Source organism: Ruegeria sp. CDSB086 (assembly GCF_059611065.1).
The window spans coordinates 221327-276743 of record NZ_JBXWOV010000007.1; the positions used below are offsets into that span (position 1 = coordinate 221327).

The following is a 55417-nucleotide window of genomic DNA, read 5'->3' on the forward strand; positions in this document are numbered from 1 at the left end:
CAGGATCTGTTGCTGGGTTCTACGACCAACCACGTCGTGCGCCATGCGGCCTGCGCCGTTCATGTGGTGCGCTGATCGGGCCAAATGTCGGTTGGGGCAAGGCGCCATGCCTTGCCAAAGCCGCCGTTCAAAACTGCATCGGAAATGGTGAACGTGACGAACCCGAAATCGGTGAAGTCCGCATAGAGCTTGGCCTTGGGGCGAAGGCTCAGATAACGCGCGCGCAGCGCGGTGTGTTTCTCTGTCTCTCTGACGACGAACTGCGCGTTGGCATGCAGCGTCAACCTTGGGTGTGTCAACGGATCGCCTTTATCACCGGGTTCACCAATCAACAGGGCGCAGGCCGGATTGGTGGTCAGTGCCCGGGTGTGGTCGGCCAGGGTTGAGATCAACGTGACCGGATGCCCCTGACCATCCGTTGCTAGTGCCACGCGCGACACAGAAGGAAACGCACTATCTGGGCGCAGCACGGCCAGCGCGCCGAACGGCGCGTTTTCGATCAGGTTGCGGGCCATTTGGCAGGCTGTGTCATCAACCGGGCGGTACGGATCGGTGTTGGTCATTGGTGTCTCAGCCTTGGGCGTTCATTCGGGTGCAACATTATCCGTATTGCGACCTGTGCGCGAGGGGTCGTACAGGTCTCGATTTTGCCGCAAAGCCGGTTTAAGTCTCCGATATGGTTCTCAATGATTCCGAGCAGGGCTCGAATAAGAAAAACCAAAGAGCCGCAGCGCGGCATCGGCGCGCGGATGCGCTGCGCAGACGAGCGTTGTCGCCTGTACGCATCATTTTCATGATCCTCATGTTGCCCGCCACCACCGCGGCGATCGCGGTGGGTGTCTTTTTGCGAACATCCGAATTCGAAAGTCCCGATGCCCTTTTGCATTTGGTAGCGTTGGCTGGTTGTCAGGCCGCCGAAGCGCTTGTACCCGGGCCGTACTGGGACGGTGAGCCGGGATATCACGCGCGCAACGATACGGATGGAGATGGTGTTGCCTGCGGGGCGACGGCTCCTCAGTTCGCAACTCCCCAACCGGCTGCGGACCCTCAACCAGCTGCGGCGGCGCCTCAGCGGCAGGTGGGTACGGCCAAGTTCGTCCGGCCCTGATCACCTCGACCTGAAACATTCAAATCTATGCTATAGTACACGTGACGCGCCAATTCGGCCGTCAGTGGGGGATTTCGCCCTGAAAGGGAGAAAAGTCATGTTTGCACGTATTACGCAGTTCAAAATGAAGCCTGGCATGCGGGATGCTGCCGAGGCCAAAATGAATGAACTGAAAGACCAGATTATGGGCATGGAAGGTATGCACAGCTTTACCAATGTCATGAACGAGGACGGCACCGGATTTGTCGTCGCAGTTGTCCAAAGCGAGGAAACATCAAACGCAAACGCATCCAAAGTGGCCAAGCTGTGGGGCCATTTCGCCGAATTTCTGGAAGGCCCACCATCCCCTGCGGGGTTTGATGTGGTGGTTCACTGGGACAAGGGATAAAACCTCGCCCAGCGCTTGCCAAACCACACCCAATCGCCAAAATTGGGCTGATGACCCGCGATGAATTCAACAGCTTTTGTGCCAACCTCAAAGCCACCAGCCATGTGGTGCAATGGGGCAATGCGGATGTATGGAAAGTAGGCGGCAAGGTTTTTGCGCTCTGTGGCTGGAACGACGGCAAGGATGCTTTCACTTTCAAAGCGACCGATCTGGCTTTTGAGGTGCTGGGCAGCGAACCCGGCATCCGCCCAGCGCCTTATCTGGCGTCGCGGGGCATGAAATGGCTACAGGTCTATGACGAACGCGGGATGAGCGATGCGTCGCTGCGCGAGCATATCGTGACGTCCTACGAGTTGGTCGTGGCCAAGCTGACCAAGAAATTACGGGCGGAATTGGGTGTTTAGCCCTTCATCGCCTGCAGCAATTCCAGCAGTTGTTTTCGGTCGCCGTCATCCGTGTAGTCACCGGTGGCCAGACGCTCGGCAATGCGCAGGCGCAGGCGTTCCTGCTGGGTGCGCACCTCTTCGCCTGCGGTCTCAGCCAGAGTTTTCATGATCATCGCCACCGCCTGTTGCCGCTTGGTGGTGGGGTTGGCGATATAGTCGACGAGGCTCTGTTGCCCGGAATCGAGGATGTTTTCGGCCAGATCACGCAGTTGATCGCCATTGGGCAGCAGCGGGGCAGGGGCGTCCTCGGGCGGCAAGATTTCCGGTACGCTGCGCGGGGTCTCGGCCAGCGCATTTGCGCCGTCGACAAAGGCCTCGGTGATCATCCTTGTGATCTTGATGGCGCGCGGGTCCTTGAACAGAGCCGAGGCGATGGCCACGCCGTAATCCGTATAGACCCACGGGTTGACCCGCCGCCCACCGCGGCCTTTGGGTTTTGAGATCACATTCTGTGATTGCAGATCGGCGACCTCGGCGTTGGTCAGCTGAAAGCGGTAGCCCTCGAACAGGTCAGTGTTGCGCGAGACGGCCTGATTGAAGGCGCTGACGGATTTTCCGTAGAACTGCGCCAGATCCTCGGCCAGCACCACGCGGGTGCCGCGCACCCGGTGAATGGCGCTTTGGACCTCATGGGTGCTGGGCAGGGTGTTTGGGTTCGTCATGGCAGCAGTTTGGAATCACAATTTGTGATTTCAAACGTGGAGGAGTGCGCGCTGGGCTGCAAGGGTGGAGTGTGAGGTAAGAGTGGCGCAACTAAGGCTGTGAATTTAACCAATTATCATGTCCCGACCTTCAAACTCGACAGTGTAGGCATGAGGCGGTTTATTCTCCGGCGCTGAATTCGGGTCTCTCGCGGCTATGGAGACGTTCTTTCCAAAAACCGTCCGTAGGTTGCTACAGAATAACCAGAGAATTATCAATTCAGTGCTGAGCATCGTGGCCGATCGAAGTTGTCGAAGCAAAGACGCCACGTCCATTTCAACTGGAACGTTATCACCTTTTTCAATTACGACTGTGGGTGTGGCAACGGACCCGTTCGGCAGTAATCGATAGTTCTGTAGTGTGAGTTTTTGACCGGGTTTAGGATGTTCTTTTGCGTTCCTAAACCATCTGACGAAGCCTAAGTCATGCTCGATGACGGAAACAACGTCGCTTTGATCAGCGGACAAGAACGCGGAAAAATCTAGCTGTCCTGCTAGATCGCGTAACCAATCCTCCTTCTTGCTGATGTCTGGAAAGAAATGAAAACTCAATTCGCGAAGAAGAGACCTAATATCTGAAAGCGCGTCATGGGCGTTAGACCATTCTCGCTCTAAGTCTGCATTTGCAGGCACGACCAGTGACTTCATTGAGGGAGGTTCAAGGGCGCCTTCAGTTTCTTCAGCATGTTTCTCGAGTCGGAAAATGGTTTCATCAAGTTTTGCAAAAGCAACGGAAAGCGCCAAGGCATTAGATAGGCAATAGTCCTTATCGATTTCTTTTTCAGAAAGGTTTGCTTCAAGAAAGTAATGTGCCTGAAGAAGGGTCTTTTTCACAATTTCAGAATGCGCCCCAATTGATAGAATTTGTTGTTGTGCATTTGGCAAGCTGACGTTGGATCGGCTTGGGTCGATAGCATCGGCGAGTTGGATTTTCCAAATGGATTGCTCTTTGACGACGTACATTGCGTCAGAAATTCCAATCATCATCAGACAGCGTGTTTCGTCACTACCGACCCTTATGTTAACAGCGCCGTCTCTAACTTTGTCGATTTCTTTTTGAGTCATCATTCACCGCTTCCGCCTCTTCACATTCCCACCCCGCTGCCCCGGCCGCCCAGCCGTTGAACGTCCACGCGATTTCACCGCATCTTCCGAGGCTTTCTCGACCGCCCATTGGCGCGCCATGGGGTCGTCGGCGATGGCCAGATCGACCGCTTCCAGACGTTTGATCTCATCCCGGATGTTGGCGGCCTCTTCGAATTCCAGATTTTCGGCGGCTTTGCGCATCTTGTCGCGCAGCCCGTCCAGATGGGCCTCGAGGTTCGCTCCGTGCATCGGTTTGTCGATGGTGGCGGTGACGCGGTTCATGTCGACGTCGCCCTGATAGAGCCCGGCCAGAACGTCCTCGACATTCTTCTTCACCGTCGCGGGGGTGATGCCGTGTTCGTCGTTGTAGGCGATCTGTTTGGCGCGGCGGCGGTTGGTTTCATCCAGCGCGCGTTCCATGCTGCCGGTGATCTTGTCGGCATACATGATCACCCGCCCGTCGGCGTTCCGTGCGGCGCGGCCGATGGTCTGAACCAGTGAGGTCTCGGATCGCAGGAAGCCTTCCTTATCGGCGTCCAGAATGGCGACCAGCCCGCATTCGGGGATGTCGAGCCCTTCGCGCAGCAAGTTAATGCCGATCAGCACGTCAAACGCCCCCAGACGCAGGTCGCGCAGAATCTCGATGCGTTCCAGCGTGTCGATATCCGAGTGCATGTAGCGGACCCTGATGCCCTGTTCGTGCATGTATTCGGTCAGGTCCTCGGCCATGCGTTTGGTCAACGTGGTGACCAGCGTGCGATAGCCATCGGCGGCGACCTTGCGCACTTCGTCCAGCAAATCGTCGACCTGCATGCCGACAGGGCGGATTTCGACTTCGGGATCCAACAGGCCTGTGGGGCGGATCACCTGTTCGGTGAAGACACCGCCGGTCTGTTCGATCTCCCACTTGGCGGGGGTGGCCGAGACGAAGACGGATTGCGGGCGCATGGCGTCCCATTCCTCGAACTTGAGGGGGCGGTTGTCCATGCAGGACGGCAGGCGGAACCCGTGTTCGGCCAGCGTGAATTTGCGTCGATAGTCGCCCCGGTACATGCCGCCGATCTGCGGCACGCTGACATGGGATTCATCGGCGAAGACGATGGCGTTGTCGGGGATGAATTCGAACAGGGTCGGGGGTGGTTCCCCCGGTGCGCGGCCGGTCAGATAGCGGGAATAGTTTTCGATCCCGTTGCACACGCCCGTCGCCTCAAGCATTTCCAGATCGAAATTGGTACGCTGTTCCAAGCGCTGCGCTTCCAGCAATTTGCCCTCGCCGACCAGTTGATCCAGCCGGATGCGCAGTTCCTTTTTGATGCCGATGATCGCCTGCTGCATCGTTGGTTTAGGTGTTACGTAGTGTGAATTCGAATAGACCCGCACCTGATCCATCGACGCGGCGCGTTCGCCGGTCAGCGGGTCGAATTCGGTAATAGTTTCCAACTCCTCACCAAAGAACGAAAACTTCCACGCCCGGTCCTCAAGGTGAGCAGGCCAGATTTCCAGTGAATCGCCCCGAACCCGGAACGAACCGCGCTGAAACGCCTGATCATTGCGGCGGTATTGCTGGGCGACCAGATCGGCCATGATCTGACGCTGGTCGTATTCGTTGCCGACCTTCAGATCCTGCGTCATCGCTCCGTAAGTTTCGACCGAGCCGATACCGTAGATGCACGAGACCGAGGCCACGATGATCACGTCATCGCGTTCCAGCAGCGCGCGGGTGGCCGAGTGGCGCATCCGGTCGATCTGTTCGTTGATCTGGGATTCTTTCTCGATATAGGTATCCGACCGCGCGACATAGGCCTCGGGCTGGTAATAGTCGTAGTAGGAGACGAAGTATTCGACCGAGTTTTCCGGGAAGAAGCCTTTGAATTCGCCATAAAGCTGGGCCGCCAGCGTCTTGTTGGGCGCAAGGATGATCGCAGGGCGTTGGGTTTCTTCGATCACTTTGGCCATAGTGAACGTCTTACCGGTCCCCGTCGCGCCCAGCAGAACCTGTTCTCTTTCGCCGTCAAAGATACCGCTGGTCAGTTCCTTGATCGCAGTTGGCTGATCACCAGCAGGCGCAAACTCGGTATGCATGACGAACTGCTTGCCGCCTTCGAGTTTCAGGCGCGCGCGAACGTCATCAGCGGTCAGCTGTGTCTTGTCGGAATGGGCATAGGGCATAGGCAGGCTCCGGGTCAGGCCCTTACATTTGTTCTTATTTTGTCCAACTGCAAGGCCTGATCCGGTTCAGAAACTCAGTTTCAGTAATAGGCATACTGTGCGTCGGGGATTTGAACCGATTGCACCTTGTCGGCCAGCGCTTTCAGATTGCTCTCCAGAACCCGGCCCATCATCGCCTTCATCAGCGTTTGACCCATCAGCCAGCCCAGCGGGCCATATTTCATCTGGTAATCCATGCTCCAGACGACTCGCGAATGGCCATTCGCGAGGGGTTCGATGGTGATGGCCGCATGTGCTTGGGTCAAAGGCATCGCCGGCATCTCTGACAAGCGTACGCGATAGCCTTTGTTGACTTGCCAATCGGTCACTTCCTCGACCAGCGAGGTGCCGTTTTCAAAGTGGCAACGCCGTTTCGACCCGACGCCGTCTTGCCCAGTCGTCAGCGCATCCACCGAGGCGACTTGTGGCGCGAATTCGTCGATATGCATGAAACGGCTTAGAATGGCCCAAAGGGATTCGGGCCGGGCGTCGATTTCCAGGCTTTTTCTGTGGTGGATCATGTCGGTGTCCTCTTGATGGCCTTGCACGATTTATAAAAGGCCCTGATGACAGTTTCTGACATCAGGGCGTGACCAGCCGCGACAATTCCCATCTTGTCCCAGCCTGTACTCTGACGCATAAACAATCTCAGCCAAGTGAGGACGGAGGGGCGACATGCGCGCACGGATTTACAAGCCTGCCAGGAACGCAATGACTTCGGGGATGGCCAAGACCCGCAAGTGGGTTCTGGAATACGCGCCCGCGTCGTCGCGTGAGGTTGATCCGCTGATGGGCTGGACATCTTCCGACGATACGCAAACTCAAGTGCGCCTGAAGTTTGACACCAAAGAAGAGGCCCTGGATTATGCCAAAGACAATGGCATCGAAGTCCAGGTTAGCGAACCGCACAAACGCAAACCCAACCTGCGTTCGCGCGGCTATGGTGAGAATTTCGCCACCGATCGGCGCACGCCCTGGACCCACTAAATGATCGAAATCCATGAGGCAGATCCGACCTCGGACGCGTTGCGTCCATTAATCGAGGCGCATTTCGCCCATGGCGAAGCTGCAGGACCTGCGGAAAGCAACCATACAATGGATGCCCAGGCTTTGGCTGCCGAGGGCATCAGGTTCTGGGCCATGTTTGAGGACGGACAACCCGTCGGCTGCGGAGCGTTAAAGGCGTTGCCGGACGGAACGGCCGAGGTGAAGTCAGTTCACATCATCTCGAAGGTGCGTGGACGCGGTCTGGCGCGTCAGATGATGAACCACCTGTCAGATGAGGCTGGCATCCAAGGGGTGGCGGCTTTGGTTCTGGAAACAGGTGCGGAACATCTGCCGGAATATGCGGCCGCCCGTAAGCTATATGAACGGCTTGGGTATTCCTATTGCGGTCCGATTTTTGGATATGAAGACGACCCGAACAGCGCCTTTATGCGCTTGGCTCTTGAACCCCGGAAGTAAAAACAGCAAGAAGGGCCCAGCGGTCCCGTAGCTCAACTGGATAGAGCAGCTGACTTCTAATCAGCAGGTTGAGGGTTCGAGTCCTTCCGGGATCGCCAACTACTCCAAACCACAATGCGTAGATTACCTATTTTAGCCGCCTATGGTGGGCCGCGGTTTATGCAAATTTGGGTAGATGTTGCTTCTAGGGATGAGTCGTACGCAAAATATTGCCGCCCCTACTACTTTGTCGAGCGAATCTCTGCCGTTTAAAGCCTTCACGCGATTTTGGACTGCAGTTTGCACTGATCTGAACAAGTTTGACTGCAACACATGCGAACAATCGGAGGATGGACGATGTCGCAGGCCAGCACGCTTGAGCGTGAAATGCTTAATTTGATCAATGCAGAACGTACGTCGCGTGGCCTTGATCCTGTTCAACTTGAACTCCGCCTGAACGCTTCGGCTGAAGAGCATAGCCAGTGGATGCTGGGATCCGGTAATTTCTCTCATACTGGTGAGGGTGGAAGCTCGGCTACCCAGCGCATGCGCGACGCGGGTTTTGTATTGTCCGGATCATGGGCGACGGCCGAGAACATAGCCTGGCAAAGCCAGGGCGGTGAGCCGGGATATTCGGACGATGTCGTCGATTTGCACAATGCACTTATGAACAGCCCTGACCACCGCGCCAACATTCTAAATCCAAACTTGGCTTACATCGGTATCGGAATTGAGATTGGTACATTTGGTGGCATTCCTGCCGTCATTGTGACCCAGAATTTTGCCCGCACCACGGCGAGTGTACAGTTGGACACTGGCGCCGGTTCGGATGCCGGTGGTTCTGATACGCCAGCCGATCCGGTACCGGTCGTTCCCGATCCGGGCGAACCGGCAGATCCGGTTTCGACATCCTCGCAAGAGAATCTGTCTTTTGGCGACGCGGACACCCTCAGAGTGACGCCGGAAGAATTGGATCAAAGTGTTATCAGCGGGTTTGGAGTGGGCAAGTCCCTCGTCATCGAAGGTGTCGAGCTTAGTCGGTCCAACATTCGCTTGACTGAAAATTCGAACGTTGAATTCGATGTTGATGGTGACGGTAGGACGGATCTGACGATTTCGCTGGACGGCGGGCAGTCGGGCGGCGACTTTTTTGCCGTCACCAAGGATGGAAATACCATGGTCAGCTATGCTAAATTTCTGCCTGACCTTGCGCCTGGGGTCCGCGTTGATAGCAGCGTGATCAACGGCATTGTGAACAAATCCTTTCTCGAAGGCGATGGCACGACCGATTTTCGGATACAGATGGTCAACCTCGGAACCGCTGACTTTAACAATGTCCTTGGCGTTTATGATATTCTAAGTAACGGCGAAATTGCGAATGTGCGCCTGCTGTTTGAAAACACCAATGAAGCGAATGGCGCGGTAGAGCTAAGTAATTTGGCGGACGGAAACCGTCTTGGGTTCTTTATTGTTCAGGATAGTGCGGATTGGGCCCAGACCCTTTCAGACAGCGACAATCTAGGTTTTGTTGCCAGCAATGGTGGCATGGCAGACGTGGACGACGAATTTGATTTCGTTTTAACGGTGAATGGGAACTCTGCTGGCGTCACCACGTTTCACGCTGAAAAGGCGGCCTTGAACAGTGACAATCAGCAACACGCGCTGTCCGGTATCGTGTCGGGCGGCCAGGCAATGACCATCGGTTTCGAGGATTTGACGGGTGGGGGCGATTCCGACTTTGAGGATGTCGTATTCAACGTAACCAGGCTTGAGGACGACGCGTTCTTGATGGTCTGAGTCTGTTTGCCGTGTGCTGCTGACAAACGTATTGAAAGTCTGCGCGCCCTACTTTCGATAACAAAGGTAAGTGTCAGACGTCGATGATATTGCCCTTTCTGCGTTCTCCTTGAATGCGCCGTAGGATTGATGCCTGCGCGCTACGGGCGCAACAACTGCCGTTGGACATTTCACGGTTTGATGCCACTCCTTTGGTAGCGTTCATTGCAGCAAGGCGCACGCACTTGGGAATTGAAACGGGCGGAGGCTTTCCGAGCAGATGCTGTGCGGATTGCCCTGACTAAAGCGGTGGGTCTGGTGAACCGATGCTGCGATAGTGGCGAGTGCCTATTGGGCCTTGAAAGCAGTGTTCAAAACTAGGGTTTGCAAGCAAGAGCTTTCCATGATCCGCGGTAAAGAATGACCGGTAACCTTAGTTAACGTTCTGCTTGGCATCATGGCCACGGAAAACGACTGTATATAGGTCAGTCTACTACCTTCACTGCGGTGTAGAGTCGGCGAAACAGCCTCAGTCTGTCGTGCAGCGCACCGGGACTAGCGGGTTCAAACCTGTCTTTTGTCTGGGGCTGAACTGCCAGATCGGCAATACTAATGGTACCAACTCCACAGGCGGCCAAAAGGGCTGCGCCATAGGCGGGGCCAGAATCCGATCCTTCTGAGCGTACCACCGGCTTTCCTGTCACCGATGCAATCAGGCCCAACAAGAGGTCCGATTGACTGCCGCCGCCGATGGCCGCTAATTCCGGTAGATTTTCTACAGTGTCTCCGAAGCTCTGCGCGGCATCGGCAAAACAAAAAGCAATTGCCTCGACCACGGAACGGCAGAGATCCGCGCGCGTTGTCGAATCCTCAAGACCAAAGAAACAGGCACGAATATGCGGATCCCCGAGGGGGCTGCGTTCACCCGTCAAATACGGCAGGAAAATCGGCCCGCGATCACCGCTGACCGTTTCGGCAAGCGCAACAACTTCGGCAGCGGACAGCTCCAATTGACCACCAATCCACGAAATCGGCCTTGCGCCGTTCAGCATAGCGGCCATTTGATACCAACGGTCGGGCAATGTGTGCGCAAAAGCATGCACATAGCGTTCAGGATTGGGCTTGAACCGACGGTCCGCCACGAACAACTGGCCGGACGTCCCCAGTGAAATGAACCCACGTCCCGGTTCGGTGGCGCCCAAAGATACCGCCCCGGTTGCCGCGTCTCCGCCTCCGGCAACGACGGGCACGCCGGGTTTCAGCCCGGTTTCAGCTGCGGCTTGCGCCGTCACGGTTCCGACGACGACGTGACCGTCGAAAACCTGCGGCAGCCAATCGGGCGCGACATCTGTGGCTTCGGCAACTCCGACATGCCATTTTCGCGATGCCTGATCGAGCCACATTGTACCGGCTGCATCGGACGTGTCGGTTGCCAACTCTCCATGCAGGCATAACCCGATGTAATCTTTGGACAGCAGGATATGAGCAAGTCGGGCATAGTGTGCCGGCTCATGTTGTTTCAACCAGGCGATTTTGGGTGCCGTGAAACCCGGCAAAGGGAGGACGCCAGCGATATGACCAATCTGCGGCTGGGCTTCGCGCAGTTCATCGCATTCACGTACCGCTCTGCTGTCATTCCACAGGATCGCCGGACGGATCGGGCGCAGATCGCGATCCAGCAAAACTGCCCCATGCATCTGACCGGACAACCCGATGGCCTGCACCTCAGACAGCGTGACTTGTTTTGCAAGTTGGCTCAATGCATCGCGCGTCGCCTGCCACCAAATATCCGGGTGCTGCTCTGACCAACCAGGCTGCGGCGAGGAAGTCTTTATGTCTATTGAAGACGTTGCAAGAATTCGATCGGTATCCGCACAGACAAGTTTGACCGCTGACGTTCCGATATCAATCCCGAGAAACATTCAATCCCCTTGCCCGCAGAAACGCCCGGACCTTGCATGGCTATTGATTTTTTAGCGCGCGCAAAGAATATGTAAAAATATGATAAGATCAAGGCGGCTCAGATCCGCAGGCAGACTGACATGACCAAAATAAAGAATATGGAAGAGTTCGCAGCCCTCAGTGGCATCTCGCGGCCTACGGTATCCAAGTACTTTCACGATCCCGACAGCGTTCGCCCGACAACACGGGCCCGTATCGAAGAGGCGCTGGAGCGGTTCGACTATCGCCCCAATATTTATGCGGTGAACCAGAACCGGAAACTGACCAAGAATATCGGCATCGTCGTGCCCTATCTGGCTGATCCGTTCTTTGCCGAAATCGCGCGCTATTTGGAACAAAGCTGTATCGCGGCGGGGTATCGTCCATCCCTCTTTAGCTCTCATGGTGAACAAAAACTGGAAAACGACATTCTGGACGGGCTGCAATCCATGAAGCCTGCCGGGGTTTTGTTGGCGCCATTGGGACGGACCTCAGACCAATCAGTGATCGAGAGGTTCTGCGCGAATGTGCCGACTGTTTTGTTCGACAGTAACCTAGAGGGTCTGGGTGCCGCGTTTATCGGGTCGGACAATTTCAGCTTTGTGTCGCAAACCGTGGAATACATGATCCGGACGGGCGAGCCCCCGTCATTCTTCGAAATGCGAACGCCTGCAAACCCGAACGCCAATAAACGCCGAAAAGCCTATGTTGAAGTCATGGAGCGTCTCGGGTTCGAGCCGCATATCATCAGAGTCGACGGTAAGGGCTGGGCGTTTGAAGAAATCGGTCACAAGGGTGCGCTGAAAGTTCTGGCGGAAAATGAGCTGCGAACAAACTCGGTCCTGTGCAGCAATGACCGGCTGGCAATCGGTTTTCTGGCGGCTTGCTACGAACAAGGGATTCGGGTCGGAAGACGGGACGATTGCGCGCTGCGTCTGGCTTCAAATGACGATCATCCCTTCGCAAAATTTACGTGCCCCTCTCTGACCACGGCTGCGCATGACTATGACAATGTGGCCGGGCGCAGCGTCGAAACTCTGTTCGAACTCATTGAAAGTGGAGGGAAATTTGAAACACGGTCGGAAACGTTGTTCCCTGCAAGGCTGGTTTTGAGGGATTCCGCGTAATCCTAAAATTTAACGCGCGTAAAGTTTTCATTGACGCCGCGACAATTTTTACATTACGTTCTCTGTACGACATCCAAGCTCAGGGAGGACAGGGATGTATTTGAGAAACGCACTTCGTGCGGCGACTGCAATGACACTCGTCGCGACGGCAGCAGCTCATGCGGATACCTTAACAATAGCGACCGTGAACAACGGCGATATGATCCGGATGCAAGGCTATACTGATAAATTCACCGAGGCGACCGGCATTGACGTCGAATGGGTGACGTTGGAAGAAAACGTGCTGCGTCAGCGCGTAACTACCGACATCACGACCAAGGGCGGTACGTTCGACATCATGACAATCGGCATGTATGAAACGCCGATCTGGGGCGCAAATGGCTGGCTGGTGCCGCTGGATGGCCTGTCCGAAGAATACGACGTTGGTGACATTCTGCCCGCGATGGCAGGTGGGTTGAGCCATGACGGAACGCTTTTCGCGGCGCCGTTTTATGGTGAAAGCTCGATGATCATGTACCGCACTGACCTTATGGAAAAGGCGGGCATGGAAATGCCTGATGCGCCGACCTGGCAGTTCATCAAAGAGGCCGCCGCCGCGATGACCGACCGCGACGCCGAGATCAACGGCATCTGCCTTCGCGGCAAGGCTGGTTGGGGTGAAGGCGGAGCCTTTATCACTGCGATGTCCAATTCATTCGGTGCCCGCTGGTTCGACGAAGAATGGAAGCCTCAGTTCGATCAGCCCGAGTGGGCAGATACACTGAATTTCTACGTTGAAATGATGAACGAATCCGGTCCTGCCGGCTATGCCACCAATGGGTTTAACGAAAACCTGTCGCTGTTCCAGCAGGGCAAATGCGGCATGTGGATCGACGCGACAGTTGCGGCGTCTTTCGTGACCAACCCTGACGACTCTACGGTCGCGGATCACGTAGGATTTGCGCTGGCACCTGACACAGGATTGGGCAAGCGGTCCAACTGGCTTTGGGCGTGGGCACTGGCTATTCCTGCTGGCACACAGCAAGAAGATGCTGCCAAGCAATTCATCGAATGGGCGACCTCAAAGGACTACATTGAGCTAGTGGCCGAAAGCGAAGGATGGGCAAACGTTCCCCCGGGTGCGCGTACGTCTCTGTACGAGAATCCGGAATACCAAAAGGTTCCGTTCGCCAAGATGACACTGGACTCAATCCTGTCAGCTGATCCGAACAGCCCGACGGTGAAACCCGTCCCGTACGTTGGCATCCAGTTCGCCGCAATCCCGGAATTCGCAGGCATCGCCACACAGGTGAGCCAGGAGTTCTCGGCGGTATATGCCGGACAGCAAACGGTTGAGGAGGCACTTGCCAAAGCGCAGGCTTTCACAGCCGAAGAAATGGAAGCCGCCGGTTACTGAGGCATCCTCCCAACGGGTGGGCAGAGGTCTGCCCCCCGTTTCAACCCTTCCACAATTCGCGTTTTTCTCGCAGGCTGAGTTATGCCTGAACAGAGAGGGTTTGCCTAATGGCTACTCAACATTCCCGATCAGTTGCCCGCCTGATGATGGCACCAGCAGTGGTCCTGCTGCTTGGCTGGATGCTCGTGCCTCTGACGATGACGCTGTATTTTTCTTTCAAAAAATATCTGCCGCTGCGTGGAGGTGATCTAGGTTGGGTCGGGTTCGACAATTACGTTCGTTTCGTATCCTCCAGTTCCTTCTGGCCCGCGGTCCAAGCAACATTGGTAATCGTTGGCGGCGTGCTGGTGATTACGGTCATTCTGGGCATTCTGCTGGCCATGCTGCTGGATCAACCCATGTGGGGGCAGGGCGTTGTCCGCATCCTTGTGATCGCGCCATTCTTTGTCATGCCGACCGTATCAGCGCTGGTTTGGAAGAACATGTTCATGGACCCGGTGAACGGTTTGCTGGCCCATCTGTGGCGCTTTTTCGGGGCCGAGCCGATTTCGTGGCTGTCCGAGGCTTCGATGACCTCGATCGTTATGATCGTTTCCTGGCAGTGGCTGCCCTTTGCGACGCTGATCCTGCTGACCGCTATCCAGTCTCTGGACAGTGAACAGCTGGAAGCAGCCGAGATGGACGGTGCGCCGGTGCTTAAACGCTTTTATCACATCATCCTGCCGCATCTTGGTCGCGCCATTACGATTGTGATCCTGATTCAGACGATCTTTCTACTGTCGATCTTCGCCGAGATTTTCGTGACCACCGGCGGCGCCTTCGGCACCCGTACACTTACCTACTTGATCTTCCAGCGCGTGTTGGAAAGCCAGAACGTTGGCCTCGGATCAGCCGGTGGTGTCTATGCAATCATCCTGGCCAATATCGTTGCCATCTTCCTGATGCGCATCGTTGGCAAAAACCTGGACGCGTGAGGAGACAAAACCATGGCCCGCACCGTCACGACACAACGCAAAACACTAAACACCGCCCTTGCCTGGGCCGTAGGTCTGCTGATCTTTTTCCCGATCCTTTGGACGATCCTGACCAGCTTCAAGACCGAGGCACAGGCGATTGCAAGCCCACCGATCTTCCTCAACTTCGACTGGACGCTCGAAAACTACGCCATCGTGCAGGAACGCTCTGACTATATGCGGTTCCTGTGGAATTCAGTCATCATCGCAGGCGGATCAACACTTTTGGGTGTAATCGTCGCGATACCCGCAGCCTGGGCGATGGCGTTTGTTCCGTCCAGACGCACCAAGGACATTCTGTTGTGGATGCTGTCCACAAAGATGTTGCCCGCAGTTGGTGTTCTGTACCCGATTTACCTGCTGTTCATTCAGCTGGGATTGCTGGACAGTCGCGGCGGGCTGGTCGTGGTGCTGATGCTGATCAATCTGCCGATCATCGTCTGGATGCTCTACACCTATTTCCGCGAAATTCCGGGGGAAATCCTCGAAGCGGCACGAATGGACGGTGCGACGCTGAAAGAGGAAATCCTTTATATCCTAACGCCCATGGCCATCCCCGGCATCGCATCGACCGTTCTACTGAACTTCATCCTGGCCTGGAACGAGGCGTTCTGGACCCTAAACCTGACGGCCGTCGATGCGGCCCCGCTCACCGCATTTATCGCCAGCTATTCCAGCCCCGAAGGCTTGTTCTTTGCCAAGCTCAGCGCGGCCTCGACCATGGCGATTGCACCCATCCTGATCCTTGGCTGGTTCAGCCAGAAACAACTTGTCCGCGGCCTGACTTTCGGCGCTGTGAAATAAGGAAGACTTCGTATGGGACGTATACAACTCAAGTCCGTGACCAAAAGCTTCGGCGACGTAGAGGTCATTCCCCCGCTGGATCTGACCATCGAAGATGGCGAGTTCACCGTATTTGTCGGCCCCTCGGGTTGCGGCAAGTCCACTTTGCTGCGCCTGATTGCGGGACTGGAAGACATGACCTCTGGCTCCATCGACATTGACGGCGCCGACGCAACAGACGTGCCGCCGGCCAAACGCGGGCTGGCGATGGTGTTCCAATCCTACGCCTTGTATCCGCACATGACCGTTCGCAAGAACATCGCATTTCCGCTGCGCATGGCGAAACTGGATCAGGCTGAGATCGACAAGCGAGTTGAAGGTGCGGCGAGCGTTCTGAACCTGACCGACTACCTGGACCGTCGTCCCGGCCAACTGTCTGGCGGGCAACGTCAAAGGGTGGCCATCGGTCGGGCCATTGTACGCGAACCTGCTGCGTTCCTGTTTGATGAGCCGCTGTCGAACCTGGACGCCGCCTTGCGCGTTGGCATGCGGCTGGAAATCAGTGAACTGCACGAACGTCTGGCGACTACGATGATCTACGTCACCCACGATCAGGTCGAAGCCATGACTATGGCCGACAAGATCGTTGTGCTTCAGGCAGGTGTGATCGAACAGGTAGGCAGCCCGTTGGAGCTGTACCGTACGCCGCGCAACCTGTTTGTTGCAGGCTTCATCGGTTCGCCCAAGATGAACTTCATCGAAGGCCCCGAAGCAGAAAAGCTCGGTGCCCAGACCATCGGAATTCGCCCTGAACACATTGCGGTGTCTGAATCTGAGGGAGACTGGTCCGGCGTCGTAAGTGTCTCTGAGCATCTTGGCTCGGACACTTTCTTCCACGTCCACGAAACAGGGTTGGCCGAGACCATCACCGTCCGAGCAGATGGCGAGGTCAGCTTTCGCCACGGCGACCGTATCCACCTGACACCACGCTCGGATGCCATCCACCGGTTTGACGCGAAAGGTCTGCGGTTCGAATGACGCGTCTGACCGGAAAAACTGCCCTGATCACCGGGGCCGGGCGGGGCATCGGACTGGCGTTTGCCAAGGCTTATGTGGCTGAGGGCGCGCGCGTCGCCATCGCGGACATAGACGGGCAGCGCGCGCAGGACGCAGCAACTGAGATCGGCGCAGCCGCGTTGGCCGTCGAGATGGATGTGACCAGCCAACAAAGCATAGAAGCCGCCGTTGCACGAACGGCTGAACATTTTGGCCCAATCGACATTCTGATCAACAACGCGGCCATCTTCTCCGCCGCTCCAATCGTTGAAATTGAGCGTGCTGACTACAATCGCGTTTTTGATATCAACGTTTCTGGCGCGCTGTTTTCGATGCAGGCCGTTGCGCGCCACATGATTGATCAAGGGACCAAAGGTCGGATCATCAACATGGCATCGCAGGCAGGGCGTAGGGGCGAGCCGTTGGTCGCCGTGTACTGTGCCAGCAAAGCCGCGATCATATCCTTGACCCAATCGGCCGGGCTGAACTTGATCTCTCATGGGATCAACGTAAACGCCATTGCACCTGGTGTCGTCGATGGCGAGCACTGGGATGGTGTTGATGCGTTTTTTGCAAAGCACGAAGGCAAACCACTGGGCCAGAAGAAACGCGAAGTGGCTGCAGCCGTTCCTTATGGCCGAATGGGTCGGGCCGAAGATCTGACCGGGATGGCAGTATTTCTGGCTTCTGAAGACGCAAAGTACATCGTCGGACAAACCTACAATGTCGATGGCGGAAATTGGATGAGCTGATGGACCCTGTGGCGAATGCAAAACCTTCGGTACGGCTACGGCGTGAAAGTCTTTCAGACCTGCCAGAGATTGTCAGGACTCCGACCTATGCCCGCTCTGACCTGACACCGGGCATTGTCCATATCGGACTTGGCAACTTTCATCGCGCGCATCAGGCCTGGTATATTCACCAGTTAATGCAGCTGGGCCAGGCCCATGACTGGGCAATCATCGGGGCAGGTGTCCGAAGCTATGACGCAAACATGCGAGAGCGACTGTTGGCGCAGGACTGCCTGACAACGCTGATCGAACTGGACCCAAAAGGAATATCCGCCGAAGTGATTGGTCCGATGATCGATTACCTGCCGATCGAAGACAACAATGCCGTGCTTGTCCGGACGATGGCGGACCCTGCCATACGAATTGTTTCGCTGACTGTAACTGAAGGTGGGTATTTCCCGGACGCCAACACTGATGCGTTCGATACGGATCACGCAGACATTCGGCACGATGCCGAGAACCCGGACCAGCCGCGTACGGCTTTCGGCGCTATTGTCGCGGCGCTCAGACAACGGCGTGCAAATGGCTTGAAACCCTTTACTGCGCTCAGCTGCGATAATCTTCAGGGCAACGGTGGAATTCTGCGAACCTGCGTTGTTGGTTTGGCGCGTCTTTCCGACCCGGATCTGGCCGATTGGATCGATCAGAATGGAGCGTTTCCGAACTCGATGGTGGACTGCATTGTTCCCGCAACGACCGAGGAGGTCGTAGCGCAATGCCGGGCACTGGGCGTCGACGACCGCGCACCGGTCACGCATGAGAACTTTCGCCAATGGGTGATTGAGGACAATTTCTGCGCTGAACGACCGCCCCTTGAGCAAGTTGGAGTAACACTGACGCAGGACGTCCACAGCTATGAAGCGATGAAACTGCGCATATTGAACGGCGGCCACCAACTGCTCGCAAATGTCGGGGAGATTCTGAATGTGCCCACGATTTCAGACTGCATGCAGGACCCGGACATCGTGGCGTTTTTCAGGAAAGTTCAGACGGAAGAAATTCTGCCTCAGGTCGAAGCCGTTCCCGGAACCACTGCCGCCGAATATCTTGGGTTGGTTGAGAGGCGATTTTCCAACACCACCATCCACGACACAACACGACGCGTGGCGTTCGATGGATCTTCACGACACCCGGGTTTCTTACTGCCGTCGCTGCGCGATGCACTTGCGTCCGGGTCGTCCGTAAATGGGCTTGCGCTGGCCGAAGCATTCTGGTGCCGGATGTGTGCAGGCATTCGCGAAGATGGTTCAGAAATTTCCCCAAACGATCCCCATTGGGAGCATTTGCAAAAAACCGCACTGGCTTCCAAGGTCAATCCGATTTTGTGGATCGAACAAAGCCAGTATTTTGGTGACTTAGGCCGCGACGCGCAGTTCACAGACGCTTTTTCCACCTGGCTGGCTGCGATTTGGCAACGTGGTTGCCGCGAGGCGATAGCTGACTTTACCGCTCTTGAGCCAAAGTCCCACTGATTCTGCGGTAGGCATGCTTCAAGCCAATCTCTGTGGTAGAGGCCAGTTTGCGCGAGGTTTAATGATGGCTGAAAAATAGGCACTCTTTGAGCGTTCTATTCTGGCTGTCCAAAGTGCGTAAGCGCCGTAGGCTATTGCCTTCGACATGCCCGTGAAACTTATGGAATCTGACCATCTTGTACAGGTCAGATCCAGGCACGGGTAAGGAAGGTCACAAAAAGTCCAAAATCACTTGTTTGCGCATAGCAACTCACTGGCTTTTTCACCGATCATGATTGCTGGAGCATTAGTGTTGCCGCTGACGATTTCCGGCATGATTGAACAGTCGGCAACGCGCAGATTTTCGATTCCTTTGACCTTCAGGTTTGGATCCACAACAGAGCTTTCCGAGGTACCCATCGCGCAGGTTCCTGTCGGGTGATAGATCGAGACGGAATTCGAGCGCGCCCAATCCAAAGTGCCTTCGTAGTCATCGCGGGACAGATCAGAGGTTGGTCGGAACTCTTCTGAAATCTTAGAAGCCAGTGGATTATGCCGGGCGATGTCCCGCGCGATGTTCACGCCGTCGACGATCGTTCTGCAATCAGTTTCCGTCGACAAATAGTTTGGAATGATCTTGACGTAACTGGCCGGATCGGGGCCATCCAGACGCAGTTCTCCGCGGCTTTCCGGCCTCAGCTGACAGACGGACATTGTGAAGGCAGAAAACGGGTGCACGCCCTCTCCGGGGCTGTCGGCAGACCAGGGTTGAACGTGGAATTGAATGTCAGGAGTCTGAACTTCGGGGCGGGTTTTCAGAAATCCGGTGGCCAGGCTGGCCGCCATTGTCATAGGTCCGGCCCGGAATAGCGCGTATTTCAGCGCGATCCGTGCCTGATTGAACAGGCTGCGCACTTCATCATTCAGCGTTGGCTCGTTGCATTTGAAGACCAGGCGTGCCTGCAAGTGATCCTGCAGCCCTTTGCCGACGCCGGGCAGCGAATGAACGGGTTCAATGCCGTTAGCCTTCAAGTGATCCGAGTCTCCGATGCCTGACAACATCAAAATCTGAGGTGAGTTGATGGCACCACCGGACAAGATGATTTCGCGGCGCACTTTGATCGACTTCACTTCACCCGATCGGTCGCGATAAAGAAGCCCGGTTGCTTTTTTGCCGTCCAGTTTGACCTTGGTTACCAATGCACGGGTGATGATGTTCAGGTTCGGCCTGTTCCTGATCGGTTTGAGGTATGCAACGGCCGCACTGCAACGACGACCATTCCGAGTGGTCAGCTGAAAGTAGCCAACGCCTTCCTGATCGGCCCCGTTGTAGTCAGGATTAAACGGGTAACCCGCCTCTTGGGCGGCGGCTACCCAGGCGTCACAGATCGGTCGCTGAATGCGCATGTTGGACACCGACAGCGGGCCGCCTGTACCATGAAATGCGTCTTCGCCGCGCTCTTGATCCTCGCTGCGTTTGAACAGAGGCAAGACGTCATCCCAACCCCAGCCGACGTTACCCATCTGACGCCAGCGGTCGTAGTCCTCTTTCTGACCACGAACATACAAAAGCCCGTTCAACGAGGAAGATCCGCCAAGGACCTTTCCGCGCGGCCAATCAATCGAACGTCCATTCAAACCTGGATCTGGTTCAGTGCGGTAACACCAATCCAATGAGGGGTTATGCATGGTTTTGAAGTATCCAACCGGTATGTGAATCCACGGGTTGGTGTCAGGTCCGCCAGCTTCCAACAATGCCACTGTTGTGCTGGGGTCAGCGCTTAGCCGATTGGCAATGACGCAGCCCGAAGAGCCTGCTCCGACGACTACATAATCCACCTCCATGACGGTCTCCTCCCAAGGTAACTGAAAAAAACACTATGCAAATTGCCGGAACTATACTAGCATTTTTTGATACAAAACGTCTCAATAATTGCGATCAGGGAGGTAAGCAATGGAGATCGGTAAGAAACTAAGCGGTGTCTCACGGCGGGATTTTTTTCGTGTGGCCGGGCGTTATGGCATGAGCTCAACGCTGCTGGCAGCGGGTGGCTTTGGCGGCGCGATGAGTTTGGCCAATTTGGCGCAAGCCGCAGAATCAACTTATGAAAAACGGTTTTCGAAAGAACCTAAACACACGCTGAAATTCGGTGCATCAGGTTTCAATACGCGCAACCTGCTGATCGAACGGGCAGGGGCCATCGAATTCGCCCGAGATCTGGAAGAACGCACTGACGGTGAGATTCGGATCGAGTTCATTGGCGACAACCAGATCTGCGGACAACTGAGCTGTGTTGAGAAGACTCAGCAGGGAATCGTCGACATCTATGCGGCGTCGACCCAGAACTCTGCGGGCGGTGCGCCATATCTGAACGTGCTGGACTATGCCTATATGTTCCCCAGCAGGGCGGCGCAGTATCATTTCTTCTACAGCCCCGACAGCCAGCGTATTCTGCGAGACCCCCTCGAAAAGCGCCACGGGCTGAAATTCCTGTTCACCCACTGTGAACTGCGCGGCCTGCAAATGGGCTCGACCTTCTCTGACAAGCCAACTGTCACCAAACTGGAAGAACTGTTCGGGACAAAGAACCGTGTGACAGGGACACAGCTTGGCCGGATCGCCATGCAGCTACTGAACCTGAACCCGGTGCCGGTGGCATGGGAAGAAACCCTGGACGCGCTCAAGACGGGCCTGATTGATGGGGCGGAAACTTGGGCATCAGCCGTTGCCTACGCAAACATGGCTCCGGTCGTCTCGCAATCCGTCAATCTCAAATTCTTCTGCGGTACTGAACATACGTCAATGTCGGCCAAAGTGTTTGACGGTCTTGGCGGTGAACTTCAGGACGCAGTAATGGAATCGTCCTATTTCACGCAGGCCCTTATTCAGGGTGCAAACGAAGCTGCACTGCTGAACACGGTTGGTTTCTCGGAACCACAGCTGCCCAACACCATCTTTGCGGAAAACGGTGTACGTGCAGCATTCCTGCCGGACGATCAGATCAAACTGGCCGAGGAAATGTGTGCGCCGAACTTTAATCCTGAACCCTGGGCGCAGTGGCGCGAGCGGCTGAACAAATGGGCCGGTGGTATCGACACCTATCAGGAAATCTACGACATCGCGCGGCAGATCCCAGCAGACACACTGCCCGAAAACGTTGAGCCCCGCCGTTGGTGGAAAGGCGCGGCCTGATCTAACATTTCGAACCGGCCCCTCGGGGCCGGTTTCTCTAAACACCGACTGGGAGGACGGGGTTCATGTCACTATGGGCAGATATCGGGGCAATTTTCAGCGCCTTGCTCACTCGCGATTCATTCGAAATCCAATCCGCATTGGAATCTGACGCCGCCTGGGTTGTCGGTACTGTTGCCGCCGCGCTCGGCGGTTTTCTTGTAATGCTGATCTATCGCAAAGTGCCCTTTGTTGAACGCCACTTCGAACGGTCGATCATGGTTTATTCCTACCTTGCCATTGCGCTGATCATCTTCTGGGGTGTTATTGACCGCTTTGTTTTTAACGACCAGGAACCTTGGTCCACCACCATTCCTCCGCTTCTGTTCATGATAATGGCCTGGTTTGGTGCGTCCTATAATGTCCGCCTGCGCACGCATCTTAGCTTCAGCGAGTTTCGCACCGCGATGCCGCGCGGCGGTCAACTGGCCTGTCTGTTTCTGGATGCCATTTTGTGGTTCATCTTTGCGGTCATCGTGATCGTGACCACAACACGCCTCGTTGCGCTGTCAGCCTCGAACTTTCAGATCGTGCTTGGGACAGACAACATCATGCAGTGGTGGTTTCTGTTGGCCGCGCCTGTGTCCTTCTTTTTGATGGTCGGTCGCGTGTTTCAAAACCTTGCTGACGATCTGCACAATTGGAAAACCGGAGAGCCGCTGATCAAGCAGGCCGTGATAGGGGCAGATTGATGACAGACGGAACTTTAGTTACACTTATTTCGCTGGGCGTGACGTTTCTGTTCATGTTGGGCGTGCCGGTGCTGCTGGTCATCGGATACTGGGTGATCGGATGCTCATTCGTTCTGGGGCTGACACTCGACAATATGGGTGCAGAGCTACTGAACGTGTTCAACAAAGGCTTCGCCTTGTTGGCGATGCCGCTGTTCATCCTGACCGGCGACCTGATCAACAAATCGGGGATCGCGCGGCGGTTGAGTGATTTTGCCTATTCCTGTTTAGGCTGGATACGCGGCGGGCTGGCTATGGCATCGCTTGGGGCGTGTGGATTGTTTGCCGCGATTTCCGGGTCGAACTCTGCAACGACCGCAACCATCGGTTCAATGCTGCACCCTGAGATGGTCAAAGGCGGCTATGACGAACGCTTTAGCGCGGCCACGGCCGCGGCGGGCGGTACGGTTGGGATCATCATTCCTCCATCCATCATCTTCATCGTCTACGGGTTCTTGATGAACCTGCCCATTTCCGAGCTGTTCGTCGCCGGTATCATACCTGGTGCGCTTATGGTTTTTGGTATGCAATTCGCATGCTGGATCATCTGTCGGATTAATGGGTGGGGGCACCTGATTCCGCTGCAACTGAACCGGATTCTCAAAACGGCATTTGGTGCGTGGCTCGGCTTTTTCGCCATCGGCCTCGTGCTATGGGGCATCTATACCGGCAAGTTCTCACCGACCGAGGCGGCGGGTGTAACCGTTGGTTTCTGTGTCATCGCGGGCTTGGTCAGCTATCCGATCAACCGGATCATGGGCGCGCGGGATAATATTTCGCCCACAGACAAAAGCTTTGCCGAAATGCTGGTTGTCGAAGGCTTCACAATCCCTGAGATCCCCTCGATCGTGATCCGCTCGGCTCAGATCACGGGTATCCTTGCGCCGCTGATTGCGATCTCGGTGGTCATGCAGCAAATTCTGTCGCTGCTTGGAGCACAACAAACGATCGGAGATTTCGTGACCTCAATGGGTGGGTATTACGCGGTTCTGTTCACATCGATGGTCATCGTCTTTTTCTCAGGCATGGTTCTGGAAAGCTTGCCGGTGACGATTATCCTAGCACCGATCCTAGCACCGATTGCTGCGTCCGTAGGGGTCGACCCGATCCATTTTTCGGTGATTTTCCTTGTAGGTGCCTCGATTGGGTTCATCACGCCACCATATGGTCTGAACCTCTATGTTGCGTCAGGTGTGACAGGTGTGCCGTACTTCCGGCTGCTGCGCTATACGGTGCCTTACCTTGTGGCGTTGCTGTCTGTGTGGATTTTGGTCTCTCTGGTGCCTGATCTGGCCTTGATCTTGTTGCCAAACAACTAGAGTTTAGCGGGATGGCAAACGCAGACACGCGAGAGAAAGAATCCCAAATCCCGACGAACCTGCGTTTGCTGTTGATCCTTGAAGAGGTTGCAAAGCGTGGGGTCGCAGTCAAACCGTCAGACCTGATTGAATCATTGGGTTTGGCGAAACCGACAGTACATCGTCTGCTTCTAACGGCTGAGGCCGAAGGGTTCCTACAACGTGATCTGGATGGACGATCCTATGGTCCCGGGCCACGATTGCGGCAGCTTTCGGTTAACACGGTCTCGTCGGAGCACCTTCGGACAGCCCGCCTTGCGATCCTGCGGGGCATCGCTGATGAAATTGGCGAGACCTGCAACCTCGCCATCCCGGATCGGGAGGGAATGATATATCTGGACCGGGTGGAAACGGAATGGCCCCTGAGGATTCAATTGCCGATTGGCACCCAGGTTCCGTTTCATTGCACGGCCAGCGGCAAGATGTACTTGTCCACGCTTCGTGAGAACACGTTGGACGGGTTTCTTTCCGCTCGAAAGCTGAACGCGAACACTAAGAAAACAATAACTGACCCAGAAGCTCTGCGCGCCGAAATCATGAACATCGCGCAAAGAGGGTATTCAACGGACGACGAAGAATTCATGCCGGGGATGACCGCCGTAGCTGTGCCTGTTCTGGATGAGCACGAAAGGCTTGTGGCTACGTTGTCTGTTCACGCGCCAACCCAGCGTCACGAATTGGACAGTTTGATGCAGTTCCTTTCGCTGTTGCAGTTTGGAGCGACCAAAATATCGGGATTGCTGGCCTCATAGAAAAGCGTTAGGGCTTAGTCTTTCTGTGGGTCCCAATCTTTACTGATTGTTGTTCTGTTCGTCCCACCTTTGGTTTGAGTAATCAGACGTCCACGCCCACCCCGTTGGTCACCAATTCTCGGGTTGGATCAGAGTAGTTTCTTGGAAGCTGCTTTAGCGCATGACCCTTGGGGCAGATGCATTGAACGTTCTTAGCATCTCATTCGACGTCGGCTCGGGTTCATGTTCCGTCGTTGTGCCCGGAATTGTAGAAAACTGGTATGTGCGGAGTGTTCTGGTGCTTATTCCCAATATTCGCCGAGCTGACATCCGAATGCCGTCTAGCGCGGGGACTTTGCCGTTGAAGCTTCTACCTGTATTCCAAAAATATCAGAGCTGATCACGCACGAACACAACCCGTTTGGACGAAGACGTTTTGGTTCACTTAAAGATGCCTTCCAGCCAAGCTTCAAAACGCTGTTTGGCCACTGCATCCGCTTTTGCGTTTTGCCCCGCAATCAAGTAGTGGCTCTGTTCTATTGGAACTGCTTCACCAACTATGGCGACCTTTCTTCCGGTCTCAATGGCGGTTTTGGCAAACCTCTCGATAACGATCGCATTGCCGCCACCTGCGGCCACGATGTCCACCGCCGCAATGGTCGTGTCGACCACTAAGGTCGATGCGTACTGGGTTTGTTGAACCCCGGTTGCGGTAAAATACCGTTCCCACATTTGTTGGAATCCCAGAATGTGAATGAGCGGCTGTTGTTGCAGATCTTCGGTGGAAGGGGCTTTTCCCCCAGATATCTTGGTGGAAATACGGACGATCCGTTCAGTGGATATTTTCCGAGCTGGGATATCAGTCCACTCACCGCTGCCTACCCGCAACTCGACATCGACATTTTCGCGACCTGCGGATTCAGCCCAAATGTTCGAAACCAGCTTTATGGTAATATCGGGATGCACACGTAAGAACTCGGGCAGCCTGTGAGCAAGAAACAAGGTCGCCGTGGATATTGGTGCACGCACGACCAGCTCGTGCGTCTGGTTTGATCCGAACAGGCTGATCGTTGACAGATCGATGTCTCTTAGGGCTTGCCGCACAGAAAAAGCGTATGCCTGGCCAACTTCGGTCAGGCTTAGGTTGCGTGCGGCACGATAGAACAAAGGGCAACCAAGTTGCGCTTCCAGCGAGCGGACATGCAGACTGAGTGCCGATTGCGTGATACCCAGCTCTGCCGCCGCGGCAGTAAAGCTCAGATGCCGCGCGGCGCATTCAAAGGACCGAAGCCAGATAGGGTTAGGAGATTGAGGCATTCGTAGCACCAAAAATTTTCGCTGATACTTGCCGGTTTTATTCGTTTTACACAATGCCATCAACGTTTGTACTTTTTGCGAAGTAACATCTTTGCCGATCATCCGGCGGGAAAGGAAACAGGGAACCACGCGCATGAAAGTTGGATTTATTGGTCTTGGAAATGTCGGCGGGAAACTCAGCGGTAGTTTGCTGCGGAACGGCATTGATCTAACGGTGCATGACCTCAACACCGAACTTGTGGATGATTTCGTTTCGCGCGGGGCAACCCGGGGGGAGAGCCCGGCCCAACTGATGCGTGATTGCGATGCTGTTATCACTTGTCTGCCATCGCCCGCTGCCTCGGATGCCGTCATGCAACAGATGCTGTCCGAGGTGAAGCCGGGCAAAATCTGGATGGAGATGTCCACCACTGACGAAGCCGAGGTCAAACGCTTGGGCGCAATGGTGATGGAGGCAGGAGGCGCAGCCGTGGATTGCCCGGTTTCGGGCGGATGCCATCGCGCTGCGACGGGTAATATCTCGATCTTTGCGGGCTGCGACCGTGCCACGTTTGACCGCATCGCGCCTTTCCTGAAAACCATGGGTCGCCGCATTCTGCACACTGGTGATCTGGGCTCGGCTTCGGTTTTGAAAGTGGTGACGAACTATCTGGCCACGGCCAATCTTGTCACTTGCTGCGAGGCGCTTGTCACCGCCAAGGCGGCCGGTATGGACCTCAACACGACCTATGAGGCGATGAAGATTAGCTCCGGCACGTCATTCGTACATGAAACCGAAAGTCAGGTGATCCTGAACGGTAGCCGGGACATTTCTTTCACCATGGATCTGGTCAAAAAGGATGCCGGTCTGTTCCAGCAGGTGGCTGACCGTCACAATGTGCCGCTGGAAATCTCGCCTATGCTGGTTCAGATCTTTGAGGATGGCATCGAACGCTATGGCGAGCGTTGTTTTTCGCCCAACATCATCAAACGTCTGGAAGAGGCCACCGGTCTGGACATTCTCGCCCCCGGTTTCCCGCCGGAAATGACGGATGATGAGCCGGAAGAACCCGGTTACGAGGTGATCCCGCAAGGCTCTGAACGCAAAGCCGCTGAATAAAAAAGGACAGCGGTTTTGAAACGGATCTATACTTTTGGTGGGCATCCGGCGACGCGTAACTTGACGGTGGCGGATATCAAGGCAGGCAAGGGCAGGCGTAAATTCGTGCAGACGACCGCCGTGAGCCGCACCGAGGCTGCTGCGGCTCAGGCCGCGGGCATTGATCATCTATCAATCGTCGATCACGATCTGGCCGAAGTACGCGCCGGTGCGCCTGACACGTTCACCACTGCCGCGTTGATGGCCGGCGATTATGAGACCCACCAGGACATCCTGCGTGCCGGTATACGTGCGGCAACCGCCGGGGCAGACGCGGTTTACACATTGCGCAGTCTCAAAGCCGTGGAACTGCTGGCCGTTCAGGGTCATCTGGGCCTGGTGCCCCGCCTGTCCACCCAGATCGGCGGATTGCGTGCCTATGGGCGCACCGCTGATGAAGCAATACAACTGGCCGAGGATCTGCGACGGTTGGAAGACGCTGGTGCTTATGCAGTCGAGTTGGAATGTGTCGCCGACGAGGCGATTGCAGAGATCAGCCCGCGTACCGGACTGATCACCCACTCAATCGGTTCTGGCGGGGCTGCCGATGTGATCTTCCTTTTCCAGGAAGACGCTTGCGGCGACACTCCAAACCCTCCGCGACATGCCAAAGCCTTTGCCGATATGGCAGGTGCCCGTACAAAACTGGAGGCCGAAAGGATGAAGGGTTTGACCGCCTATCGTACCGCGGTTCTGGACGGTAGTTATCCCGACACTGCGACGAGCATCGGCATGAAGCCCGGTGAGCATGAAAAACTACGTGAAGCGCTGGACAAGCGCCGCCCGTTTCACGAGTAGGCCCCACGATGACTTGCCGTCCGTCACGGAAATACCCGTATGAGCCGCCTCCGGCCTCATCCTGATCAAAAAAGGTACATTTGCTCAGGAAAGGACACCCCGTGACGACTGCAGATACGAACGCTCGGAAAACAGCTCATACCTCCGAAGATCCCGCCCCCATGAGCCGCGAATGGCACTGGCACCCGGAACTTCCGGTAAAGCACGCCCCCTATTGGCACTGGCCACCCAAATTCGGCGTCATGGGGAAATGGGCCTGGCAGAACTGGCTGCAATTTTCGGATCGTTCGATCTATCTTGCGCTGGCTTTTCTGGTGGCGTTCTGGTTGCAGCCCGTCGGATCCGATCAGGCCATTTTTGCCATTGGCTGGATGTCATGGGTGTTCATTCGCAACTGGGTGTTGCTATTGGTCGTCGCCGGTGGGCTGCATATGTGGTTTTACGGTGTCGACGGGCAAGGTAAGTTGCTGAAATACGACCCCCGACCGTACATGAAGCGCAAGAATGCGCTGTATAAATTCGGCTATCAGACCTGGGACAACATCTACTACTCGATGGTCTTTGGTGCGACCATCTTGTCGATATTTGAATGCTTCCTGCGCTGGATGTACGCTAACAATTATATCGGCACGCTTAGCTTTGTTGCGCATCCTGTGTGGTTCATTCTGCTATTCCCGATATTGGCGCTTTGGCAAAGCTTTCACTTTTATGCCGTTCATCTATTTCTGCATCAGCCGTTCATATACAGGAACGTACACGCCGTGCACCACCGCAACGTCAACACCGGCCCCTGGTCCGGCATGTCGATGCATCCGGTCGAATCCTTCGGGTATCTCAGTGCTATTCTGATCGTGCTGATCTTACCCAGCCATCCCGTTCACATGATTTTCCCCGGCTACTGGCTGATGCTGGGCGCAGCGTCGTCTCACTCTGGATACGAAGCGATTTGGGCGCGCGATCGTCAGGCTTTGCTGATAGGTGCATTTTTCCACCAGCTTCATCATCGCTATTACGAGTGCAATTATGGCAATGCCGAAATGCCCTGGGATAAGTGGTTCGGAACATATCATGATGGTTCCGAGGACGCCACAAAGCGTACTCGGAACCGCAAGCGTGAAATGCACGCTCGCGGCAGATAACCAAAGCTCCAAATACTGAAGTTCGTTTGCAATGCGTTGGTCGGATTGGGCTAACTTTCGGGAACTTCCGTCGGGAAGACTTCGCTAAAATAGGACTAAAAAAATTGTCCCTATTCAAAGAGATAGAAGCGTTTTGCCGTGCCGTGGAACACATCGTCCTGGTTTGATGCCGGGACGAGTTCCTGGTGCCTGGAAACAACTTCTTTGTAAGTTGAACTGAGGCTGTCGACCGGAAAATTCGACCCGAACATGCAACGGTCGGCACCAAACTGTGACAGGCAGGTGGCAACGATTCGTGAGACGCTTTCGGCACTCCAGTTATGATCAAACATTCCGAGGCCGGAGAGTTTGCAACAGACTTGCGGGAGGGTTGATAACGTTTTTAACCCGTCCGCCCATCTCTGCAAGCCTTGTGCGGTTCGGTCGTGGGGGGACCCTGCATGGCAAAGAGCAATCCGGGTTTCTGAGGCCTGCGACAACACATCTGCGGTCATTTCCATTAACTCAGGCAGCAGTTGAAGATCGAAGGATAGCCCGCGTGAGCCCAGTTGTTTCAGACCAGCCAAGAACTTTGGATCTTCAAGCAGCGTGTTTGTGCCGGTGATTGCATCCTCGCCCGGAGCGCGGCCGATGATCTGACGAACGCCGCGTACAGACGGCAGGGTTTGGAGGCGGTCGAGTTGCTTGTCCAGATCATCAGCGGTCAAATCGCAGAAGGCCACTTGCACCAAGGGCCAGTCCGGGAACTGGTCCGCCACTGATTGCACCCATTGCGCTTCGGCCCAGGGGTCGGCCGCGCCCACCTGAATATGTACCGAAGCGCCGAAACACTCGGCTTCGGCGTCTGCGCGAAATTCCGGCAGCAAATAGTTTCGTTGGATGGGGGAGGGATCGCCAAAGAAACGAGCGACGCCCTTTTCCATGAGCCAGGGATAGGTCACGGCAGACAGGTCCCACAGGTGGTGATGCGCATCTATCCTCATGGCGTTTCGACCTCTGTGGTTCGGGCCAGAATGTCGACGCCTTGCCCATTCCAGAAGTGCAGCAAGTCGATGAAGACCCAGTTTTCCGCCAGTTTGTCACCCGCGCGGCGATAGATATCGATCACCCTGAATTCGCCGGGTTTACCAGTTGCGGGCATACCCATGAACCCGCCGGACGGAGTGGCCGTGAAATTGGGCCAGCCAAAGAACCCGCCATAATGCCCCTCGGCCATGCGGCAGACATGATTGGTTTTAGATCGGTCTGAGAAGGCGGCCCGGAACGGTCCAGAGTGTTGTTTTGCATAGCGTTCTATCGTGTAGGTCGCGCCGATCCCTTCGGGTCCCCACCAGATCATGTCTTGATGCCAGGTTTGGGCCAATTCATCCTCAAGCGACAACCCACTGTCCCATTGGCCGAGATCTGAGATCATCGCGTTGATGACCGCCAGGGTCTTTTCGCCTTCTTCAGCGGGTTGTGTGTTCAGCAGTAGGCCGTCATGGGTTCTTGGGCCGGGTTGCACCAAATGCGCCGCTGTTTGTGGAGGGAACGGATTCTGCCCGGCTTGCACCATCAGGTGCGGTATGTCGAAATACATCGCTGTTTCGACAATCCTGTCACCGGCGACCTTGTAGAACGCGCAATAGGGCAGGAATGCCAGCTTGCCAGTTGGGCGAATGCCCAGCCACGGACGGTCGAACAGCCCCATCAAATGCCCCATAGATACGACCCAAACGTGGGCCTCGTCCCGCAGCGAGTTTTGCCCCGCAAACAGGATATCTACACGGTTCTGCTGGCGGGTTAGGCTGCTCTTTAGTGGTTGCCAGAACTGCCGGGCAACCTGTTCGGCGCCATTGATTTCGTTGAATGGGTGAAAGCCGCGCCACTTCAGATCCGGGGCGCAGTATTGGCTCATTGCCTTCGGGATTTCTTGTTCTGTCGCGGAATCTAACGCGGTGTGAAACGCAGAGACGAGTTTTTTTTCTGTCTGAAAGGTCACGGTATTTGCCATTGTGATCAAAGTTTTACGAGAGGCACGAAGCCGGGTTGAGTCGGGTATTTGCGTCAGTTTTGCATACGTATGCAAAAAAGTCTTGCCTGAATTGACGTATGCGAATTACAGTTTTGCAAACGTATGCAAAATGATTCCTTGCAGGGGGCACCATGGCGGAAATTCAATTGCGGAACGTCGGCAAGCGATGGGGCTCATTCGTTGGGGTTCACAATTTCGACCTGACCATTGCTGATCGCGAGTTTCTGGTATTGCTCGGCCCCTCGGGCTGCGGCAAGACAACGACGATGCGCATGATCGCAGGTCTTGAGGACGTGACCGAGGGCGAAATCCTGGTCGACGGCAATGTAATCAACGATCTGGAGCCGAAGGACCGCGACGTTGCGATGGTGTTCCAGAGCTACGCGCTTTATCCCAACATGAACGTCTACGAGAACATCCGCTTTCCGCTGAAGGTGCGCGGCATCGACCCGTCGACCCACGACGAAAAGGTACGCCGCGCCAGCGCGATGGTCGAGCTGGACGATTTTCTGCATCGCAAACCCGCCGAGCTCTCAGGTGGTCAGCGACAGCGTGTGGCACTCGCCCGTGCCATTGTACGCGAACCAAATGTGTTCCTGATGGACGAACCGCTGTCGAATCTTGACGCCAAACTGCGGGTCTCCACCCGGGCGCAGATCAAGAACCTCAGTCACGAGCTGGCGGTGACGACGATCTATGTGACCCATGACCAGATCGAAGCGATGACACTGGCCGACCGCGTTGTGGTGATGAAACAGGGCGTGGTGCAGCAGGTTGGCAGCCCCACGGAAATCTATGACATGCCGGCAAACACGTTTGTGGCCAGCTTCATTGGTTCACCCGCGATGAATTTAATGGATGGCGACGTTTCAGGTGGAATGTTCCGTGCCGAACACGTCGAAATCCCAGTGGATGCCTCAGACGGTCCTATGACGCTGGGCTTCCGCGCCGAGGATGCCAGCCTTGCCGAAGGGCAGGGCCAGATCACAGCGCCGATCTACACGCTGGAATTGCTGGGCGACGCGACCATGATCTCGGTCCGGGTCGGCGGTGCTCTGGTATCGGTTAAAGCCGATAAAGCCTACCGCGCCGAGATTGGCGAGACAGTCTCGTTCTCGGTGCCGAAAGAAATCTGTCACCTCTTTGAAGCTGAAAGCGGTGCGCGGATTGGGGAACACCCCCACAAACAGCCCAAACGGGCTTAACACCGGTCCGGACGTCGACGACGGACCGATCCTGACAGGGAGAAACGCATGAAACTCAAGACGATCCTAATGGCAGGTGCCATGTCCATCGCTGCCACCGGCGCATGGTCGGAATGCGCCTTCGAAAACGACGTGCCACTAAAGTCGCTGTCCGCCGGGTTTGAAGCCTGGAAAGCGGTCACCGATGCGATGGCGGAATGCGGCAACTTCAGTGCTTCGCTGGACCAGGAATTCCGTGAAAAGCAACCCGAAGCCTTTGCGGCTGATCCCGCACTTTATCAGATCGGCGGTGTATCGAACGCAACACTGGTCCCCTTGCTGAACGCGGGCACGATCCGCCCTCTGGACGATCTGGTTGAAAAATATGGCCAGGATTTGCTGCCCAACCAGTTGATCAAGGTGGACGGACAAACCATGGCCATCGCGATGATGGTGAATGCGCAGCACCTGATGTATCGCGACGATGTTCTGGCTGAACTGGGCATCGAAGAGCCGAAGACTTATGGCGATGTTCTTTCCGCAGCTGCCAAGATCAAGGAAGCCGGCGTCATGGACTATCCCATTGGTGGGACGTTCAAGACCGGTTGGAACCTTGGTCAGGAGTTCGTCAACATGTATTTGGGCGAGGGCGGTTCGTTCTTTGGTGACGGCAACATGCCTGCAATCAATAACGAGCAAGGCGTAGCAGCGCTTGAGACATTGAAGGCCATGACCGAGTATATGGACCCGGAATACCTGGTCTCTGACTCGACCTATGTGCAGCAGCAGTTCCAGCAGGGCAAGATCGCGATGGCGAACCTGTGGGCCAGCCGTGCCGCTGCGATGAACGATGAGGCCGAAAGCCAGGTCGTTGGCAAAGTGACCATGGCCGCGGCTCCAATGGGATCGGCGGTTCCGGCGACCACAATCTGGTGGGACGGTATTGTTCTGGCTTCGAACATGAGCGACGAAGAAGCGGATGCTGCCTTCCGCGTCGCACTTGAGGGCATGGACACCGATACGGTCAGTGCGAACAACGATGTCGCAGTATGGCTGAGCACGGCCTATTCGGCAGGTCCTTTGGCTGCAGGTGCTGCAGCGTCTGCTGAAGGCGGTGCCAAGGCTTACCCGGCTTCCGGTCCTATGGGCATCATGCACACCTCGTTGGGTAACGGGCTGGCCGACTACCTGACCGGTGCCAAAGACGCGCAGACGACTCTGGCCGATATCGAGGCAGACTACGTCACTGCCGCGAAAGAAGCGGGTCTGATCAGCAACTGATCCTCCCTTGGGAGGGCTATGGCCCTCCCATCCCTTTCCCCCGAGAACCATTAGAAAGGCAGAGCCATGAATTTCCGGACATTTGCTGCTTTTGTCGGTCCCTCTGTCTTTATGATGCTTCTCTTCATCGCGTTCCCGCTGGTCAGCGTGTTCAAGCAGAGTTTCTATATCACCCAGCCGATCTATGAGACGGTTGAAAAAGAAACCTGTACCCCTGGTTTCCTGACCCAGACCTGTGTGACCGAAAAGGTGTCGCAGCCAAAGCTGGATGAGCATGGTGAGATCATCACGCAAACCCAGTATGTGGGGTTGCAAAGCTATCGCAATGTTCTGGAACCTGACCGCGCATGGCGCGCCATAAGTGACGGCAGCTGGCATGTGCTGTCGACGATCAATTTCTGGAAGGCCCTGCGGTTCACGCTGACGTTTACTTTGATCACCCTGCCGCTGGTGGTCGGTTGCGGGTTAGGGATCGCGATCCTGATAAACAATGCTGCGCGTTCTATCCGCGGTCCGGTGATATTCGTCTCTCTGCTGCCTTTTATCATCACTCCGGTGATCGGAGTGCTGTCAATCAATTGGCTGTTCCGCGGCGACGGTATCCTGACTGCGATGATGGAATGGTGGCTGAACCGTGACATAGCCCTGTTCGCGCAGGCTTGGACGATTGAAGTCCTGATGATGATCTACCGCGTCTGGCACGTGGCGCCCTTTGCGGCCATCATCTTTTACGCCGGTCTGCAAACGGTCAATCAGGACAGTCTGGAAAGCGCGATTATTGACGGGGCAACCCGCTGGCAGCGGCTGAAATACATCGTCATTCCGCATCTGATGCCGCTAATCATATTTGTATCGATGATCCACCTAATGGACAGCTACCGCGTGTTCGAAGAAATCGTTGGCTTCTCAAGCCAGGGCTATGTGATCTCGCTACAGTGGTTGACGTTTGACTACCTGACGCCGGATCAGGCAGGCAACCGGTCGATCAGCCGTGCCTCGGCCAACTCGATGCTGACCATGATTGGCGTTGTCATCCTGCTTATCCTTCCGCTGCGCCGCACATGGCGCGATCATAAAGGAGGTCACTGACATGTCCTCGCGCGCGCTTCGCCAACCGCTCAGCCTGCGGCTGACCTCGAACATCTTTCTGGCGCTTTGGTGCCTGATCGCGGCCTTCCCGATCTTCTGGATCGTAGTGATGAGCTTCAAATCGCCGGTCGATGCGTTCGACAGTAACGCGCTGAACGTGATTTTCGGCCCGGCCACACTGGGCGTCGGCAAGGGGCTGTCGCTGCTGGATATCATTCTGGGCGTGGCGGTGATCTGGGCAACGATAATCATCGCCACCAAAACACTGCCGTCGATGGTAAAATCTTACTCGAAACCCGGACAGGAATGGTTCGGCTGGGTCATTGGCGTACTGGTCGTTTTGGTGGGCTTTCTCGTGGTGTTCTTTGTCGTCCTGCCGGCCGTTCTAAACGTGCTCAACCCGTGGTTCGGGCCCTTGGGCCGGGACGTGCTTGGCCTGACCACCGAACACTACAAGACCGTCTGGATTGACCGGGGCTTTTCAAACAACTTCAAGAACTCCCTGATCGTGACAACAGGTGTGGTGACCGTGTCGCTGACCGTTGGGACGTTGGCGGGATATGGTCTGGCACGGTCTGGATCGACTTTGGCTTTCTGGATCCTAATTGTCGCCTTGGTGTTCCGGGCCCTGCCGCATTCGGTGCTGGTGGCTGGTTATCTGCCGGTTTTCATCAACTCGGCTGAATGGCTGGCCCCGATCCTGGGTGAAAATGCACCAACACTTTACGGCAAGCCATTTGCGGTGATTGCTGTTCTGGTTGCGATCAATCAGCCATTCACGATCTGGATGCTGCGTTCGTTCTTTCAGAATATCCCGGCAGAGCTGGATGAGGCCGCCCGCGTTGATGGTTGCAGCCATTTTCAGGCCTTCCGCCGTGTGATCATGCCGGTAATGTGGCCGGGGGTGATCACCACAGGCCTGTTCAGTTTCCTGCTGGCGTATAACGACTTTCTTGTCACTGCGTTGCTGCTGGACGCGCAGAACCAGACCATGGTTCCCGCCATTGTCGGCATGTTCAACCGCGAGACGACTACAACCGACCAAGTGGTCGCGGTTGCCGCCGCCGTGTCGATCACTGCGCCGCTGATCTTCCTTGTGCTGATCTTCCAGCGCCAGATCGTCAGCGGTCTGACAGCCGGAGCGGTCAAAGGCTGATGAGCAACCATGCACGCCATAACGCCATGTCGCGCCACCCGGCGCTGAACAGGATGCCGAGGGACTTTCTGAGTATCGGGGCTGTGATCCCCAAACTCTCTCTCTGGCAACCTGAAAGGACATAGACATGAAAGGTTCCCGTCCCGAACAAGCGGTTCTGACCCGCGACACGGACATGAGCAAAACCGAAGACACGCGCCGCGTGATCGAAACCATGGTGGATGGTCTGAACGATCACCGCATTGATGACATCGGAGAATTCTTCACCCAGGGCTTCCGCTGGATGGGCAATCAAGGCTGCGGCACCAAAACCGGGCTGAAAGAGTTTCAGGAAAACTGGCAGCGCCCGTTTCAGGCGGCGTTTTCGGACAAGACCTGCATCGATGAGGCCCGTCTATACATGGGCGAATGGGCAGCAGCCTTTGGTCGTCAGGAAGCAACCCATACGGGTGAGTTTCTGGGCATCGCCCCTACCGGCAAGCGGGTCGAGATCCGCTACATGGATTTTTGGAAAGTCGTTGACGGCAAGATCGTCGACAACTGGGTGAATGTCGATTTCGCACATGTCGCGGCGCAACTGGGCGTCGACCTGTTCAACGGCCAAGGCTGGGAAGCATTTGACCGGGGTGAGAAATGTCCACCCCGGCCGGAAAACTGAGGATTGGAAACATGGCAATCGAGTATCTTAAACGCGGCAAATCCGATGCGGACCGGGCGGAAGATGATGCCAAGACCCGCGCCGTGGTTGAGGCGACGCTGAAAGACATCGAAACCCGCGGTGATGCTGCGGTGCGTGAGTTGAGTGAGAAGTTCGACAACTACTCGCCAGCCTCGTTCCGCCTGAGCCAGAAGGAAATCGATGACTTGATCGGTCAACTGACCGATAGGGAACTGGCCGACATAAAATTCGCACAGGAACAGGTGCGCAACTTTGCGCAGGCTCAGCGGGATTCAATGCTGGACATCGAGGTTGAAACCCTGCCGGGCGTGATCCTTGGCCATAAGAACATCCCCGTACAATCGGTCGGGTGTTACGTCCCCGGCGGCAAGTTCCCAATGGTGGCGTCGGCCCATATGTCCGTGGCCACGGCCTCAGTTGCCGGTGTCCCTCGGATCATTGCCTGCACGCCTCCGTTCAAAGGCAAGCCGAACCCAGCAGTGATTGCGGCCATGCATTTGGGTGGCGCGCATGAGATCTACGTTATGGGTGGCATACAGGCCATTGGTGCGATGGCTTTGGGCACCGAGACGATTGATCCGGTTCACATGCTGGTTGGTCCCGGTAACGCCTTTGTCGCCGAAGCCAAGCGCCAGTTGTTCGGGCGCGTCGGCATTGATCTGTTTGCAGGTCCCACCGAAACCATGGTGATCGCGGACGAGACCGCAGCAGATGCCGAACTGTGCGCAACCGACCTGCTGGGGCAGGCCGAACACGGCTATAACAGCCCCTGTGTGCTGCTGACCAACTCTCACAAGCTTGCCAAAGAGACACTGTCCGAGGTGGACCGCCTTTTGGGCATCCTGCCGACTGCAGACACCGCGAAAGTGTCCTGGGATGAATATGGCGAGGTGATCGTCTGCGACACGTATGACGAGATGCTGCAAGTCGCAGATGACATCGCCTCGGAACATGTGCAGGTGATGACGGATCGTGACGACTGGTTCCTTGAGAATATGACCTGCTACGGCGCGTTGTTCCTTGGTCCGCGCACCAACGTGTCAAACGGGGACAAGGTGATTGGTACGAACCACACCCTGCCAACGAAGAAGGCCGGGCGTTATACTGGTGGGCTTTGGGTTGGGAAGTACCTGAAAACGCACAGTTATCAGAAAGTTCTGACCAACGAGGCGGCGACACTAATCGGCGAATACGGCTCGCGTCTGTGCATGTTGGAAGGTTTTGTTGGCCACGCAGAACAGTGCAACGTCCGCGTGCGTCGCTATGGTGGCATCAATGTGCCCTATGGCGAACCCGCGCCGTATCGGGATGCCGCTGAATGAGTGACAGGCATACACAGCATAAGGCCCTGATCGCTCCGCTTAGGGCCGCGATGTATGATTTTTCCGAGGCCGGTGTTCGCGCGGCACTGGCCGAGGTAACGGCCTCGGACGCCGTTTTCCACCTATGCCATCCCTTTGGCGACAGCATTGGCAGCGACGCTTTCTATGACCGCGCCTATAAAGACCTGTTGACGGCCTGGCCCGATCTGGAACGCCGCGACTACATTGTCATGGCCGGCCCGGATGAACATGGTTCGGACTGGGTCGGGTGCGGCGGCTACTACACGGGCACATTCACCGGCCCATGGCTGGACATCCCACCGACTGGTAATCAGGTTACTATGCGGTTCCACGAATTTTACCGTTTCGAAAACGGCAAAATCGCGGAAATACAGGCCCTTTGGGATATCCCCGAGGTGATGATGCAGGCAAATGCCTGGCCGATGGCACCCAGCCTTGGACGCGAATGGCATGTGCCGGGCCCGGCCACGCAGGACGGGTTCGTTCCCGGTCCGTATGATGAGGCAAAGGGCAAAGAGACCTGTCAGCACATCATCGATATGTTGGAGCACCTCAAGAAACACCCCAAACAGGGTGGCCCCGAGGTGATGGAGATGGAACGGTTCTGGCATCCGCGCATGAACTGGTACGGGCCGTCGGGCATTGGAACCGGGCGTGGCTATGCGGGCTTTCGCAATTGGCACCAAATTCCGTTCCTGAGCGGAATGCCGGATCGTGGGCAGTTCGTGGACGACATCACCTACCACTTTTTCGGTGATGGCGAATACGCGGCTGTGACCGGCTGGCCCAATATGATCCAGACCGTCACTGATGACGGTTGGATGGGCATTGCGCCCTCGGGCAAGAAAATCACCATGCGTAGCCTCGATTTCTGGCGGCTGGAAAACGGGCGCATTCGTGAAAACTGGGTGCTGGTCGATCTTCTGGATGCTTATCGCCAGCTAGGCGTTGACGTCTTCGCCCGTCTACGGGAATTCAACAAAGCGCGAAACATAGGGCGCATTGAAATACCGGATGGAATGAGCTGATGACTGAACTGCCACGCACCCCTTCGTTTTACCTGACAGGAAAGACCGCCCTGGTGACAGGTGCCTCTTCAGGCATCGGGCAGGGCTGTGCCGTGGCGCTGGCCGAGGCGGGCGCGCATGTCGTCTGTGCGGCCAGAGGCGAGGACCGGTTGAATGAGACGGTGGCTGCTCTGCAGGGGCAGGGCTGGTCAGCCGAAGCGCTTGTGCTGGACCAGGGCGATCTGGGAAAGCTGAAACAGCTTTTCGAAACGCGAAACTTCGAGGTCGTGGTGAACTCGGCCGGGGTCGCCCGTCATAGCCCCGCAATTGAAACGACACCCGAAGACTTCGATGTCGTTACCGGCGTCAACTTGCGTTCCGCCTACTTCCTTTCCGCCTATGCTGCGCGTGCCTTGATCGATGCTGGCAAGCCAGGGTCCATAATTCATATCTCCAGTCAAATGGGCCATGTGGGCGGCGTAGACAGGGCGCTTTACTGTGCAACCAAGCATGGGCTCGAAGGTATGGTCAAATCCATGGCCATCGAATGGGGCAAGCAGGGCATTCGGATCAACACGGTCTGCCCGACGTTCATTCGAACGCCGTTGACCCAGTCCACTTTCGACAACCCCGAACGCGCCGCGTGGATCATGGAGAAGATCAAGCTGGATCGCGTGGGCGAGGTCGAAGATATCATGGGCGCGGTACGCTACCTCGCCTCGGATGCCTCAGCGCTGGTTACGGGCACCTCGATGTTGATTGACGGAGGTTGGACAGCAGATTGATGGCCGAGAAAGTAACATCACTCCAGGTCGCGCAACTTGCCGGTGTCAGCCAATCCGCCGTCAGCCGCGTCTTCACGCCGGGCGCTTCGGTCAGCAAGAAGACGGAAGAAAAGGTGCGCAAAGCCGCGACCGAGCTTGGCTATCGCCCCAATGTGTTGGCGCGCGCGATGGTGTCGGGCAAAAGCCGCATCATCGGTTTGGTCGTCGCCTATCTGGACAACTATTTCTATCCCGAAGCGCTTGAGAAGTTGTCGAACGAGTTGCAGGAGCAGGGGTATCACGTCCTGATCTTCATGGCCTCCAGAACGGCCGGAAACATTGACGACGTTATGGAGGAAATTCTTGATTATCAGGTTGATGGCGTGATCCTGGCCTCGGTCGCGATGTCGTCCGATATCGCAACACGGTGCCAACAAGCTGGTGTGCCGGTCGTGCTGTTCAACCGTAGTCAGGATATCGACGGGATCACCTCGGTGACCTCTGATAATTACTCCGGCGGTCGCAAGGTCGCTGAATTCTTTGTTGCCGCAGGCCACAGTCGCATCGCTTACATTGCCGGTTGGCAGGGTGCCTCAACCCAGCGAGACCGCGAGGCCGGTTTTCGCGCCGCACTCGGTGATGCAGGTCAGGATTTGTACGCCTACGAAATCGGAGAGTTCCTGACCGAAAATGCGCGATTGGCCGCGCGCCGCATGTTTGACGTTGAACCGCAAAAACGACCCGACGCGGTGTTCGTCGCCAATGACCATATGGCGCTTGCCGTGATGGACGTCGTTCGGTTTGAACTCGGAATGCGTATACCAGAAGACGTTTCTATCGTTGGATACGATGACGTACCGCAGGCCGGATGGCTTGCCTATAACCTCACCACCATTCGTCAACGCGCCAACCTGATGGTTGCGGAAACCGTTGATGCCTTGTTGGACCATATTGAAAACCCGGCAGTTGCCGCAGCCCGCAAGGTCGCGATTGATGGGCCGTTGATCGTGCGTACTTCGGCACGGCTGCCCAAAGGCTGGACCCCGCAAAGGATGAAAACATGAAAGGCTTTGATCCCAAGTTCCGGGATTTTCCCGACTATATCATCGGAATTACCAAAGAGATCTGGGAAGACCGGGGCATCGCAACCCTGCACGAATATTACAGCGAAGATATCGTCGTTCGTTCACCCGGTTCGGTGGTTGTGGGAAATCAGAATGTGATCGGCGCCACGATGGCGACCCTGGCCGAGTTTCCGGATCGGCAGTTGATGGGTGAAGATGTGATCTGGTCGGGCACGCCGGAAGAGGGCATGCTCAGCTCTCACCGCATCCTGTCTACTGCCACGCATCTGGCCGAAGGGGTTTACGGCAAACCTACGGGTACGAAACTTTGCTATCGGATTCTGGCCGACTGCCACGCCATCGACAACCAGATTAACGACGAATGGTTGATCCGCGATCAGGGCGCGATTGTGCGGCAGATGGGCTGGGACCCAAAGGAATACGCCGCTGATCTGATTGCGCGCGAGGGCGGTAAGGACAGCTGCACCAAGCCTCTGACCCCCGAAATCGACCAGCCCGGCCCCTACAAGGGTCGCGGCAATGATAATGAGTGGGGGCAGCGATATGCTGATATCCTGACCCGGATCATGAGTGCCGATATGGGCACAATCGCGACTGAATATGACCGTGCGGTGCAGTCTGAGTATGTGGGCGGCGTCACGGGGCACGGCCGGGATGCCGTCGACCGGTTCTGGATGGGGCTGCGGGCGAGTTTCCCGAATGCTGAATTCAAGATTGAACACCAGATCGGGCGCGACGACCCGGATATGCCGCCGCGATCAGCAATTCGCTGGAGCCTTTGGGGCAAGCATGACGGCTGGGGCATGTTCGGGGCGCCGACAGGGGCACAGGTTTATGTCCTCGGGATCAGTCACGCCGAGTTTGGCGCGTTGATTGCGGGGCAGCCGCAGCTGCGCCGTGAATATACTCTGTTCGATGAAACCTCGGTCTGGAAACAGATCCTGTTGCAGAGCGGAGAGGTCTGAGTGGCCCGCCCGGTCGCATATCGTATCCTTGCAGGTGGTCTGTGTGAAACCGGAGCCCGTCGACGTTTCCATATGTTCCGTCAAAGCCTGCGGGCGCGGCGACTGAATCTGCGCCCGCCAGGGGAGTGAGCGCCTGTGCCGCCTGAGCACACGAGCTTGCATTCCTGAAAACAAAATATCGGATCATACATCATGACCAAATCAGCCATCACTTCCCGCATTGTCCGCTACGGCGAGCTTCAACCCTGTAAAACCGCGTTTATCGATGCCCATACGCCGGGCAGCGATCAGAAAGAGAATTTCACGATCATCGGCGGTGGCGTCTCGGAATCTCCGGATCAGCACGTGCACATCACCGACAAGATCGGCTTCAACATAGGTGCCGCGGGTCAGCCGCCGAAATGCCGGAACTCATTGCACAGCCACACAACGGCCGAGGTTTTCTTTGTTGCCAAAGGACGCTGGCGCTTTTTCTGGGGCCGTTATGGCACCGCCGGTGAGTTCATCGCCGAGGAGGGCGATATTTTCAACATCCCGACCGGCATCTTCCGTGGTTTCGAAAATGTTGGCCAAGACTACGGTATGATCATGGCAATCTTGGGCGGAGACGACGCGGGCGGAGGCGTCACTTGGGCCCCTCAGGTCATCGAAGATGCGCAGGCGCATGGTCTGATGCTGGGCGACAATGGCGTTCTGTATGACACCAAGAAAGGGCAGGAGCTGCCTCATAATGTGCACCCTATGCCCTTGCTGACCGAAGAGCAGTTGAAGGGCTATCCTGAGGTTCCTGTTGAGGATGTCGTCGGCAAATATGTTGCACGGTATTGGGATTTGATGGCGTTGTCGGCCAATAAGCCTGCGCAGGTGATTGGTGAGAGCGGGCTGATCAAGGATAAGCCGGGTTTTTCGGTAGACTTCCTTGGCCGGGGGTCCTCTGTGACCGAACCGATTGCGGCGGATAAACCTGTGGTTCTGATGCCAGCCAGCGGTCACTGGCATATCTCGATCGACGGGCACGAAACCACAATTTCGACAGGTGACACGGCTCTGGTTTTGCCCGGCGAATCCTATAGCGTTCAGCCATCAATGACCGGGCAGGCGGGCCTGTACCGGATCACTGCAACCGATGAACCGGCAGGAGCGACCTGGACAGGATGAGCGCAGACCCGAACGACACCCAAGCCATATATGAGCGGCAAGCCACAGAGTATGACAAGCGCCGCTCAAAAGCCCTTTTCGAGGCGCGCTGGCTGGCGCGCTTCACGGCCAGCCTCAAACCGGGTGACCACGTACTGGATCTGGGCTGTGGCACAGGCGATCCCATTGCGCGCTGGTTTATGGCCGAAGGGTTCGCCGTCACGGGTGTCGATTTTTCCGCAGCCATGCTGAACATCGCCAAAGAACGCTGGCCGGACGGGGATTGGCGGAAAGCTGACATGCGGGATTTTGAGCTGGATCAGCAATTCGATGGGATCATCGCCTGGAACAGTTTCTTTCACCTGACAGCGGATGAGCAGAAGGGCTGCATCACCCGCATGGCGCGCCATTTACATAATGGTGGAATGCTGATGCTGACCGTAGGCCCACGCGCCGGGGAAGTCAGCGGCACGGTGGGATCAGAGCTTGTCTACCACGCCTCGTTGTCCCCGGCCGGTTATGCAACGTGCCTTGAAGAGAACGGGCTGCAAATGACCGGCTTTTTGGCCGAAGACCCCGAAACTCAAAGCCATACTGTGCTGATGGCACGAAAACTGTAAGGAGGTCTTTATGGCCGTAAAAACCACACATGTTGGGTCTTTGCCCCGAAAACAGGACGTCGTGGATCTTATCTTTGCCAGGGAAAACGGTGAACCATATGAAGCAGCCGCGTTTGACGCGTGTATGACCGCCGCAGTCTCTGAAACGGTGCGCAAACAGGTCGAATCCGGCGTTGATATAGTCAGCGACGGTGAGACTTCGAAGATTTCTTATGCGACCTATGTCAAGGACCGCTACACCGGGTTTTCCGGTGACAGCCCTCGAAACGCGCCTGCAGATTTGAAGATGTTCCCCGGATTTCTGCAGCGGCTGGCCAATAACGGTGGCACGCCGCAATACGCCCGGCCAATGTGCACCGGCGAGGTGCGATCAAAAGGGCAGGGCGAGTTAGAGAAAGACATTGCCAATCTCAAAGCGGCTATGGCGCAGCATGGGGTCGAGCGCGGTTTCATGAATGCCGCGTCCCCGGGCGTGATCTCACTGTTTTTGCAGAACGATTTCTACCCCACACGTGAGGCATATCTGGCGGCGCTGGCCGATGCCATGAAAGAGGAATACGAAACTATCGTGGCCGCTGGTCTGGATCTGCAACTGGATTGTCCCGATCTGGCCTTGTCGCGCCATATGCTGTTCACAGACCTTTCAGACGACGCGTTCGTCGAAATCGCCGATATGCATGTCGAGGCGCTGAACCACGCGCTTCAGAACGTCCCGCAGGATCGCGTGCGGGTGCATATCTGCTGGGGCAACTACGAGGGTCCGCACTGCTGCGACATTGCGATGGACAAGGTGTTCAGCACCCTGATGGCGACCAAGTCGCGCTATGTCCTGTTTGAGACCTCGAACCCGCGTCACGCCCACGAGTGGACCGTGTTCCGCGACCGCAAATCTGAGATACCCGATGACAAGGTTCTGGTCCCCGGGGTGGTCGACACCACCACCAATTTCGTCGAGCATCCCGAGCTTGTGGCCCAACGGATCGAACGTTTTACGGGAATCGTCGGCGCGGACCGGGTGATAGCAGGCAGCGATTGTGGCTTTGGCACCTTTGCGGGCTTCGGCGCGGTTGACCCTCAGATCGCCTACGCCAAGTTGGCCGCGCTGTCTGAGGGGGCCAAGCTGGCCTCGGCATGATACCCGTGATTTTCTTGCCGGGCATGATGTGTGACGCCCGCCTTTTTGGCCCGCAAATCGACGCACTGTCTGGCAGGATGCCTGTGATGACATTCCCGTTGTCGCGACACGACAGCGTGCAAGCCATTGCAGATGACATTCTGCAAAACACGCCGTCTGAATTCGCGCTGGCAGGATTGTCGATGGGCGGTATCGTGGCAATGGAAGTATTGCGTCAGGCCCCGGAACGTGTTTCGCGCCTGGCTTTGCTCGACACAAATCCACTGGCTGAAAAGCCAGAGGTCAAAGCCCGCCGCGCGCCCCAGATTGCAGCCGTTCGCGACGGCAAGCTGAGGTCGGTGATGCGGGACGAGATGAAGCCCAGTTACCTGTCGGACGGGCCCAACCGGGGGGCTATCCTGGATCTATGCATGGCAATGGCCACCGACTTGGGCCCTGCCGTATTCTTGCGCCAATCACAGGCTCTGATGAATCGCCCGGACCAAAGCGTGACGCTGACAGCTTTCACGGGAAAGGCTTTGGTTCTGTGTGGGCAAGAAGATCGGCTGTGCCCCGTGGAGCGCCACCAGATGATGCACGATCTATTGCCAGACAGCACGCTGGAGATCATCGAAGGTGCAGGGCATCTGCCGACATTGGAACAACCCCAAAAAACCACAGCGGCTTTGGTCCGTTGGTTGGAGGACACATGACGCCATCCCTTTTGTCCCTGCTTCGCAAGGTCGATACCCCCACCGTCTGCAATGCCATTGAGGTGGCGCAAGGCAAGCGCGGGTTCGATGATTTCACGCGCGGAACCATGCTGTGTTCAGCGCCTGAGGAACCTCCGATCGTCGGCTATGCCCGTACGGCAAAAATCGCGGCAGTCAATCCACCGACCGAACCGCCTGACGTCATCAAGACCCGGCGCATGGCCTACTACAAATACATGGCCGAAGCGGTCAATCCGTGCGTCGCGGTGATCGAGGATATGGATTATCCGGATTGCATCGGAGCCTATTGGGGTGAAATCAATACATCCGTCCACAAGGGTTTTGGTATGTCCGGTGTCGTAACCAATGGCGTCATGCGTGATCTGGGAGACTTACCCAAGGGGTTCCCGGTTGTTGCCGGCTCCGTCGGGCCAAGCCACGGTTTCGTCCACGTCCGCGAGATTGATACACCGGTTTCCGTTTTTGGCCTGACAGTTAATCCTGGCGAATTGGTGCACGCCGACCGTCATGGCGCGTTGGTTGTACCCGATGATGTCGTCGACCAGTTAGAAGCAGCAATCCAAAAGCTATTGGTGACAGAACGCATCGTCTTGGATGCAGCCAGTCAGCCAGGGTTTGATTTTGACGCTTTTGAGACCGCTTGGGCGGCCTTCGAAAAAGCCAGGGTCTGACTATAGGGGCCGTCATTCCGCATGCCGCCGCGCCTCAGAGCTTCTGCTCGACGAGGGCGAACAGCTCAATTGGATGCGCAACGCCACGAATGTCGTGAAACCCGCAAGAAGCAAACAGATCATCCGAAGCGCCAGCAACGACTGACGTTGCCAAAACTCTTCGGCCAATAGATTTTGTCAAACCCTCAATTCGGCTGGCGACGTTCACCGCGCCACCAAGTACAGTAAAATCCAGTCTTCCGGGGCTGCCGATGTTGCCATAACTGACTTGCCCTGCGTTGATCCCGATACCAACGTCTAGAGCCGGTTTTCCGGCTTCCGCGCGACTGCAGTTGACGGCGGTCAGACCAGCCAAAACACTTTGCGCTGCATACGCAGCTTTGCGACATCGGTCAGCGCGATCAGCTTGCGTGGCGATGGTGAAAATCGACAGAATACCGTCACCCATAAATTTAAGAACATCGCCTCCATTCTCTTCCACTGACTGAACAACTAGATCGAAGTATCCGCTCAGCGCGTCAAAAACTTCCTCTTCAGGTGCGCTGTCCGATAGCGCCGTAAAGCCGCGCAAATCTGAGAACATGACCACGGCCTCAAGCGTTGTACGTTCCCCTCGTTTGATGCGCCCGTTCCAAACGCTGTCCGAGGGCCCATCGCCAAGGTAGGTTCGCAGAAGGCCTTTGGACGATTTGCGCATTGTGACAGGTTCCAAAGCCGAAGACAGCGCGGGCAGCGCGTCCTCGATCAATTTCAGATGCAGTGGCGAGAACCCTTCTGGTGCTTGGGTAACAAATGTGCAGCCGTGTAGTGATCTGTCGCCGTAATAAAGCAGGGTGGCATAATAGTCGGTGCCGCCCTGCTCGGCGAAGTCCAGGTAGGATGAATGCTCTGTCTTTGAATCCAGCTGGCGTAGACATTTGTGAAGTGGCTTTCGGTGTTCCAGAATATACTCAAATGAGCTTCCTACGTACCCGTCGGTCAACATCGTCTCATGTGTGACGTCATAGCTTTCGGTTCCATCAGGTGTCCAAACCACACCCCAAGCAATGAGTAAGGGATTGGCGAAGCGCTGGCCAATATTGACCCGCCAGAGCGGGACACCCGCCTTTATTAAGGAGGAGCAGAAATGCGACACCACTTTCACGGGATCGCCTGATTGGCGCCCTTCAGTGATCATCCAGTTTGTCAGTTGGGCTACGGAGTCCATTATTTCAAACTAGTCGCTAGGGCTGGATGCACAAAGGAAATTGGGCCTGTGATGGGCCGATTTGAACCAAATGAAGCCCGCGCATGATGCCAGGCGCGTTTAGGCTTGGCGCAAATTCAGGAGGCGATCCATCGAAGATCTCAAACCACAAACAGCTTGTTTTGCACGACCTGGCCCCAGATTGGGCTACCCGCTTCAAGCGCCTTGCCAAGGACGGCTTGGCAAGGCCGTGGTCATGTCCCGCTTGATCCCCAGGATGCATTCGCGTTTTAAGGGCGGTCGTCAAAAACGGGTTTGTAGCCACTCGCAAAAAGCGGTCGAAACGTGTGATCCCGCCGTACCTGTTTTGTGTTGCAAGACGTAGTGAGCCTGGCCTGTATCAACGGGGGCACCGACAATTCTGATCTGGCGGCCGCTTGCGATGGCCTGCTGCGCGAACCGGTTGATCATAATGGTGCAGCCGCTTTCCGCAGCCACCAATTCGCAGGCGGCAACCGAGGTATCGACGATAAGGCGCGGGGATACATCTGCGTTGGGCAGACCACGGGCCGACAGATACCGCGCCCAATGATCGTCAAACCCCAGAACGTGGATGGCAGCGTGGGCCAGCAGATCCTCGGGTGTTTTGATCATTGGCGCGGTGCGCACACCGCAAACCGGAACGATGAACTCATCGGAAAGCTTGACCATGCGCGTGTCGGAATGGGTTTGCGGAGCCAACTGGATGTCAACGTCCACGGGATGCCCTTCCTGGCCGCTCTGCCACAGAGAGGTGACAAGTTTGATCCCGATACCGGGATGGGCTGTCTGAAAGGTTGCAAGTTGCGGCGCCAGCCAAATGATCATGGCCGCCGACGCCCGCACTACGATCGTCGTCTCCAAGGCAGGCCCAAACAGCCCGTTTGTGGAAAATGCGATGTGCTCCAGTGAATCCCGGACCGATATCAAATAGGCCCGGCCGATTTCCGTCAGTTGCAGGCTTTTGGCCTTGCGAATGAACAGTTTCTGCCCCAGCTGACCTTCCAGCGCCTTCATGTGCTGACTGACAGCCGTTTGTGTCAGCCCCAGCTCTCGGCTGGCGGCGGTAAAGCTTAAATGACGTGCGGCGGCCTCGAAAGTGCGAAGCCAGTTCAGGTTGAGATTGCTTTTCATTGCCCATTCATAAGTTTTTTATGTGCATGGACGCAAATTGTTTCATTTTCCTTCATTTCGGTCGGCAGTTAGACAAAAGCAACTGACGACGAAGTCGACCAGACAAAAGGGAGCGATCTATGCCGGAGATCAATCTAGATGCAGCCACCGACATGGTTTTGAGCCTTGTGGATCTGGAGCGCTATCCCATTGCGGATCTGGAAAGTGCCGAAGGTGCTGCGTTTCTCCAGGCCTGTCAGGACCAGATGGAGGAACATGGCTGGTGCAATCTGGATGGGTTCATCCGTCCCGGGGCACTGGCAGCTCTGGCCGATGAATCCAACGCCTTGCTACCCACCGCTGACGTACTGACCATCAAACGCAACATCTATCAGGGCGCAATTGACCCGTCGCTGCCCAAGGATGATCCGCGTCGTAAGGAATATACGCATGTGGCAACGCAATTGGCGGATGATCAGTTGCCGAATGAAACGCTTATTCAGCGGCTTTATCAGTCGCCGCGTTTGACGGACTTTGTGCGCCGCGTCCAAAAGAAAGAGGTGCTGCATCGCTGCGCCGATGAGTTTCAAGCGCTGAATGTCGTCGCCCTGCATCCAGGAAGCTGGCACGCCTGGCATTATGATACGACGGAATGCACCGTGACGCTGCTGTTGCAGGCCGCTGAAACCGGGGGTGATTTTGCCTTCTTGCCGAACTCGCGCACCGACGAAACCGAAGACCGTGAGGCGGTGGATCGTTTGCTTGCTGGTGATATGTCCCATGCGCAGAAGTTTGACCGGGGTGCCGGTACTTTTACCCTGTTTCGCGGTGGCTATTCATTGCACGGGGTGACAGAGGTCGAAGGGTCGACCCCCCGTGTCACCGCGATCATGACTTATGACGAACAGGAAGGCCGCGTGATCAGCGACGACATCAACATCCGGATCTATGGTGATCGCGTCAAAAATATCCTCGCGGAACGCGCAGCCTCCAACATCAACGCATAAAGGACCAAGCCATGAAAACTGCTCTACTCGTCATTGATGTGCAAATGGCACTGGCTCATGAGGATGCCGCCGGTGCCGTGCGATCTTGCCCCGAGGCAGGCGACAATATCGGCCGGCTTCTCAGCCGGTTTCGCGCGCACGGTGACAAGATCGTCCATGTGCATCACCACGGGCTTGACCCGGGCGATCCATTTCATGCGGATGCGCCAGGCGCGGCTGTTCAACCCTTTGCGGCACCGCAGGGGGACGAGCCGGTGATCATCAAAAACGTCTCCAGCGCCTTCGCCGGAACTTCGCTCGAAGCTGATCTGCGCGCCGACAATATTGAGCGTGTGGTCATTTGCGGGGCCACGGCCAATCACTGTGCCGAGTCTGCCGCGCGCTCTGCAAGCAGTCTGGGCTTTGAGATGGTCTATGCCTCTGACGCCGTCTGGGCTTATGACGCGACCGGGCCGGACGGAGTGACCCACAGCGCCGAACAGATCCATTCCGTCACGCTTGCCAATCTGCAGGGTGAGTTTGGTGAGGTATGTTCGACCGACACCATCCTGAACGCGTAAGCAATATAACTAACCCCGAGGACGGCGAAGATGCGCATTGGATTTATTGGGCTTGGCACCATGGGCGGCCCGGCAGCCCTGAACCTGATCAAGGGCGGGCACGACCTGACGGTCTGCGACCTTGATCGGAACCGGGCAGAAGAGCACCTGGCGCTTGGGGCGACGTGGGCAGAGACCCCTGCGGCTGCGGCGCAAGCGGCGGACATCGTGTTCACCATGGTCTTTGGACCAAAGCAAATCGAACAAGTGGCAGGCGGCGACGATGGGCTGCGATCCGCCATGTCCGCGGGGCAGGTTTGGGTGGATATGACAACAAACAAACCCGCCTTTGTGCGCGAGCTTGCAGCCACCTTTGCTGAAAACGGTGTACAGTTGATTGATGCGCCGGTCACAGGCGCCGTCGATGGTGCACGCACCGGCAATATGCCTCAATTCGCAGGTGGGGATGAGGCGACTGTCGCGCGTATTCGCCCCGTGATGGAACTGATGGGTCCGCTTCATTACATGGGCCCCAGCGGTAGCGGGTCCGTGACGAAACTGGCCAGCAATCAGCTTTGGGCCATCCACGCGACAGCCATGGGTGAGGCACTTGTCATGGCGGTGAAATCAGGTGTCGATCTGTCACGAGCCTGGGACGCGCTTAAGATCGGGGCCAGCGAAAGCTGGTGCATGCATCACGACGCCCCGTCCGTTTTTGCCGGACATTATGATCCGTCTTTCACACTGGATCTGTGCCAAAAGGATCTGGGCCTGATCGTTGAGGCCTGCGACGACGCCGGCACCGCCGCCCCGGCCACACGGCTGGTGTGCACGCAATTCGAAGCAGCCCGCGAAAAATATGGGGGTGACAAGGGCGAATTGCATGTGGTGAAGCTTGAAGAAGACAATGCTGGCGTGTCACTTCGCCTTGACGGGGATTGGGTCCCGCACTGGGAAAAATAACGAGGGGCCCAATCTGGGCCCTAACCCGGAGGACGCGTGGCGCTGGTTCATGAACACATCTGCTGCCCACCATTCGAAGGGCCGCTTTGAAGCGGTAGCTGACGCAAATGTTGATTCTTATTATTCTAACCCAACATCCTGAACAGGAATGCCCAAACCGACTTTCTTTCTCCCCATGACAACAGATGTGCGAAAGCGACGGACGTTTGAGTTGTCGAAGAACAGTCGCTTCGTGAGTTCCTGAAAATCATCCATATCCTTTGCTGTGCAGACCAGACAGAAGTCGGCGTCTCCGGTGATGTAATAGCACTGCTGTACCATAGGCTCTGATTGCGCCTGACGTGAGAATGCGTCGATCTGATCCTGACGTTCGCGTTCCAATTCGACCATGACAATGAAGCTCATCGCGACACCCAGCTTTTTAGGATCAACGATCGCGACTTCCGAAAGTATTGCGCCCGAGGTTCTGAGCGCCTTTAACCGCCGCTGAATAGAGGCCACAGACAAGCCTGTCTCGGACGCGAGCGTTTCTAGACCCATCTTGGCATCGGTTTGCATCAACTGAAGCAGGTTTCGGTCATACTGATCGAGTTTCATGAGAATTTCCCTATCTGGTAAGAAAATTTCCCGAAAATTCGGAAAAATTGACCATAATAGGTCACACTTTGCGAGTACAACTTTCTGCATGAAAAATCCAACGATACTCGATGTCGCAAAACCGCTGGCTCTGCTGGCTGCATGCCCCGCCTATAAACCAAGTCCGTTGGAGACACGCAGTCTCCAAGACAGACCTATTCTGATAAAGGATGAAACCAACAGGATGGGATTGGGCGCTTTCAAAGCGCTCGGAGGCGTTTACGCTGTTGCCAAGCTGATAGAAGCGCGCGTCGGTCATCCTTTGGAACCAAACGCCTATTTGGACGATTCCGTAAAAACCATCGCACGCACGATGACTTTTGTCTGTGCCAGTGCAGGCAATCATGGCATGGCCGTGGCGGCCGGAGCGCGGCTGTTTGGCGCAAAGGCCCGCATTCACCTTGCCGAAACAGTGCCAGAGGATTTTGCAATTCGCCTGCGGGAAAAAGGCGCGGAAGTTGTCCGATCGGGTGACGATTATGAGGCGAGCGTTGCGGCAGCCATAGCCGACGCCGAGGCGTCCGGCGCAATCCACCTCGCCGATGGATCTTGGCCTGGATATACCGAACCTCCGCGGTTGGTGATGGAGGGCTATACCGTCATCGCCGAAGAAATGCGGACAGAGTTGGAAAGCTCTGGGAATTGGCCAAGCCACGTTTACTTGCAGGCAGGCGTTGGTGGGCTTGCTGCGGGGATCGCTTACATGATCCGATCCACCTGGGCGGTTCAGCCAAAGATCATAGTGGTCGAACCTGATGCGGCCCCTTGCCTTGCCGAAAGCGCCCGGGCGGGACAGATGGTAACGGTTGAGGGCCCGGTGTCCAATATGGGGCGCTTGGACTGCAAAACGCCTTCTATGTTGGCTTTGGAAATTCTTGAACGGTGCGCCGACGACTGGGTTACGGTCACTGACCTGCAGGCCTTGGACGCTGTAAAACATGCGCGCGATCTGGGCTTTTCCACCACGCCGTCTGGCGCAGCGGGGCTTGCAGCCTTGTTGACGGACGAGGCTAAATTGCCGTTGATCGTGCTGTCCGAAGGAGACGTTCCCGATGCTTGATCTCGTTGCGTTTCGCCGTGATCTGCATGCCCACCCGGAAACAGGCTTCGCCCTTGACCGGACGTCGGATCTGATCGCGGCCGAGTTGGAACGCGCGGGACTTGAGGTCAGCCGGGGTGTGGGCCGCACGGGCATTGTGGCCACCTTGCGCCGTGGTCCGGACGAAACCGCAATCGGTTTTCGAGCCGATATGGACGCGCTGCCGATACAAGAGGCCACCAACTTGCCGTACCGCTCGGGAACGGAAGGCAAGTTTCACGGATGTGGCCACGATGGCCACAGCACCATGCTGCTGGGTGCCGCGCTGGAGCTTTCGGCGGACCCGTCCTTTGACCGCACCATTCACTTCATCTTTCAGCCCGACGAAGAGAACGGAAACGGGGCAGCCGCGATGATCGCGGACGGTTTGTTTGAACGTTTCCCGATGGCCGCGATCTTCGGCCTTCACAACATGCCCGGAATGGAGCTTGGTCGCTTTGCCACGCAAAGGGGCTCATTCTGCGCGTTCGAGGATAATTTTGAGATACGCGTTCAGGGTCAGGGCGGGCACGCGTCGATGCCGGAAAAAGGCGTTGATCCGATTGTGACTGGGGCCGCAATTGTGCAGCAGTTGCAATCGATCGTCTCTCGCTCGGTTCCGGCGAGCGAGCATGCAGTGGTTTCCGTAACGGAGTTCCTGACAGACGGCGCGCGCAACATTCTGCCTAGCAACGTAACTCTACGGGGGGATTGCCGGGGCTTTTCCAGAGATGTGTCCGAGAATATCGAGCGAAGAATGCGCGCCATAGTCGCCGGTGTATGTGCAGCACAAGGCGCTGAGGCGGAGGTTGATTACTCGACTTCCTTCCGGCCATTGGTGAACGATGCCAGAGCCACAGACATGATCGCGGATGCTGCTCGTGATGTTGGTAGCGTTGATGCGGATTACGGTCGGGTAGGATTCTCAGAGGATTTTGCAGAGTTTCTTGCGCACCGCCCCGGGGCCTTCATCCTGATGGGCAACGGATTGGAAGGGAACAATTCGATGCCGCTTCATAACCCGTCGTATGATTTTAACGACGAGGCGATCAGACATGGGATTGCGTTTTGGACCAGCACTGCACGGCGGGACTATTGACGGCAAGCGATGCCTGAATAAGCCCTAATAGCAGGCAGTTTATCCGCCCTGAAGTTCCCAATCGAACCCTCGGCCGATGTCATTTAGCTATTTTTCTTTGCTGGGCCACTTCATCTGGTGACCACCTTCAGGGCTGCATCGAGATCCAGAAACATTGCGTGACGCAGTTGGCGCAAAGCCTCATGGTCACGAACTTCAACCCGGCAGATCGCGGAAAATCTGTTTCGTATCGCCATCCGCGCCATATGAACCAAAACCCGCAGGGCGGGTGCTTTTTTCTTATGCAGACGGCAGATTCCCAAGGTTAATAGATGGTTAACATATCTCGGTACTTGATTGCGCGGCGATCTTCTTGTTTTACTGAAAATCAAAACAACCCATGCCCGAACGCGGTGTGAATATACAGTGGAAATCGGTAGCAAAACTCTGAATCTACAGAACTTTATGACGATGCGGGCAATGGAGTAGCAAGATGGATCAAGACGACGGATCATCACGCAATGAGTTTGGGAACCCTGGCTCGATTGACGATATGGTGGCGATGTATCTGGAAGCGCTTGAGGGTGTTCTGGGGTCGCTGCGGGACTACAGCGAAAAGGGTGCACGGGTCGAGCCCGACGTGATGTTTCTACTTGCGCAGGCGCAAGCCCGGTGGCTCAGTTCAGCTTTGCGGTATTGGCAGCAGATTGCGACCATCGTCTCGACCCAAGGGACAGACGCGATCGAAGCAACCATACCCAGCGCAGATGGCCCGTCAGTGGAAGCCAGACAGCTGATCGTGCTGGACAAGGCCCGTGCCGTGTTGCGCGAGATATCGGATCTGTCGCTGAGTGAGGCAAAACTGTTGCAACGTGATCTTATGGAAATCGAGGCTGAGCTTCGCAAGTCAGTCGGCCCCGAGGGTGACGACCGGGAAGGCCCCCATCGCTATGCAAAATCCAAACCATGAATAACGAAGGTGCCCGCGCCGATTGGGTGATACCGGAACTGGGATTTGAATCTGAAACCGAACGGTTGCGCACTGCCATCGGCGCGTGGGTTGACTCCACACCCGAAGAGATGCGGCCGCAGTTGGAAGAACAGTTTCTGGCCGGCTCAAAGTATTTTCGCCCATTGACCATCTTTGCCTGTCAGACGGCTGTCGGCAGCGAGGAGATCACGGATGAAACCATACAGGCAGCCGTAACGCTTGAGCTGTTTCATAACATGACGCTGGTTGTAGACGACATTCTGGACCAGTCGGACGAACGGCGCGGCAAACCGACCATGCACACGGCCTTTGGGCAACTTGCGGCGCTGATGACGTCCGGGTTCATGGTTGCTGAAGGCTATCGGATGATGGCGACCGAGCCGCAGGTGGTCGGGTTGTTGTCTGAGCTGATGTCCCGGCTTGGCGCGGCCGAGATTGCGCAGTGGAACAGCCGCACGATGCCGCGAGGGGTCGAGGATTGGCGCAAGCTGGCGCAGGAAGACACCGGTTCGATGTTCGAGGTCGCTGCTTGTCTCGGCGACCGTAGCGAGGGGTTGCGCCATTTCGGTGGTCTGCTGGGCACCCTCTATCACGCCTGCGATGACGTGTCCGACGTGCGTGGAACCGAAGCCCTAGGTGGCGGCGGTGAAGAGGACATTCGCGACGGGATTCTAACCCTGCCGGCTGCGATAGCTGTACGCGAACCTGCAATTGCCGAGATGTTCCGCGATCCGAACCCCGGCAATTACGACGCGCTGGCCGAGGCCTTTCGCGCCGCTTTGCCAG

Annotated in this window: 56 protein-coding genes, 1 tRNA gene and 1 pseudogene (2 of these 58 cut by a window edge); 44 read left to right on the forward strand and 14 right to left on the reverse strand. The window is 56.2% G+C overall.

Features of this window, described 5'->3' with window-relative positions; all coding sequences use genetic code 11:
* Positions 1-75, forward strand: the 3' portion of a protein-coding gene (locus AC2FIO_RS16120) for a universal stress protein (RefSeq protein WP_108860159.1). 333 nt of this gene lie to the left of the window's left edge; only the last 75 of its 408 coding nucleotides appear in the window; its start codon lies beyond the left edge, outside the window; the stop codon is at positions 73-75.
* Here AC2FIO_RS16120 and AC2FIO_RS16125 read toward each other — a convergent pair.
* The gene (locus AC2FIO_RS16125) at positions 60-563 is read right to left on the reverse strand and encodes a HugZ family pyridoxamine 5'-phosphate oxidase (protein WP_496698880.1); all 504 of its coding nucleotides are present in this window, start codon (positions 561-563) and stop codon (positions 60-62) included. The two genes, AC2FIO_RS16120 and AC2FIO_RS16125, sit on opposite strands and share 16 nt — an antisense overlap.
* A 239-nt stretch (positions 564-802) precedes the next feature.
* On the opposite strand from AC2FIO_RS16125, the gene AC2FIO_RS16130 reads away from it, so the two are divergent.
* The 3 genes from AC2FIO_RS16130 to AC2FIO_RS16140 all read left to right on the forward strand — a co-directional run bounded on the left by AC2FIO_RS16130 (position 803) and on the right by AC2FIO_RS16140 (position 1900).
* Positions 803-1108 (forward strand): excalibur calcium-binding domain-containing protein, encoded by a 306-nt coding sequence (locus AC2FIO_RS16130; RefSeq protein WP_373455756.1) that lies wholly within the window; start codon positions 803-805, stop codon positions 1106-1108.
* 97 nt (positions 1109-1205) lie between these two features.
* Positions 1206-1496 carry a hypothetical protein gene (locus AC2FIO_RS16135; RefSeq protein ID WP_058273445.1) on the forward strand — a complete coding sequence of 97 codons (291 nt, stop codon included), beginning with the start codon at positions 1206-1208 and terminating at the stop codon, positions 1494-1496.
* A gap of 50 nt (positions 1497-1546) precedes the next feature.
* Positions 1547-1900 (forward strand): MmcQ/YjbR family DNA-binding protein, encoded by a 354-nt coding sequence (locus tag AC2FIO_RS16140; RefSeq protein ID WP_058278708.1) that lies wholly within the window; start codon positions 1547-1549, stop codon positions 1898-1900.
* On the opposite strand, the gene AC2FIO_RS16145 is transcribed toward AC2FIO_RS16140, so the two are convergent.
* The 4 genes from AC2FIO_RS16145 to AC2FIO_RS16160 form a co-directional block, all read right to left on the reverse strand.
* Entirely contained in the window at positions 1897-2604 is a 708-nt protein-coding gene (locus AC2FIO_RS16145) for an ORF6N domain-containing protein (RefSeq protein WP_496698883.1), read from the reverse strand. The two genes, AC2FIO_RS16140 and AC2FIO_RS16145, sit on opposite strands and share 4 nt — an antisense overlap.
* Positions 2605-2709: 105 nt before the next feature.
* Positions 2710-3711, reverse strand: a complete 1002-nt coding sequence (locus tag AC2FIO_RS16150) for a hypothetical protein (protein ID WP_496698884.1) — start codon at positions 3709-3711, stop codon at positions 2710-2712.
* Positions 3712-5898, reverse strand: a complete 2187-nt coding sequence (uvrB, locus tag AC2FIO_RS16155) for an excinuclease ABC subunit UvrB (protein ID WP_496698886.1) — start codon at positions 5896-5898, stop codon at positions 3712-3714.
* An 80-nt stretch (positions 5899-5978) separates the two neighbouring features.
* On the reverse strand, positions 5979-6458 hold the full coding sequence (locus AC2FIO_RS16160) for an SRPBCC family protein (protein WP_108860189.1): 480 nt from the start codon (positions 6456-6458) through the stop codon (positions 5979-5981).
* Between the two features lie 154 nt (positions 6459-6612).
* Between AC2FIO_RS16160 and AC2FIO_RS16165 the strand changes: the two genes are divergently transcribed.
* From AC2FIO_RS16165 to AC2FIO_RS16180, 4 genes are all read left to right on the forward strand, one after another.
* Entirely contained in the window at positions 6613-6924 is a 312-nt protein-coding gene (locus AC2FIO_RS16165) for an ETC complex I subunit (protein ID WP_496698889.1), read from the forward strand.
* Positions 6925-7401, forward strand: coding sequence for a GNAT family N-acetyltransferase (locus AC2FIO_RS16170; RefSeq protein WP_496698891.1), 477 nt, complete (start codon positions 6925-6927; stop codon positions 7399-7401).
* A 21-nt stretch (positions 7402-7422) separates the two neighbouring features.
* A tRNA-Arg gene (locus tag AC2FIO_RS16175) sits at positions 7423-7499 on the forward strand.
* A 214-nt stretch (positions 7500-7713) separates the two neighbouring features.
* Positions 7714-9177 carry a CAP domain-containing protein gene (locus AC2FIO_RS16180; protein ID WP_496698893.1) on the forward strand — a complete coding sequence of 488 codons (1464 nt, stop codon included), beginning with the start codon at positions 7714-7716 and terminating at the stop codon, positions 9175-9177.
* A gap of 464 nt (positions 9178-9641) precedes the next feature.
* Here the strand turns inward: AC2FIO_RS16180 and xylB are convergent, their stop codons facing one another.
* Positions 9642-11078, reverse strand: coding sequence for a xylulokinase (gene xylB, locus AC2FIO_RS16185; protein ID WP_496698895.1), 1437 nt, complete (start codon positions 11076-11078; stop codon positions 9642-9644).
* A 120-nt stretch (positions 11079-11198) separates the two neighbouring features.
* Here xylB and AC2FIO_RS16190 point away from each other — a divergent pair, with 120 nt between their 5' ends.
* The 7 genes from AC2FIO_RS16190 to AC2FIO_RS16220 all read left to right on the forward strand — a co-directional run bounded on the left by AC2FIO_RS16190 (position 11199) and on the right by AC2FIO_RS16220 (position 18735).
* A complete protein-coding gene (locus AC2FIO_RS16190) occupies positions 11199-12224 on the forward strand; it encodes a LacI family DNA-binding transcriptional regulator (RefSeq protein ID WP_282120190.1) in 1026 nt (341 codons plus the stop codon).
* Between the two features lie 94 nt (positions 12225-12318).
* Positions 12319-13620: an ABC transporter substrate-binding protein gene (locus AC2FIO_RS16195; protein ID WP_282120191.1), complete on the forward strand. Its 1302-nt coding sequence runs from the start codon at positions 12319-12321 to the stop codon at positions 13618-13620.
* Between the two features lie 107 nt (positions 13621-13727).
* Entirely contained in the window at positions 13728-14594 is an 867-nt protein-coding gene (locus AC2FIO_RS16200) for a carbohydrate ABC transporter permease (protein WP_109310933.1), read from the forward strand.
* 12 nt (positions 14595-14606) lie between these two features.
* Positions 14607-15437 (forward strand): carbohydrate ABC transporter permease, encoded by an 831-nt coding sequence (locus AC2FIO_RS16205; RefSeq protein ID WP_109310934.1) that lies wholly within the window; start codon positions 14607-14609, stop codon positions 15435-15437.
* A gap of 12 nt (positions 15438-15449) precedes the next feature.
* Positions 15450-16454: an ABC transporter ATP-binding protein gene (locus AC2FIO_RS16210; RefSeq protein WP_108859808.1), complete on the forward strand. Its 1005-nt coding sequence runs from the start codon at positions 15450-15452 to the stop codon at positions 16452-16454.
* Positions 16451-17224 (forward strand): L-iditol 2-dehydrogenase, encoded by a 774-nt coding sequence (locus AC2FIO_RS16215; protein ID WP_282169738.1) that lies wholly within the window; start codon positions 16451-16453, stop codon positions 17222-17224. Before AC2FIO_RS16210 ends, AC2FIO_RS16215 begins: the two co-directional genes overlap by 4 nt.
* A complete protein-coding gene (locus AC2FIO_RS16220) occupies positions 17224-18735 on the forward strand; it encodes a mannitol dehydrogenase family protein (RefSeq protein ID WP_496698899.1) in 1512 nt (503 codons plus the stop codon). Before AC2FIO_RS16215 ends, AC2FIO_RS16220 begins: the two co-directional genes overlap by 1 nt.
* A 228-nt stretch (positions 18736-18963) precedes the next feature.
* Here the strand turns inward: AC2FIO_RS16220 and AC2FIO_RS16225 are convergent, their stop codons facing one another.
* Complete coding sequence (locus AC2FIO_RS16225; protein WP_496698901.1) at positions 18964-20559, reverse strand: GMC family oxidoreductase; 1596 nt, start codon at positions 20557-20559, stop codon at positions 18964-18966.
* A gap of 109 nt (positions 20560-20668) precedes the next feature.
* Here AC2FIO_RS16225 and AC2FIO_RS16230 point away from each other — a divergent pair, with 109 nt between their 5' ends.
* The 4 genes from AC2FIO_RS16230 (at position 20669) to AC2FIO_RS16245 (ending at position 24787) form a co-directional block, all read left to right on the forward strand.
* On the forward strand, positions 20669-21907 hold the full coding sequence (locus AC2FIO_RS16230; RefSeq protein ID WP_058273422.1) for a TRAP transporter substrate-binding protein: 1239 nt from the start codon (positions 20669-20671) through the stop codon (positions 21905-21907).
* A 65-nt stretch (positions 21908-21972) separates the two neighbouring features.
* Positions 21973-22638, forward strand: a complete 666-nt coding sequence (locus AC2FIO_RS16235) for a TRAP transporter small permease (RefSeq protein ID WP_058276699.1) — start codon at positions 21973-21975, stop codon at positions 22636-22638.
* Entirely contained in the window at positions 22638-23996 is a 1359-nt protein-coding gene (locus AC2FIO_RS16240) for a TRAP transporter large permease (protein WP_058276698.1), read from the forward strand. Before AC2FIO_RS16235 ends, AC2FIO_RS16240 begins: the two co-directional genes overlap by 1 nt.
* 11 nt (positions 23997-24007) lie before the next feature.
* Positions 24008-24787, forward strand: a complete 780-nt coding sequence (locus tag AC2FIO_RS16245) for an IclR family transcriptional regulator (protein WP_496698905.1) — start codon at positions 24008-24010, stop codon at positions 24785-24787.
* A 100-nt stretch (positions 24788-24887) separates the two neighbouring features.
* Here the strand turns inward: AC2FIO_RS16245 and AC2FIO_RS16250 are convergent.
* Positions 24888-25055: pseudogene (locus AC2FIO_RS16250) on the reverse strand (IS5/IS1182 family transposase); the annotation flags it as partial.
* A 152-nt stretch (positions 25056-25207) separates the two neighbouring features.
* Entirely contained in the window at positions 25208-26185 is a 978-nt protein-coding gene (locus tag AC2FIO_RS16255; RefSeq protein ID WP_496698907.1) for a LysR family transcriptional regulator, read from the reverse strand.
* Between AC2FIO_RS16255 and AC2FIO_RS16260 the strand changes: the two genes are divergently transcribed.
* The 3 genes from AC2FIO_RS16260 (at position 26184) to AC2FIO_RS16270 (ending at position 29158) form a co-directional block, all read left to right on the forward strand.
* Positions 26184-27182 (forward strand): NAD(P)-dependent oxidoreductase, encoded by a 999-nt coding sequence (locus AC2FIO_RS16260; protein WP_496698983.1) that lies wholly within the window; start codon positions 26184-26186, stop codon positions 27180-27182. The two genes, AC2FIO_RS16255 and AC2FIO_RS16260, sit on opposite strands and share 2 nt — an antisense overlap.
* A 15-nt stretch (positions 27183-27197) precedes the next feature.
* Complete coding sequence (locus AC2FIO_RS16265) at positions 27198-28019, forward strand: 3-methyl-2-oxobutanoate hydroxymethyltransferase (RefSeq protein ID WP_496698909.1); 822 nt, start codon at positions 27198-27200, stop codon at positions 28017-28019.
* A gap of 161 nt (positions 28020-28180) precedes the next feature.
* Positions 28181-29158 (forward strand): sterol desaturase family protein, encoded by a 978-nt coding sequence (locus AC2FIO_RS16270; protein WP_496698911.1) that lies wholly within the window; start codon positions 28181-28183, stop codon positions 29156-29158.
* Between the two features lie 110 nt (positions 29159-29268).
* On the opposite strand, the gene AC2FIO_RS16275 is transcribed toward AC2FIO_RS16270, so the two are convergent.
* Together AC2FIO_RS16275 and AC2FIO_RS16280 are read right to left on the reverse strand one after the other, a co-directional pair.
* On the reverse strand, positions 29269-30141 hold the full coding sequence (locus AC2FIO_RS16275; protein ID WP_496698913.1) for an amidohydrolase family protein: 873 nt from the start codon (positions 30139-30141) through the stop codon (positions 29269-29271).
* Positions 30138-31151, reverse strand: a complete 1014-nt coding sequence (locus AC2FIO_RS16280) for a nuclear transport factor 2 family protein (protein WP_496698915.1) — start codon at positions 31149-31151, stop codon at positions 30138-30140. Before AC2FIO_RS16280 ends, AC2FIO_RS16275 begins: the two co-directional genes overlap by 4 nt.
* Positions 31152-31303: 152 nt before the next feature.
* Here AC2FIO_RS16280 and AC2FIO_RS16285 point away from each other — a divergent pair, with 152 nt between their 5' ends.
* The 15 genes from AC2FIO_RS16285 (at position 31304) to AC2FIO_RS16355 (ending at position 46001) form a co-directional block, all read left to right on the forward strand.
* On the forward strand, positions 31304-32377 hold the full coding sequence (locus tag AC2FIO_RS16285) for an ABC transporter ATP-binding protein (protein WP_282120203.1): 1074 nt from the start codon (positions 31304-31306) through the stop codon (positions 32375-32377).
* Positions 32378-32425: 48 nt separating this feature from the next.
* Positions 32426-33637, forward strand: coding sequence for an ABC transporter substrate-binding protein (locus AC2FIO_RS16290; protein ID WP_496698917.1), 1212 nt, complete (start codon positions 32426-32428; stop codon positions 33635-33637).
* A 66-nt stretch (positions 33638-33703) separates the two neighbouring features.
* Positions 33704-34726 carry a carbohydrate ABC transporter permease gene (locus AC2FIO_RS16295; protein WP_496698919.1) on the forward strand — a complete coding sequence of 341 codons (1023 nt, stop codon included), beginning with the start codon at positions 33704-33706 and terminating at the stop codon, positions 34724-34726.
* A 1-nt stretch (position 34727) separates the two neighbouring features.
* The gene (locus AC2FIO_RS16300; RefSeq protein ID WP_109312349.1) at positions 34728-35882 is read left to right on the forward strand and encodes a carbohydrate ABC transporter permease; all 1155 of its coding nucleotides are present in this window, start codon (positions 34728-34730) and stop codon (positions 35880-35882) included.
* Between the two features lie 127 nt (positions 35883-36009).
* Entirely contained in the window at positions 36010-36540 is a 531-nt protein-coding gene (locus AC2FIO_RS16305; protein WP_496698921.1) for an ester cyclase, read from the forward strand.
* Positions 36541-36551: 11 nt separating this feature from the next.
* Positions 36552-37883, forward strand: a complete 1332-nt coding sequence (gene hisD / locus AC2FIO_RS16310) for a histidinol dehydrogenase (RefSeq protein WP_496698923.1) — start codon at positions 36552-36554, stop codon at positions 37881-37883.
* The gene (locus AC2FIO_RS16315) at positions 37880-38932 is read left to right on the forward strand and encodes an ester cyclase (RefSeq protein WP_496698925.1); all 1053 of its coding nucleotides are present in this window, start codon (positions 37880-37882) and stop codon (positions 38930-38932) included. The genes hisD and AC2FIO_RS16315 overlap by 4 nt, the downstream gene beginning before the upstream one ends.
* Complete coding sequence (locus AC2FIO_RS16320; protein ID WP_496698927.1) at positions 38932-39696, forward strand: SDR family NAD(P)-dependent oxidoreductase; 765 nt, start codon at positions 38932-38934, stop codon at positions 39694-39696. The genes AC2FIO_RS16315 and AC2FIO_RS16320 overlap by 1 nt, the downstream gene beginning before the upstream one ends.
* Positions 39696-40739 carry a LacI family DNA-binding transcriptional regulator gene (locus AC2FIO_RS16325; RefSeq protein WP_282120208.1) on the forward strand — a complete coding sequence of 348 codons (1044 nt, stop codon included), beginning with the start codon at positions 39696-39698 and terminating at the stop codon, positions 40737-40739. Before AC2FIO_RS16320 ends, AC2FIO_RS16325 begins: the two co-directional genes overlap by 1 nt.
* On the forward strand, positions 40736-41725 hold the full coding sequence (locus AC2FIO_RS16330; RefSeq protein ID WP_496698930.1) for a nuclear transport factor 2 family protein: 990 nt from the start codon (positions 40736-40738) through the stop codon (positions 41723-41725). Before AC2FIO_RS16325 ends, AC2FIO_RS16330 begins: the two co-directional genes overlap by 4 nt.
* Before the next feature lie 192 nt (positions 41726-41917).
* Positions 41918-42883: a cupin domain-containing protein gene (locus AC2FIO_RS16335; RefSeq protein WP_472722924.1), complete on the forward strand. Its 966-nt coding sequence runs from the start codon at positions 41918-41920 to the stop codon at positions 42881-42883.
* Complete coding sequence (locus AC2FIO_RS16340) at positions 42880-43482, forward strand: class I SAM-dependent DNA methyltransferase (protein ID WP_496698932.1); 603 nt, start codon at positions 42880-42882, stop codon at positions 43480-43482. The genes AC2FIO_RS16335 and AC2FIO_RS16340 overlap by 4 nt, the downstream gene beginning before the upstream one ends.
* A gap of 10 nt (positions 43483-43492) precedes the next feature.
* A complete protein-coding gene (locus AC2FIO_RS16345) occupies positions 43493-44617 on the forward strand; it encodes a cobalamin-independent methionine synthase II family protein (protein ID WP_496698934.1) in 1125 nt (374 codons plus the stop codon).
* The gene (locus AC2FIO_RS16350) at positions 44614-45309 is read left to right on the forward strand and encodes an alpha/beta fold hydrolase (RefSeq protein WP_496698936.1); all 696 of its coding nucleotides are present in this window, start codon (positions 44614-44616) and stop codon (positions 45307-45309) included. Before AC2FIO_RS16345 ends, AC2FIO_RS16350 begins: the two co-directional genes overlap by 4 nt.
* Positions 45306-46001, forward strand: a complete 696-nt coding sequence (locus AC2FIO_RS16355; RefSeq protein ID WP_472722927.1) for an RraA family protein — start codon at positions 45306-45308, stop codon at positions 45999-46001. The genes AC2FIO_RS16350 and AC2FIO_RS16355 overlap by 4 nt, the downstream gene beginning before the upstream one ends.
* 34 nt (positions 46002-46035) lie before the next feature.
* Here AC2FIO_RS16355 and AC2FIO_RS16360 read toward each other — a convergent pair whose 3' ends face one another.
* Both AC2FIO_RS16360 and AC2FIO_RS16365 read right to left on the reverse strand, forming a co-directional pair.
* Complete coding sequence (locus AC2FIO_RS16360; RefSeq protein WP_496698938.1) at positions 46036-47208, reverse strand: adenylate/guanylate cyclase domain-containing protein; 1173 nt, start codon at positions 47206-47208, stop codon at positions 46036-46038.
* 282 nt (positions 47209-47490) lie between these two features.
* Positions 47491-48360 carry a LysR family transcriptional regulator gene (locus AC2FIO_RS16365; RefSeq protein WP_496698940.1) on the reverse strand — a complete coding sequence of 290 codons (870 nt, stop codon included), beginning with the start codon at positions 48358-48360 and terminating at the stop codon, positions 47491-47493.
* Between the two features lie 119 nt (positions 48361-48479).
* On the opposite strand from AC2FIO_RS16365, the gene AC2FIO_RS16370 reads away from it, so the two are divergent.
* From AC2FIO_RS16370 to AC2FIO_RS16380, 3 genes are read left to right on the forward strand one after another with little or no spacing between them, the layout of a single operon-like run.
* Positions 48480-49346 carry a HalD/BesD family halogenase gene (locus AC2FIO_RS16370; RefSeq protein ID WP_496698942.1) on the forward strand — a complete coding sequence of 289 codons (867 nt, stop codon included), beginning with the start codon at positions 48480-48482 and terminating at the stop codon, positions 49344-49346.
* A gap of 11 nt (positions 49347-49357) precedes the next feature.
* Positions 49358-49906 carry an isochorismatase family protein gene (locus AC2FIO_RS16375; protein WP_109312362.1) on the forward strand — a complete coding sequence of 183 codons (549 nt, stop codon included), beginning with the start codon at positions 49358-49360 and terminating at the stop codon, positions 49904-49906.
* A gap of 30 nt (positions 49907-49936) precedes the next feature.
* On the forward strand, positions 49937-50848 hold the full coding sequence (locus AC2FIO_RS16380; RefSeq protein ID WP_282169714.1) for an NAD(P)-dependent oxidoreductase: 912 nt from the start codon (positions 49937-49939) through the stop codon (positions 50846-50848).
* 120 nt (positions 50849-50968) lie between these two features.
* Here AC2FIO_RS16380 and AC2FIO_RS16385 read toward each other — a convergent pair whose 3' ends face one another.
* Positions 50969-51445 (reverse strand): Lrp/AsnC family transcriptional regulator, encoded by a 477-nt coding sequence (locus AC2FIO_RS16385; RefSeq protein ID WP_348774906.1) that lies wholly within the window; start codon positions 51443-51445, stop codon positions 50969-50971.
* 88 nt (positions 51446-51533) lie between these two features.
* Between AC2FIO_RS16385 and AC2FIO_RS16390 the strand changes: the two genes are divergently transcribed.
* The 4 genes from AC2FIO_RS16390 to AC2FIO_RS16405 form a co-directional block, all read left to right on the forward strand.
* Complete coding sequence (locus AC2FIO_RS16390; RefSeq protein WP_496698944.1) at positions 51534-52544, forward strand: pyridoxal-phosphate dependent enzyme; 1011 nt, start codon at positions 51534-51536, stop codon at positions 52542-52544.
* On the forward strand, positions 52537-53661 hold the full coding sequence (locus AC2FIO_RS16395) for a M20 aminoacylase family protein (RefSeq protein ID WP_496698945.1): 1125 nt from the start codon (positions 52537-52539) through the stop codon (positions 53659-53661). The genes AC2FIO_RS16390 and AC2FIO_RS16395 overlap by 8 nt, the downstream gene beginning before the upstream one ends.
* Before the next feature lie 472 nt (positions 53662-54133).
* The gene (locus AC2FIO_RS16400; protein ID WP_058273394.1) at positions 54134-54610 is read left to right on the forward strand and encodes a hypothetical protein; all 477 of its coding nucleotides are present in this window, start codon (positions 54134-54136) and stop codon (positions 54608-54610) included.
* On the forward strand, positions 54607-55417 hold the 5' portion of the coding sequence (locus AC2FIO_RS16405; protein ID WP_496698947.1) for a polyprenyl synthetase family protein. It continues 125 nt past the right edge of the window; the window shows 811 of its 936 coding nt (coding positions 1-811); the start codon lies at positions 54607-54609; the stop codon falls past the right edge of the window. The genes AC2FIO_RS16400 and AC2FIO_RS16405 overlap by 4 nt, the downstream gene beginning before the upstream one ends.

What these genes read in the sequence shown, in the direction of transcription:
- AC2FIO_RS16370 (WP_496698942.1), top strand. Translation starts at nt 48,480, where the DNA reads ATGCCGGAGATCAATCTAGATGCAGCCACCGACATGGTTTTGAGCCTT.
- AC2FIO_RS16300 (WP_109312349.1), top strand. Translation starts at nt 34,728, where the DNA reads ATGTCCTCGCGCGCGCTTCGCCAACCGCTCAGCCTGCGGCTGACCTCG.
- AC2FIO_RS16240 (WP_058276698.1), top strand. Translation starts at nt 22,638, where the DNA reads ATGACAGACGGAACTTTAGTTACACTTATTTCGCTGGGCGTGACGTTT.
- hisD (WP_496698923.1), top strand. Translation starts at nt 36,552, where the DNA reads ATGGCAATCGAGTATCTTAAACGCGGCAAATCCGATGCGGACCGGGCG.
- AC2FIO_RS16215 (WP_282169738.1), top strand. Translation starts at nt 16,451, where the DNA reads ATGACGCGTCTGACCGGAAAAACTGCCCTGATCACCGGGGCCGGGCGG.
- AC2FIO_RS16225 (WP_496698901.1), bottom strand. Translation starts at nt 20,559, where the DNA reads ATGGAGGTGGATTATGTAGTCGTCGGAGCAGGCTCTTCGGGCTGCGTC.
- AC2FIO_RS16365 (WP_496698940.1), bottom strand. Translation starts at nt 48,360, where the DNA reads ATGAAAAGCAATCTCAACCTGAACTGGCTTCGCACTTTCGAGGCCGCC.
- AC2FIO_RS16220 (WP_496698899.1), top strand. Translation starts at nt 17,224, where the DNA reads ATGGACCCTGTGGCGAATGCAAAACCTTCGGTACGGCTACGGCGTGAA.
- AC2FIO_RS16270 (WP_496698911.1), top strand. Translation starts at nt 28,181, where the DNA reads ATGAGCCGCGAATGGCACTGGCACCCGGAACTTCCGGTAAAGCACGCC.
- AC2FIO_RS16170 (WP_496698891.1), top strand. Translation starts at nt 6,925, where the DNA reads ATGATCGAAATCCATGAGGCAGATCCGACCTCGGACGCGTTGCGTCCA.
- AC2FIO_RS16245 (WP_496698905.1), top strand. Translation starts at nt 24,008, where the DNA reads ATGGCAAACGCAGACACGCGAGAGAAAGAATCCCAAATCCCGACGAAC.
- AC2FIO_RS16165 (WP_496698889.1), top strand. Translation starts at nt 6,613, where the DNA reads ATGCGCGCACGGATTTACAAGCCTGCCAGGAACGCAATGACTTCGGGG.
- AC2FIO_RS16340 (WP_496698932.1), top strand. Translation starts at nt 42,880, where the DNA reads ATGAGCGCAGACCCGAACGACACCCAAGCCATATATGAGCGGCAAGCC.
- AC2FIO_RS16235 (WP_058276699.1), top strand. Translation starts at nt 21,973, where the DNA reads ATGTCACTATGGGCAGATATCGGGGCAATTTTCAGCGCCTTGCTCACT.
- AC2FIO_RS16335 (WP_472722924.1), top strand. Translation starts at nt 41,918, where the DNA reads ATGACCAAATCAGCCATCACTTCCCGCATTGTCCGCTACGGCGAGCTT.
- AC2FIO_RS16210 (WP_108859808.1), top strand. Translation starts at nt 15,450, where the DNA reads ATGGGACGTATACAACTCAAGTCCGTGACCAAAAGCTTCGGCGACGTA.
- AC2FIO_RS16135 (WP_058273445.1), top strand. Translation starts at nt 1,206, where the DNA reads ATGTTTGCACGTATTACGCAGTTCAAAATGAAGCCTGGCATGCGGGAT.
- AC2FIO_RS16290 (WP_496698917.1), top strand. Translation starts at nt 32,426, where the DNA reads ATGAAACTCAAGACGATCCTAATGGCAGGTGCCATGTCCATCGCTGCC.
- AC2FIO_RS16355 (WP_472722927.1), top strand. Translation starts at nt 45,306, where the DNA reads ATGACGCCATCCCTTTTGTCCCTGCTTCGCAAGGTCGATACCCCCACC.
- AC2FIO_RS16400 (WP_058273394.1), top strand. Translation starts at nt 54,134, where the DNA reads ATGGATCAAGACGACGGATCATCACGCAATGAGTTTGGGAACCCTGGC.
- AC2FIO_RS16385 (WP_348774906.1), bottom strand. Translation starts at nt 51,445, where the DNA reads ATGAAACTCGATCAGTATGACCGAAACCTGCTTCAGTTGATGCAAACC.
- AC2FIO_RS16345 (WP_496698934.1), top strand. Translation starts at nt 43,493, where the DNA reads ATGGCCGTAAAAACCACACATGTTGGGTCTTTGCCCCGAAAACAGGAC.
- AC2FIO_RS16330 (WP_496698930.1), top strand. Translation starts at nt 40,736, where the DNA reads ATGAAAGGCTTTGATCCCAAGTTCCGGGATTTTCCCGACTATATCATC.
- xylB (WP_496698895.1), bottom strand. Translation starts at nt 11,078, where the DNA reads ATGTTTCTCGGGATTGATATCGGAACGTCAGCGGTCAAACTTGTCTGT.
- AC2FIO_RS16360 (WP_496698938.1), bottom strand. Translation starts at nt 47,208, where the DNA reads ATGGACTCCGTAGCCCAACTGACAAACTGGATGATCACTGAAGGGCGC.
- AC2FIO_RS16200 (WP_109310933.1), top strand. Translation starts at nt 13,728, where the DNA reads ATGGCTACTCAACATTCCCGATCAGTTGCCCGCCTGATGATGGCACCA.
- AC2FIO_RS16190 (WP_282120190.1), top strand. Translation starts at nt 11,199, where the DNA reads ATGACCAAAATAAAGAATATGGAAGAGTTCGCAGCCCTCAGTGGCATC.
- AC2FIO_RS16295 (WP_496698919.1), top strand. Translation starts at nt 33,704, where the DNA reads ATGAATTTCCGGACATTTGCTGCTTTTGTCGGTCCCTCTGTCTTTATG.
- AC2FIO_RS16380 (WP_282169714.1), top strand. Translation starts at nt 49,937, where the DNA reads ATGCGCATTGGATTTATTGGGCTTGGCACCATGGGCGGCCCGGCAGCC.
- AC2FIO_RS16395 (WP_496698945.1), top strand. Translation starts at nt 52,537, where the DNA reads ATGCTTGATCTCGTTGCGTTTCGCCGTGATCTGCATGCCCACCCGGAA.
- AC2FIO_RS16305 (WP_496698921.1), top strand. Translation starts at nt 36,010, where the DNA reads ATGAAAGGTTCCCGTCCCGAACAAGCGGTTCTGACCCGCGACACGGAC.
- AC2FIO_RS16205 (WP_109310934.1), top strand. Translation starts at nt 14,607, where the DNA reads ATGGCCCGCACCGTCACGACACAACGCAAAACACTAAACACCGCCCTT.
- AC2FIO_RS16150 (WP_496698884.1), bottom strand. Translation starts at nt 3,711, where the DNA reads ATGATGACTCAAAAAGAAATCGACAAAGTTAGAGACGGCGCTGTTAAC.
- AC2FIO_RS16180 (WP_496698893.1), top strand. Translation starts at nt 7,714, where the DNA reads ATGCGAACAATCGGAGGATGGACGATGTCGCAGGCCAGCACGCTTGAG.
- AC2FIO_RS16195 (WP_282120191.1), top strand. Translation starts at nt 12,319, where the DNA reads ATGTATTTGAGAAACGCACTTCGTGCGGCGACTGCAATGACACTCGTC.
- AC2FIO_RS16325 (WP_282120208.1), top strand. Translation starts at nt 39,696, where the DNA reads ATGGCCGAGAAAGTAACATCACTCCAGGTCGCGCAACTTGCCGGTGTC.
- AC2FIO_RS16130 (WP_373455756.1), top strand. Translation starts at nt 803, where the DNA reads ATGTTGCCCGCCACCACCGCGGCGATCGCGGTGGGTGTCTTTTTGCGA.
- AC2FIO_RS16160 (WP_108860189.1), bottom strand. Translation starts at nt 6,458, where the DNA reads ATGATCCACCACAGAAAAAGCCTGGAAATCGACGCCCGGCCCGAATCC.
- AC2FIO_RS16390 (WP_496698944.1), top strand. Translation starts at nt 51,534, where the DNA reads ATGAAAAATCCAACGATACTCGATGTCGCAAAACCGCTGGCTCTGCTG.
- AC2FIO_RS16350 (WP_496698936.1), top strand. Translation starts at nt 44,614, where the DNA reads ATGATACCCGTGATTTTCTTGCCGGGCATGATGTGTGACGCCCGCCTT.
- uvrB (WP_496698886.1), bottom strand. Translation starts at nt 5,898, where the DNA reads ATGCCCTATGCCCATTCCGACAAGACACAGCTGACCGCTGATGACGTT.
- AC2FIO_RS16275 (WP_496698913.1), bottom strand. Translation starts at nt 30,141, where the DNA reads ATGAGGATAGATGCGCATCACCACCTGTGGGACCTGTCTGCCGTGACC.
- AC2FIO_RS16140 (WP_058278708.1), top strand. Translation starts at nt 1,547, where the DNA reads ATGACCCGCGATGAATTCAACAGCTTTTGTGCCAACCTCAAAGCCACC.
- AC2FIO_RS16125 (WP_496698880.1), bottom strand. Translation starts at nt 563, where the DNA reads ATGACCAACACCGATCCGTACCGCCCGGTTGATGACACAGCCTGCCAA.
- AC2FIO_RS16280 (WP_496698915.1), bottom strand. Translation starts at nt 31,151, where the DNA reads ATGGCAAATACCGTGACCTTTCAGACAGAAAAAAAACTCGTCTCTGCG.
- AC2FIO_RS16230 (WP_058273422.1), top strand. Translation starts at nt 20,669, where the DNA reads ATGGAGATCGGTAAGAAACTAAGCGGTGTCTCACGGCGGGATTTTTTT.
- AC2FIO_RS16320 (WP_496698927.1), top strand. Translation starts at nt 38,932, where the DNA reads ATGACTGAACTGCCACGCACCCCTTCGTTTTACCTGACAGGAAAGACC.
- AC2FIO_RS16315 (WP_496698925.1), top strand. Translation starts at nt 37,880, where the DNA reads ATGAGTGACAGGCATACACAGCATAAGGCCCTGATCGCTCCGCTTAGG.
- AC2FIO_RS16375 (WP_109312362.1), top strand. Translation starts at nt 49,358, where the DNA reads ATGAAAACTGCTCTACTCGTCATTGATGTGCAAATGGCACTGGCTCAT.
- AC2FIO_RS16145 (WP_496698883.1), bottom strand. Translation starts at nt 2,604, where the DNA reads ATGACGAACCCAAACACCCTGCCCAGCACCCATGAGGTCCAAAGCGCC.
- AC2FIO_RS16255 (WP_496698907.1), bottom strand. Translation starts at nt 26,185, where the DNA reads ATGATCGGCAAAGATGTTACTTCGCAAAAAGTACAAACGTTGATGGCA.
- AC2FIO_RS16285 (WP_282120203.1), top strand. Translation starts at nt 31,304, where the DNA reads ATGGCGGAAATTCAATTGCGGAACGTCGGCAAGCGATGGGGCTCATTC.